A 54,141-nucleotide genomic window follows, 5' to 3' on the forward strand; every position below is an offset into this window, starting at 1 on the left:
GCATCGAGCAGACCGTCACCGTCACCGGCGCGCTGCAGCCGGTCAAGACGATCGAGGTCGGTTCCCAGCTGTCCGGGCAGCTCGCCCGGGTCTATGTCGACTTCAACGACACCGTCGCCAAGGACCAGCCGCTCGCCCTGATCGATCCGCGCAGCTTCGCGGCCAAGGTCGACGAAGCCAGGGCTTCCCTGGCGGTCGCCAATTCCCTGGTCGACATCGCGCGCGCCAAGCTCGATCGCGCCAGGATCGATCTGCAGAACGCCAGGGGCAGCCGGGACGTGCTCGCCGCCAAGCTCGAGAGCGCGCAAGCCGTCAAGGCCTCGGCGCAGAGGACCCTGCAGCGCAAGCTGGCGCTGCAGTCGCAGAACGTGGTGGCGACGACGACGGTCGACGACGCGCAGACCGAGTTCACGGCACGGCTGGCCCAGGAGCGCGAGGCCGAGGTCCTGATGTCGCTCAATTCCTACTCCGTGGACGGCGCGCAGGCCGACGTCCGCCGGATCGAGGCCGAGCTGCAACAGGCCCGAATGGCGGTGCCGGAGAAGGCGGCCGTTCTCGCCGCGGCTCAGGCCGATCTCGACCGCACCGTGATCCGCTCGCCGATCGACGGCGTCGTCGTCGGCAGGTTCGTCAACGAGGGCCAGACGCTCGCGGTCGGCCTGGAGTCGCGCACCACCTTCGTGGTCGCCCACCGGCTGGAAGACATGGAGATTCACGCCCAGGTCGACGAGGCCGATATCGGCCGCATCGCCTCCGGCCAGCGCGCCCATTTCACGGTGGATGCCTACCCCGACCGCCGCTTCGAGGCCGTGGTGCGGCAGGTGCGCAAGGCGCCGCAGAACCAGCAGCACGTCGTCACCTACACCGTCGTGCTGTCGACCTCCAACCTCGACGGCGCGCTGCTGCCCGGCATGACTGCCCTGGTGAAGATCGTGATCGAGCGGCAGGACGACGTGCTGAAGGTGCCGCTCGCCGCGCTGCGTTTCCAGCCGTCCGGCACACGTCCGGACCCGACCACCGCGCACAGCGGCGTGTGGGTGCGCACCGCCGGCGGCTCGCTCCGGCGTATTGCGGTGACGGTCGGCGCCTCCGGCACCGAACAGGTCGCACTCAAGAGCGGCGACCTCGTCGAAGGCAGCCAGGTCGCCGTCGGCCAGGCCATCCGGCCGGCAGGCATGGAGTTTCTCGGAATCAGGTTCGGATCATGACCGCCCCCCTGCCCCTCATCAGTCTCCGGTCCGTATCCAGGACCTATCGCACCGACGGGGTCGCAGTGGCCGCGGTGCGCAACGTCAGCTTCGACATCGCACAGGGCGAGATCGTCGCAGTGATGGGACCGTCGGGCTCCGGCAAGTCGACGCTGATGAACATGATCGGGCTGCTCGACCTGCCGAGCGAAGGCGAGGTCCATCTCGAGGGAGCCAATGTCGCCGGGCTCTCGGAAGATCGCCGGTCGTCCCTGCGCGCCCGCAGCATCGGCTTCGTGTTCCAGTCCTACAATCTGCTCGCACGCCATAATGCGATCGAGAACGTCGCACTGCCGCTGGTCTATTGCGGCATCGGTCGCAAGGACCGCCTGGCGCGAGCCGAAGCGAGCCTTCAGGCCGTCGGCATGCTGCACCGGGCTCATCACTTTCCGCGGCAGCTCTCGGGCGGCGAGCAGCAGCGCGTCGCGATCGCGCGTGCACTGATCGCCTCCCCGCTGATCGTGCTCGCCGACGAGCCGACCGGCGCGCTCGACAGCCGCACCGGCGCCGAAATCCTGGCGCTGTTCGCCGCGCTCAACCGGACCGGCCAGACCATCGTGATGATCACGCACGACCCCGGCATCGCGACGCGGTGCCGGCGCACGATCCGCCTGCACGACGGCGAGCTCGTCAGCGACGAGACGGTGGCCCCGCTGCTGCCGAAACGGAGCGCTGTGTCATGACGATGCTCCAGGGCTTTCAGATCGCCCTGCACGCCTTGCGCCTCAATCCATTGCGCAGCTTCCTCACCATGCTCGGCATCGTGATCGGCGTCGCCTCGATCGTGACGGTGTTTGCGATCGGGTCCGGCGCGCAGCTTCGCCTCCAGGAGCAGATCCGCTCGATCGGCGCCAACGTGCTGATGATCACGCCGGGCGCGGTCTATCAGGGCGGCGTGCGCCTGAAGGACGGCAGCAAGCTGACGATGACCGAGAGCGACGTGCAGGCCATCATCGAGCAGATCCCGGAGATCCAGGCCGCGGCCGGCTCGATCGCCGGAACGGCGCAGGTCATCCACGAGAGCAAGAACTGGAATACGACCATCAACGGCACGACGACCGGTCACTTCATGGTGCGCGACTGGCAGCTCGCGGCCGGGCGCTATTTCTCCGGCACCGAAGAGACCGGTGCCGGCAAGGTCGTGATCCTCGGCAGCACCGTCGCGCGCGAGCTGTTCGCGCCCGGCGACGATCCGATCGGCGCGCAGATCAGGATCATGAAGGTGCCGCTCGAAGTCGTCGGCGTGCTCGATCGCAAGGGCCCGGCGCAGGACGACGTCGCTTTCGTCCCCCTCACCACGGCCAAGCTGCGCTTCCTTGGCAGCGCGAGCAACATCAACCGGGATTCGGTCGCCTACATCATCGCCAAGGTGGCCGCGGACAGTCAGATGGCGGGCGCGCGATCGGAGATCGAAAGCCTGCTGCGGCAGCGCCACCGCATCCCCGCCGGCCAGGAGGACGACTTCAAGGTCCAGGATCCGGCCGCCGCCATGGAAGCGCAGCAGGGCGCGATCCGCACCGTGGCGCTCCTGCTCGTCGCCATCGCCTCGGTCTCGCTGCTCGTCGGCGGCATCAGCATCATGAATGTCATGATCGTGTCGGTTACGGAGCGCACGCGGGAGATCGGAATCCGCCGCGCGCTTGGCGGCCGGATGCGGGACATCAGACTCCAGTTCCTCTGCGAGGCACTCGTCCTCTGCCTGCTCGGCGGCGCCATCGGGGTTGCCGGCGGCATCACACTCTCGATGACCGTCGCCCGTATGGCCGGATGGATCACCTCGATCGACGGCGAAGCGATCGGCCTTGCCCTCGTCTTCTCGATCGCGACCGGCCTGATCTTCGGTTTCTACCCCGCCCACAAGGCATCCAGGCTGAGCCCGATCGAGGCGCTCAAGACGGAGTGAGAAGATGCCGGGGGGCGGCCACGTCAACCAGAAGACCAGGGAGGAGCCAGTCATGAGCCCGGATCCGAAGGATTCGATTACACCGACGCCGCGCGAGCGTGAGCTGATGATGCTGATCGCGCGGGGCATGCAGAACAAGAACATCGCCTACGAGCTCAGGATCTCGGAGAACACGGTGCGGGCGCATATCGGCAACATCATGCGTAAATACCGTCTCCAGAACCGGACCCAGATCGCGATCATCTATGCACTCAAGACGGCCCCGCTTTCGCTGCGGCGCGATCGGACCAGGAGCGGAGCCGACCCGGCGTCCGTCAAGCCGGCACAGGCCCTCGCGCAGACTCCGCGGGTGACGACCGCGCCGGAATAAGTGTCCCGGCCACAACCCCTTGTGCACCCCGTCGGGCAAAACACCCAAGACCGGGGTCAAGCGACCGGCATCGAAATAATTCTGTTTATTAGAATTCGGATTTTTGTTAGACATTATTCACTCCGGCCCAAGGAAGAGGGGCGTATCGCGATCGTCACGACACGCGGGCCGGGCAGCGGTGGACGCAGGCTTCACTGGCGCGAAGGCTTCGCAGGGCGGAGAGCCGTGAGCGAAAAGCGTCGCGCGCACGACCGGTGCAGCTTGCGTACGGCAAAATCGTGTGGTCCTGACGCCCCGGGTCTGTGCGTCAAGTCTTGCGGTGATGTTGCGGCCCGACCGGGTACGCGCATCAGCCATCCGCAGGGCGACGGGGGCAATAGTGCATCGCTCCCCGGGGAGCTCACGACATAAGCCGTTCCAACCATCCGCGCAGGGAAGGCCGGGATGTCTCCGGTTGCCCTGTTTCCCGCTGTGCATTGTAGCGCAACCTGCTCTTGGCATAGCGGTCAATGGGAGCCAGCCGGCTCCCGGCCTTCCCTGCGCCCTCTTTCCTTGATGAGGGTGAAGTGACAAAGCAGAACTCGGGCGAAACAAGCCGCGAGGATGCGGAGGTGTGTCTGCGGGGTTGTAGGATGGGTAGAGCGAAGCGAAACCCATCACCTTTCGTCTACGGGGAAGCATGATGGGTTTCGCAAGTGCTCTACCCATCCTACGAGCTGCGTCGCGTCCGGGACACGAGGGTGTTGCCGTCCCCCTCCCCATCCCTCTTGCACTAGTAACAGGCCTTGTAACAAAACTGTCATCCAGCAAAACTAAACGATGGCAGGGCCGCGGTCGCGGCCTTGCCGCCTCACCGTTAGGAGAGATTTGATGCGCCGTTCACTGGTGTTGCTGTCCGCCGGACTGACAGTGCTGTCCACCGGACTTTCCGCTGGACTTGCCTCCGCCCAAAACAACACCCCCCGCAACCTCATCCTGTTCATCCCGGACGGGCTGCGCGCGCTGAAGGTCACCCCTGAAACGGCGCCCGCGATGGCCGAGGTCCGCGACAAGGGCGTCAACTTCAAGAACCCGCATTCCCTCTTCCCGACCTTCACCATGGCCAACGGCTCGGCGATGTCGACCGGCCATTATCTCGGTGACACCGGCGTGTTCTCCAACACGATCTGGACCAACTACACCTCCGTCCCCGCCGGTGACACCGTGGTTCCCTTCATCGAGAACGACGCCGTGCTCGGCGACATCGACGAGCATTTCAAGGGCGACTATCTCAACGAAGAGACCATTCTGAAAATGGCCCGCGACAAGGGGCTGAGCACGGCGGCGATCGGCAAGGTCGGCCCGACCTACCAGTTCGACCACACCGACAAGCCCGAGAAGCCCGGCCTGCATTCGGTCGTGTTCGACGACTCAACCGGCGGCAAGAACGGCGTGGCGCTGTCGGACGAGGTGAAGGCGGCGCTGACCAAGGCCGGCCTGCCCCTTGCGACGCCCCCGCGCGGCGACAACAGCAAGGCCGGCGATGCCAAGACGCCCGGCACCACCGTCGCCAACGTCGCGCAGCAGGCCTATTTCGCCGACGTCGCCGCCAAGGTGGTGCTGCCGATGTTCAAGGCGCGCAACAAGCCGTTCGTCCTGGTGTTCTGGTCGCGCGACCCTGACGGCAGCCAGCACAACACCGGCGACAGCCTCAACCAGATCATGCCCGGCATCAACGGGCCGACCTCGATGGCCGGCATCAGGAACGCCGACAACAACCTCGCCCAGCTCCGCAAGGCGCTCGACGAGCTCGGGCTCGCCGCCTCGACCAACATCATCATCTCGGCCGACCACGGCTTCTCGACGATCTCCAAGGAGAGCAAGACCAGCCCGTCGGCCAAGGTCAGCTATGACGACACGCCGAAGGACTTCTTGCCGATGGGCTTCCTGGCGCTCGACCTTGCCAAAGCGCTCGAGCTGCCGCTGTTCGACCCCAACGACAAGAATGCGAAGGTCGAGGGCAACAAGCATCCCAAGGCCGGCAACGGCGTGCTCGGCAAGGATCCGGAGAAGCCCGACCTCGTCGTCGCCACCAATGGCGGCTCGGACCTGGTCTACCTGCCGAGCAAGGACAAGAAGCTCGCGGCGAAAACGATCAAGGCCCTGCTCGAGCAGGATTACGTCTCCGGCCTGTTCGTCGAGGACTCGCTCGGCCGCTTCCCCGGCACGCTGCCGCTGTCGAGCCTCAACCTGCGCGGCAAGTCGGCGACGCCGACGCCGTCGATCGTCGTCAACTTCCGCTCCTATGCCAGCGATTGCGGCGAGGCGCCGACCAACTGCTCGGTGCAGGTCGCCGACACCGTGCTGCGCCAGGGCCAGGGCATGCATGGCAGCTTCAGCCGCGGCGACACCATGAACTTCATGGCCGCGATCGGACCGGATTTCAAAGCCGGCTATGTCAGCCTGATCCCGGTCAGCAATGCCGACGTCGGCATGACGGCCGCCCAGCTGATGGGCCTGCGCGGCGCACACAACGGCGGCCTGATCGGCCGCGTGATGTCGGAGGCCCTGCCCAACGGCATCGTGCCGAAGGCATTCAAGGGCGTCGAGAAGTCGAAGATGTCCGAGAACGGCCTTCAGACCGTGCTCAACCTCCAGCGCGTCGGCAGCCAGCGCTATTTCGACGCCGCCGGCTTCCCGGGCCGCACGCTCGGACTCGAGCCGGACGCCGGCAAACAAAAAACGGCGGGGAAATAACCCCGCCGCTTGTTCGCGTCTTCAAGAGACGCAAATTTACATGCCGATGTCGAACACGTTCGGCAATTGGCCCGCCAGAGGCAGCGCGGTGGCGCCCAGGAAGGTCGCCACCATCGCCATCAGGCGACGATTGTTCTGGCGCTTGCCGCGCATCTGGCCGGCGATCCACTCCAGCATCTCGCTGTTGACCTTGGAGGCATAGGACGGCGCCCAGCTCTCGATCTCGGTGTCGGCCGACAGCGCAACGCTGCGCGGCGGCACCTTCAGGCCCGAGGCGCTTGCGGCGTAGTGAGCCACGGCCTTGGCAAGCAGGTCGTCGAACCGGCCGCCGTCGGTGCGCTCGGTCGCGGCCTCGTTGATCTCGAACAGCGTCTCGGCTTCGGCGCGGCTGACCGGCTGGTCGTTGACGGCGGTGGCGGTCAGGATGCGCGTGCACCAGGCGGTGTCATCGGCATCGAGCGAGCGGGAGAAGTGCACCCGCCCCTTGGTGGTCGGGCCTTCGCCCGTGATCACGCCGTCGCGCACGATGGAGAGAGCATGAGCCGCGGTATCGCGGCAGGACGGTTCGAGGGACGGCGACTCAACAGACTTAGGCGCAGCGGCAGACATAGTTCACTTCCAGATTTCTTCTGACCGACCAGCATTTTCATGCGGGCGTAAAGGGGTGGTTAATGATTCGATACGGGGATCGCGACTTTTCTCAATGGTTGCCGATTAGTCGCTATGAGGACCATTTCGGTTCCGGAGAGCGTCGGGCGGGCGTGATGCGGGTCATAAAAGGCTTTATCGGGGCAATCGAGACCGTGAGGCCCCGGTGGAGATGTTTCGCCGCAGGTGCCGCTGTAACAGAAAAGTGCTAGGAGATCGGCTCTTCAGAGAAGGAATTCACATTTTACTTCAAGCGGTTCAGTCAACGTTCACTTAGCCTCGCCAAGCCCCTATACTGACGGCGACGGCCAGAGACAAATTCTCAAGCAAATTCAATGTGATGAGGTAGAACCATGACACTTCCGATCGGCACCACCGCCCCCGACTTCGAAGCTGAGACGACCGAAGGGAAGATCAAGTTCCACGATTGGATCGGCAACAGCTGGGCACTGCTGTTCTCGCACCCCAAGGACTTCACGCCGGTTTGTACGACCGAGCTCGGCGCACTGGCCAAGCTGAAGCCGGAATTCGACAAGCGCGGCGTCAAGCTGATGGGCCTCTCGGTCGATCCGGTCGATCGCCACGCGAAGTGGTCTGAGGACATCAAGGAGACGCAAGGGGCGGCTCCGAACTATCCGATGATCGGCGACACCGACTTCAACGTCTCCAAGCTCTACGAGATGCTGCCGGCCTCGACCTCGGGCGATCCCCTCACCCGCACGCCGGCCGACAACCAGACCGTCCGCAACGTCTTCATCATCGGGCCGGACAAGAAGATCAAGCTGGTGCTGGTCTATCCGATGACGACGGGGCGGAACTTCCAGGAGATCCTGCGCGTCGTCGACTCGCTCCAGCTCACCGCCAAGCACCGCGTCGCAACCCCGGCCGACTGGACGCAGGGCGAGGACGTCATCATCGCAGGCTCGGTCTCCAACGACGAGGCCAAGACGATCTACCCGCAGGGCTGGAAAGAGCCGAAGCCCTACATCCGGATCGTGCCGCAGCCGAAGTGACTTTTGGCGGTCGCGAATAGCGACCGCCAAAAGTCATCCCGGGATGGTCCGAAGGACCAGACCCGGGATCTCGAGATTCCGGGCTCGGTGCTGACGCCCCGCCCCGGAATGACCGCGTTGGAGCCCTACGCCGCGTGAACGCGCTCGAGGAAGCCGTCGACCTCGGCCTTCAGATGCAGGCTCTCGCCCGACAGCGCCTGCGCGGAGGCAAACATCCGGCTCGACGTCTCGCCGGTCTCGCTTGCGCCCTTGGCGGCGTGACGGACGTTGACGGCGACCTCGGCCGTACCCGAGACCGCGGCGCGAACGCTGGCCACGATGTTGTGGGTGGCGCTCTTCTGCTGCTCGACCGCAGCCGAGATCGAGCCGGCGATGCCACTGATGCGCTCGATGGTCTGGCTGATCGCCCTGATGGCGGCGACCGATTCCTCGGTCGCAAGCTGCATGCTGGCGATCTGGTTCGAGATCTCGTCGGTCGCCTTGGCGGTCTGGCCGGCGAGCGTCTTGACCTCCTGAGCCACGACCGCAAAGCCGCGGCCGGCATCGCCGGCACGCGCGGCTTCGATGGTGGCGTTCAGCGCCAGGAGGTTGGTCTGCTCGGCGATCGAGGTGATCAGCTTGACGACGTCTCCGATGCGCGTGCCCGCCTCGGAGAGCTGCGCGATGCGCTGGTCGGTGACCTCGGCCTGCCTCACCGCCTCGGCGGAGATCTCGTTCGATTCCTGCACTCTCCGGGTGATCTCGGAGATCGACTGGCTCAGCTCGTCGGAGGCTGACGCCGCCGAACGCACGTGCTCGGAGGCGTCCTCGGACGCCCCGGCCGACTGTGCGGACAGATCGGCGGTCGAGCGTGCGGTGTCGGTCAATTGCCGCGCCACCCGCTCGAACTCGCCTGACGACGTCAGCACCTTGTCGAGGATGCCGCCGACGCTGCCGCGGAACTGCTCGACGAAGTTGCGCAGGTCGGCCTTGCGCTGCTCGACTGCGGCAGCCGAAGCCGCCGCCTGCTCGCTGCGCATGCGGGCGCGCTCCAGCGAATTGCTCTTGAACACCGCGACGGTGCGGGCGATCTCGCCGATCTCGTCGGCGCGATCCTCGCAATCGATCTCGACATCGCTCTGGCCGTTCGCCAGCGCCGTGAGCGAGCGCGTGACCGAGGTCAGCGGCCGGGTGACACGGCGGACGATCAGCAGGGTGAGGATTAGAACCAGCAGCGCGGCGAACCCGGCGGCGGCGGCCATGCTCGAGATCGCCTGGGTCAGCATGCTCTCGAACTGGGCCATTGGGATGCCGACGTAGAGAATGCCGGCGACCTTCCCGGTCGCGTCCGCGACCGGGAAATAGGCGGTCATGAAGGACTTGCCGAACAGAACGGCCGGGCCCTTGTAGGCCTCGCCACGGCGCAAGCCGGCCTGCGCCGGATGATCGGCGGCAAGCTGGGTGCCGACGGCGCGGTCGCCATTCTCCTTCTTCACATTGGTCGAGCGACGGACGAACTGCCCGCTCGCCTCGTCGAACACGAACAGGGTTGCGTTGCCCCCGACATAGGACACCGCGCGGTCGACGATGGCGTGATCCCTAAATTCGGGCATCTTGGGTATCTCGGCGCGCGCGACCGCGCCATCCCGCACGGTGATCTTGGCGTCGGGCACGATCTCGGCAAAGGCCAGCGCCAGCGTGCGCAGATTGACCTCGATGTCGCGCAGCGCGCGGTCATTGAAGGCGTTGGTCAGCGACCAATAGCCGGCGCCAACCACGAGCGCCGTGTTTACGGCGATCAGCAGCACGGCGCACAGGACGGCCTTGGTGCCAAGTTTGAACTGCGGCAGGAACTTCGCCGTCGAAAGGCTGGACATGAATGGAATGACCCCCGTAATTCCTGCATAATCGTGCAAGGGGCTTACGGCCGCATTAACGGCGGTTCACGCCGCCCCATGCTTTACAAATTGTAAACGAGGACGCCCTGACCACACCAAGCGCGCCGCCTATCGTCGTCTGGTTCCGCGATGACCTCCGCCTGTCCGATCACCCCGCCCTCCATGCCGCCGCCAAGACCGGTGCGCCGGTGGTTTGCCTCTACGTACTCGACGACACAGCCGGCCGGGCACCCGGCGGCGCGGCGCGCTGGTGGCTGGCACAGTCGCTGCGGGCGCTCGGCGCCGAGATCGCAGCGCGGGGCGGATCGCTGATCCTGCGCAAGGGACCGGCGGCCGGGGTGATCCCCGAGGTGGCGCGCGAAAGCGGCGCCCGCGCCGTCTACTGGAACGGGATCGCGCAAGCGCCGCATCAAGCGATCGAGCGGCGGCTCGAAGCGGAGCTGGCAAAGCTCGGCGTGGACTCGCAAAACTTTCCGGGCGACCTCCTGGTCCCGCCCTCGGCGATCCGCAACAAGGAAGGCCGGGGCTTGCGCGTGTTCACGCCGTTCTGGCGGCGCGTGCTGTCGCTCGGCGATCCGCCAAAACCCCTGCCCGCGCCGAAGCAGCTGCGCCCGGGTCCAAAGATCGTGAGCGACAGGCTGGAGAGCTGGCAGCTCGCGCCGACCAAGCCCGATTGGGCGGGCGGCCTGCGCGAGCGCTGGACGCCGGGCGAAGCCTCGGCCCGCGCGCGCCTGCGCGACTTCCTCAAGACGATCGCGCGCGGCTATGCCGGCGACCGCGACCGCCCGGACCGGGTGGGCACGTCAGGCCTGTCGCCGCATTTGCGGTTCGGCGAGCTCAGCCCGCGGCAGGTCTGGCACGCCGCGCGCTTCGCCGCGGCCGAGGATGCGGCGCTCGGGCCCGGCATCGAGAAGTTCCTGAGCGAGCTCGGCTGGCGCGAATTCTGCCGCCACCTCCTCCACGACCACCCCGACCTCGCCACCGAAAACCTGCAAACGAACTTCGACGGCTTCCCCTGGAAGCGCGACACCAAGGCGCTCGCCGCCTGGCAGCGGGGCCGCACCGGCTACCCGATCGTCGATGCCGGCCTGCGCGAGCTCTGGTACACCGGCGTGATGCACAACCGGGTACGGATGGTGGTGGCGTCCTTCCTGGTCAAGCACCTCCTGATCGACTGGCGCGATGGCGAGGCCTGGTTCTGGGACACGCTGGTCGATGCGGATGCCGGCAGTAATCCCGCCAACTGGCAGTGGGTCGCGGGCTGCGGCGCCGATGCTGCGCCCTATTTCCGCGTGTTCAATCCGCAGCTGCAGGGCGAGAAGTTCGATCCCGATGGAACCTATGTCCGGCGCTGGGTGCCGGAGCTGCAAGGACTGCCGGCGAAGCTGATCCACCAGCCCTGGCAGGCGACGCCGATCGAGCTGGCGAGCGCCGGCGTCACGCTCGGCAAGACCTATCCGCAGCCGATCGTCGATCACGCCCGGGGACGCGAGCGTGCGCTCTCCGCCTACGCAAAGATCCGCAAAGGTTGAGGGTTGCTTTGACACAATTTTGAAACCCGCTATCGTCATCGCTCCATACAAACCGTGGGGGACGATATGGACGACGATAAGCCGATCACCGAACAGGCAATGGAGACGATCACCACCGCCGTGGATGCGACCAAGGACGCCGCAGTCACGGCCGTCAAGAAGGTCAGGAAAGCCGCCAAGAAGGTCGCGAAGAAAGTAGCGCCGAAGAAGGCTTCCAAGAAGAAGGCCAAGAAGACTTCGAAGAAGGCCGCAAAGAAGTCGTCGAAAAAGGCGGCCAAGAAGACCGCGAAGAAGGCCGTGAAGAAATCCGCGAAGAAGGCCGCCAAGAAGAAAAAGAAGGCCAAGAAGGCCAAGCGCTGATCGCGCTCCCGAGACCAGACACGAACAAGCCTCCGGGTGCGGACGCGCCCGGAGGCTTCGTCCCGCAACAGCCTATCCTCGCCGCTTGGCTGCGCGCCGCCCCGGATGATGGACCCCTCGCGGGTCGCGAAATTCGCTGCGATGGCCGCGCCGGTCCTCCATGGCAAAGCGCCGCCGTTTCTCGGGCGAGCCGAACTGCTTGATCACCCGCCTGCCGTTGACCTTCTTGATGACGTAGCCGCCCTCGGTCATCGAGAACGGCTCCTTCAGCGTTCCCTTGTGGTCGAACTTGGTGCCGCTCGGATGCTCGAACGGTTCGAACCAGGACGGATAGACGAAGTTCGACATTTCGAAGCCGCCGACGCGGAAGGAGTCCTCCTCGACGGCGTCGCAGACCTCATAGGCGTATTGCGTGTTCCTATTCTTGTCGGCCCAGAGATTGGCCATGGGGTCGAGCACCATCTCGAACAGCTCGTGCGAGGCCGCGACGCTGACGGGCTCCTCGCCCAGCGCCTTGACGAAGATCTTCGAGATCGGCTGGCCGCGATGCGTCAGCTCATGGCGCCCGAGCAGCCCCTCATGCGAGGCGTCGTCGAAATAGACGAGCTGCCAATCGGTGGGCTTCGGCCTTTTCGTGACATAAAGGTCGACCGGATAGCCCCACACCGGCAGGAAATGCTTGTCGTAACATTTCTGGAGCGCCGCGGTGAGCTGGCTCATCATGCGGCCGCTGATCGTTTCCTCCGCGTAGTTGATGCAGGCAATCCGGACCGGCTTCAGGGACCGGCCGAGCAGCGCACGTCTCGCCTTCTTCATGGAGGTCACCGCGTGAAAGGGAAGCTGAAATGCGGCCAGCCTAACACGGCGCGCCGCGCACGTCAGGGATGTATGCCGTCGCCTCGCCCCGTCAGCCTAGACGCGCCGGTTGACCACGAACACCGCGGCCGCGCACATCGCCATGCCGGCAATCGCCATCGCATCGAGCTTCTCGTCGAACAGTGCGTAAGCCATCAGCGCGGTCACGGCGGGCACGAGATAGAACAGGCTCGCGACCGACGTCGCCGCGGCGTGGCGGATCAGCCAGTACAACAGCCCGATCGATCCGATCGAGAGCGCTACAGTGAGCCAGGCGAGCGCGAGCACGAACTCCCGCGTCCAGTGCACCACGCGATCCTCGAACAGGAAGGCGCCGATCGCGAAGAAGACGGTGACGGCCACATATTGCACGAGATTGCCGGCGCGCCAGTCGATGTGGTTGCAGTAACGGCGCTGATAGAGCGTGCCGAGCGTTATGCTGATCAGCGAGACCACCGAGGCAAGCCAGCCGAGCCCGGCTTCGCCGGTCATGGGACGGTTGTGCAGGATCAGCACCACGCCGCCGAGGCCGAGCACGAGCCCCGCCCATTGCAACGGCGTCACCTTCTCGCCCAGCCAGCGGTTGGCGATGGTCGAGGTCAGGATCGGCTGCAGGCCCGGAATCAGTGCGGAGAGCCCGGCCGGAATCGAATGCGCGATCGCGATCGCGGTGCCGCCGAGATAGAAGCCATGGACGAGGATGCCGGCAACCGCGCTGTGCGCGATGCCAATACGGTCGGGCCATTTCGGCCGCGCAATGCCTGCGATGATCGCCATCAGGCCGACCACGATCGCCATGCGGATGGCGAGATAGGTCAAGGGATCGGCGTTGCTGATGACGTATTTGGTGCCGATGAATCCGGTGCTCCAGAGCAGGACGAACAGGATCGGCGCGGCGCGGGCGGTCAGGGCTTCTTGATTATGGTTCATTGCCGCCCTCATTGCCCCATGGGGGCCGATGCGGCAATGCGAATTTCTCGCCTAGCGATGCTGCGCTGCGACGAGCGGCAGCGGCTCGGATCAGCCGCTCACCATTCTTCCGGACAGGGGTCGATGATCTTCCAGAGCTCGACGCCGTTCTTGATCTTCTTCATGTCGGTGGTGAGCCCTCCATTGCGGCGGATCCAGTCCTTCACCGTGTCAGGATAGTAGGACATCAGGTCGGACGTCCCTTCCGAGCTGGTGACCTTGATGCCGAAGGTGAAGGCCTTGTCGTAATAGGCCTGATGGAAGCCGAGGCTGGCGCGCGGCGTCACGCAGATCTTGTTCATCGGCACGATGCCGAGCACGAGCGTGCAGGCCGAATTGCAGATGCCGTCGATGATGACGCGCTCGCCCTTCTCGCGGACCCGCTTGTACTTGGCCTTGTACTCCTCGACATAGCCGCCATGGTCGCGGGTGATGTGCAGCTCGGCCCGCGCCGGCGTGGCGGCGGCGAGGCAGAGCAACAGCAGGCTCAAAAGCGTGATGCGCATGGCGGCGGACGACGAAAGCCTTCAGGAATGGGACCGGCCTCGAAGGACCCCCAAAGGGCCGGCAACAGGATTCTAAACCGAATTCTCTTTGGTCATACTTGTGTGGGGAATTCGTTAAGCATCCCGAAAAGGCCAAAAATGGGCAGGGTCCGGCCGCACTTCCGGCAATTCTGTCACACCCACCCGGGAATCGGCGGGACTGGCCCCGTTTTCCGGCCGCCGGACAGGTGTCCTGGCGGCCTGAAATGGCTATAACCGGACGACCTATTCGCGCGGGTTCCGGAGAATCGAGATGAGCAAGTTGAAGCTTGTAGCCGCGGTTGCTGCCCTGTCGGCCGCAATCCTAGCCCCTGGTCTCGCGGAGGCGCGGGGACATCACCGGTACCACCGCTCCTACGTCAACCCGCTGCCCTACCCGATCAGCTATCTGCACAATTATGGCCCCGGCATCACCCCCGGCACCTTCGCCTATTACGACGGCCCCTCGACGAACCGCTGCTACCAGAGCGCGGCCGCCTATGTCGGCCAGGACCGCCGCCGGCACCCCTGCTTCTGAGGGGCGCCGGCGCGTCCGCTGCGGGCGTCCCTATCTGGCGGCGCCCGACAGCAGCAATTGCTTCTCGATCTCGTAGACCGGCAGCTTGACGAGGTCCTTGCCCACCTCGCCCTGAAGCGCCTTGCGCACGACGTCCGAATAATCGGCGCGGATCATGCCGAGCGCACGCGGCGAGGCCACCATGGTCAGGGCCGACGTTTCGCCCGAACTGACCGCGGCGTCGAGCCGGCTGGCTAGGCCGCGCAGAAAGGCGCGCTCGGCCTCATCGTGCCAATCGGTCTGCTCGACCGAGCTGCGCGCACCGCCGGCTGCGCCATGCAATCGGCCCGGCGCATCGCTCCCTTGTGCGCTCGTCGGGGGATTGGGCTGCTCGTGCACCTCCCTGGTGTGCAGGTTCGGAAACATCTCGTCGCCGAGGTTTTCCAGAATGAGCGCCTTGCGCCCGTCGCACACGACCAACCAGTCACCCTTGTCGATTCTCATCTTGTCCATTGCACAGCTCCAAGCAAACAGTGGGCCCCGGACCGATGCGGACGACCGGCCGAACGCGCTCCTCGTATTCCGCGAAGGACGGCCCACGGCGACAAGACTAGGGAGGATGCACCGAAGATGAATTGCGCAGGATCAAGGTTGGTGGCGATGTCCCGCGATGCGGCCGCGAGGCAAGCACGACATGGCCAGAAGCGCGGAGCTGCAGTAATCTGGCACAGCCGGATCAGGCCCGCGGCGGAGCGACTGAAGATTTGTTCATCAGCATTACATTTCGGTTCCGCCACAATTTGATCAGAACAACTTCGATATCCTGCATCGCGTAAGCGGAGGAAGACATTATGAATCTGAAGATTGGCCTCGTCGCCGCGTCCCTGTTCGGTGCCCTCGCGGCATCGCCGGCGGCGTCCGCCATGCCCATCGCGCCTGCACCTGCGGTCCCGCAGGTCTCCGACGTCGAGCAGGTCCGCATGGTCTGCGATGCTTGGGGGCGCTGTTTCTGGCGTCCGAACTATTATGGATATTACGGCCCGCGGCCGTACTACGGCCCCCGATATTATGGACCGCCGCGCTACTACGGCGGCTACGGCCCGCGCTATTATGGTTACGGCTATCGCCGCTGGTAACATTCGAAGGGGCCCTCGGGGCCCCTTCGCTTTTGCAAGATCGCGGATGGTCCACGCGCGCCTGTTCGGCCGGTCTGGAGCAATTCCAAAACTGATCTAGATCAAAGAGAAAAATTCGCCGCGCCGACATTCTGCGACGATGGCCGACCTGATTGTTTTTCGATGCCCCCAGACGGGCATGAATGTGCAGACGCATCTGGAGAAGCAGCAGATACCGGAGGGACGGAGCTTCGAGTCCTTCGTCTGCCCCGCCTGCACGCGCATCCATTTCATCGACCTCGCCTCCGGCCAACCGATGAACCGGGAACGTTGACGGTGACAATGATCTGACGGACGCCTTGGCATGATGTCCGCAATACTACGGCCCGGAATCCGGTTTACTGAAGCGCGATGTTTCGCCATTGATGGCGATGTACCGACGTTCATTTTATTGTCACATTGCAGCAGCCGGCCAGACGCATGTTCGACGCCCTCGCCCCGTCCTCCGCGCTTCAACTGATCGACTTTGCCGATGTCGATGCCTTTCGGCCGATCGAGTCGATGGAGGACGCTCGAAGCATTCCGCTCGACGTCCCGAACTTCGCGGCCGCTCGCGCCGTCGTCTCTCTGCCGGCGTGCCGCATCATCGTGATGAGATCGTTCGCGCGCATCCTCGACACCGCCTATCGCATGCCGGGCGGGATGGTGATCCTGTCGATGACCGACGACCTTCTGGTCAATTCCAAGGGAATGGATCTCGACGCGCGCTTCTTCGTTGCGCTCCGCGGCAACGACGAATGCCATTTCGTCGAACCCCGCACGAACTATCATGCGATGATCATCTTCTCTCCAGGCCTGAAAGACCGGGGCTGGTTCGATCATGCCGACGATTTGCGGGCCTATGTCGCGAACCGGCCGGCCCTGCTGCACACACGGCAACTCCTGCTCGACATCCTGCGAACCGCGTCGGTGCAGCCGTTCCTGTTCGAGACCACCGAGGCCGCCGCCCATCTCCAGGAAGGCCTGCTGCTCGCGCTCGACGATTTGTTTCGGATCGACGCGCGACCGGAGCGGAGCACCTCGGTCCAGGGCGGGCGGTCGGCCAAGCTCGTGCAGTGGATCGACGAATACGTCGCGGCCTATCCGACCGCTCCGATCTATACGGCCGACCTCGCCGGCGAGTTCGGCGTCTCGATCCGGACGCTCGGCGGCGCAGTCAGCAAGGTGCGCGGCATGAGCCTGCACCAGTACATCCGCCTGAAGAGACTATGGGCGACACGCGCCCGGCTGCTGAAAGGCGGCGGCGCCACCGTTGCCACCTGCGCACGCGCCCAGGGTTTCCATCACATGGGCGAGTTTGCCGCGGCCTACCGTGCGACCTTCCACGAGGCGCCCTCGGACACGCTGGCGCGGGGGCGGCAGATCGGGCTTCCGACAAGCTGACGCCGCAAGCCGTGCGACGCTGACCGGCATCGACGCCACTTCGGAACATATCCGGAACATCAAGGCTGGCGCGCTCGGAAGGATTCGAACCTCCGACCCTCGGAATCGAAATCCGATGCTCTATCCAGCTGAGCTACGAGCGCCCCGGCCCGGGTATTGGGCCGCAACCGAGAAGCGCCGGACCGTTGCTGGCGAACCAGCGTACCGGCGGCGTTCGGACGCGTTCGAATTAGCAGAGAGGCTGGCCAATAAAAAGCCCTTCCCGTCTCGTTTCGAGACGGGTCAGAGGCGCTCTCACCAGGTCGTGTTGAAGAGGCCGAAATGCGGCTGCTGGGCCACCATCATCGGCCGGCCGTATTGTGGCCCACCAAACTGTGGCCCACCATAATACTGCGGCGCCGGATGCGCCCTTGCGATCTTGCGCTTGGGCTGAGCCCGGGGCGAAGATGCAGCCGGTACCTCCGCCTGGGCCTGAGCCGTCTTCTTGGCTGCAACGGCATCAGCCTTCGAGCCCGGCGTGAACTGGGCGAACGTCTCGCGCACCCGCGCCTTGGCCGACATCTCGGCGAGCGCCGCCGAGGCGACATCCTGCACCGGCGGCTGAGGCGCAACGACAGCTGCGGCTGCGGTCTTCATCGCGGGCGGGGCAATCGTCGGCTGGGTGGTGTCGAGCACGACGCGCTCAGGCAGGTGCCGATCGGACCGGATCCGGATCAACGGCTGGTCATTGCTTGCGGTCGCGACGACTGGCGTCACGGGCGAGGCCGGCACAACGAAGTTCACCGCAAACAGCAGTGCGAGCAACGCTCCGCCGACAAACATGAAATACCGAAAGATGGGCATTGGCCGCGCTCCGCCCCCCGCAATCCCCGCGTGGGCACTCCGCCTTAACAGGCGATACTATAATTGGTTCCTGGCCCAGCCCTTTGGTTCAAATGGCAACCCCAGGTTTTTCTGCCAAGGCCCGGTAAGGGTAACTTTTCCGCTACCCGAAAATGCCGCCCTTTACGCGCGACGGGCTGCAACCAGCGAACACTTCGCCTGATCGGCATTGACGTTGACGTAGCCGACAGGGATGCGCGCAAAGGTCTTGCGGCTCTTCATGCTGACCGTGTCGGCCAGAACGCGGCTGCGGTCGGTGAGATGACTGCCGTCGCGCCGTGCGAACGCGCAAACGATCGCCAAATCCTTTACGGCATAGTCATTGTCATTTCGCAGCGTGAACGTCACCAGCGCCTTCGAGCCAAGGCCGCCGCGGCGCCAGGTCTGGGAGGAAATCCTGAGACGGTCGAGTTCTGCCGCAGCCTGGGCTTCGGACCCCGGCGTGACCGCAACTGCCGCATCGCCCGAAGGCGCCATCTCGACGGATGCCAACTCCGGCTTCACCGGTTCAGCGCTGTTGCCTTTGGAGAGCGGCAGCAGCATCCAGACGCCGCAGCCCACGATGATGGCGGCCAGCAGCCACAGAATGCTTCGGCCAAATGATACGCTCGCGACCGTCACGACCCGCGCCGTGCGCTCACCAATGGCGGCGAAGCGTCCCAACCCGACCCGCTCAAGCCCTGCGCTCATGGCTGTATCACCGATCGTGGCCGCAGAAGGTTCGACGGCGGACTGGGCCACTGCTTACCTTAATCCGGGAGACGAACTAAGGTTCCCGCGCTTCAAGCGAGTCGGCAAGGACGGTGGCGATCACCGGCTGGGGTCGCTAACATGCGCCGCAATATCGAAAGACCCTGTTGGGAGAACATGAAATGCCAATCGCCGTCACCTGGGATCACGTCCACCTGCGCAGCCCCGATCCGGAGGCCACGGCGACCTGGCTGCGGGACATCCTCGGTGGCGAGATCGTGCGCGCGCCCGGACGGATCGACGTGAACCTCGGCGGTGCCAGGATCTTCATCGCACCGCTCGAGGGTGACAACGCCGTCAGTCCGCCGCCGCCGCATCCGCACCAGGGCCTCGATCATTTCGGACTCACGGTGAAGGACATCGACGCCGTCGCGGCCGAGATCAAGGCCAAGGGCGTCACGTTCACGCGCGAGCCGACGACGATCCGGCCCGGCGTGCGCATCTGCTTCATCCGTGGCCCCGAAGGAATTTCCGTCGAGCTGCTCGAGCGCGACAAGAAATACACCTGACGCGGCGCACGCCACATCGGCCATCAGCGAGACCGGGCGGCGTGCCGCCTGGCGCAGCTAAGTCATGCTGCCGGGCATGAAGCAGCGGATGGTGACGCCCATATAGCCGTAGATCGGCCACACCATGGTACGCCCGACCCGGTTCGGCTCCGAGATCACGGCCTCCTCAGGCACGTCGACCCAGACGAGTTCCTGCTTCTGGCCCTCGAGCGCGTAGCCATAGCGCGGGACGCGGACACGATAGTGCCCGTCCTTGCTGTCCCAGTCGGTGTCCGAGAGCGCCGAGCCGTCGGCATCGGAGCAGCACGGCCCCTTGCCGCTTCGCAGGCCGTCGAACCAGGCCTTCAAATCCGCATTGGTGTTGACGAACTGGCCGCGGTCACGGGCGTGCCCGAAGGGGGCTGCTAGCGCGATCAAGGCCGAGGCGCATGCCAGCTTCGTCACGCTTCGCCAGCGTACCGCGCTGCCTATCCGCCGTCGTTCGCTTTTGCAATTCGTGGGACGCGCACTGTACAGACGCGGCTGATCGCCGCCGGAATCGATCCAGTTGCTCACGTTTGTCTTGCTCCAGCACCCCGCGGCCAGTGCAACAATGGTTATGCATTTCGCGGGCCAACTTGATTCGCAACGACGGGCCTCGCCTCATGATGAGACCGTCATAACCGCGTCACAAACAAGCCGGGACAACTACGGCTCGCGGCCGCCGGCTATCGTGGCCGGCCGGCAAACTGCCGCGTTGCGCGAGGGGATGTGCTTTGGCATAAAAGCTCTACCGGTTACGCCATTGGGCGATGGCGGCCGGCCTGCGGGACGTTATGAAGAACGGCCTCTATTCGATCCACGTGAACCTGCTCGATGGTCGAGCGGGCAAGGGCAGCGGCGTGATTCTTTTCCGCGACGGCAAGATCCTTGGCGGCGATGCCTACCTCTATTACACCGGCAGCTACGTGGTGAAGGATGACCACTCCTTCAAAGGCGAGGTGCTGGTGCAGCGGCACACCTCACCGCGGGGCGACGACAATCCGCTGTTCGGCGGACCGGCGCCGGTCGGCATCGGCGTCAGTGGGACCTACACGGACACGCGCGCGGAGATGACGGGAACGGCGCTCGTCGGCAAGGCCAGCCTGATTTTCGGCGCTACTCTGCACAAGCTCGCCGAAGTCGACTAGCTATTCCGCAGCCTGCTCGAGCGGCGCCGTGCGCGGCAGGATGATCTGGATGCGCGTGCCCCCGCCCGGCTCGGAATCGAGATCGAGCCGGCCGCCGAGCCGGTTGGTGACGATGCTGTAGACGATGTGCAGCCCGAGTCCGGTGCCGCCCTGGTCGCGCCGCGTCGTGAAGAACGGATCAAAGGCGCGGCGGCGGACGTCGAGCGACATGCCGCAGCCGTTGTCGGAGAAGATGATCTCGACATTGTCCTTGCCGGACTCGCGCACCTGGATGTCGATGATCCCCGGACGCCCGTCGGGAAAGGCGTGCGCCACCGAATTGAGAAACAGGTTGGTCAGCACCTGCCCGTACGGGCCGGGATAGCTGTTCATGGTCAGGTTGGGCTGGCAATCGACGTTGAGCGTCAGATTGTGTTTGCGCAGGCCCGGCCGCAGGCTCATCACCACCTGCTCGGTGAGGTCGCCGAGATCGAAGCTGCGCTGGTCCGAATAGTTGCGGTCGGCCGCGACCTGCTTGAACGACTGGATCAGCTCGGCGGCGCGGTTGAGATTGGAGACCAGCTGCGAGGATGCGTCGCGGCTGGTGTTGAGGAACTCGTTGAGCGTCGAGCGGCGGAGCTCGCCGCGCTCGACCTCGGACGTGAACATCGCGGTCTTGCGCTCCAGCGCGGAGGCGACCGTCAGGCTGATGCCGACGGGATTGTTGACCTCGTGAGCGACGCCGGCGACCAGCCGTCCGAGCGCGGCGAGCTTCTCCGCCTCGATCAGCGAGGCCTGGGTCTCGCGCAGATTGCGCAGCGCGGTCTCCGCCGATTCCTTGGCTTTGCGCATCTCCTGCTCGCCGCGCTTGCGCTCGCCGATGTCGAGCGCCACCGTGACGATCCGCTCGATCTCGCCCTCGGCATCGAGCAGCGGCAGCTTGTTGACAAGCCATTGGCGCATGTTGCCGGAGGCGTCCTTGTACTCCTCCTCGTAGAAGCCGAGCCCCTTACGGAGCCTCAGCACGCGCTTGTCGTTCTCGTCAGTCTTGGCCGCGCCGTAGCGCGACATCAGGTCCGCGGTGGTGCGGCCGAGCGCATCGCCAGGCTCGATGCCGAAGATGCCGGCCATGTAGCGGTTCATCAGCACATAGCGCAGGTCGCGGTCCTTGACGTTGATGACCGCGGGCACGGTATCGATGACCTGCTGGAGCAGGCGCCGGCCCTCGGCGATGGCGTCTTCCGCCCGCTTCTGGTCGGTGATGTCGCGCAGCGTGCCCTCGTAGCGGATGATCTTGCCCTGCTCGTCCCGCACGCCGGTCGCACTGTCGGAAAGCCAGAGGATGTCGCCGCTGCGCTGGCGCACCTGGTACTCGAACTCGCGCACCATGCCGTCGCGATGCATCAGCCGCTGATACTCGACGCGCGCCTCGGGGTGGACGTAGATCGTATGGGCGATGTCGTTGATGCTGTCGATGAGGTGCTGCGGGCTATCATAGCCCATCATCCGCGCCAGCGCCGGATTGGCGTTGAGGAGGTCGCCGGCCGGCGTCGTCACATAGATGCCGTCGACCGAGCCCTCGAACAGTTTCCGGTAGCTCTCTTCGGCGAGGCGCTGCTCGGTGAGCGCGCGCACCGCCGCCTCGCGCGCGGTGTCGGCTTCTTCCAGCGCGCGGCGGAACACTTCGGCGGCGCGTGCGATGTCGCCGATCTCGTTGTCGACGTCGGCGGACGGGATCGAAGTGTCTTTCTGGCCGGCCGCGAGCGCGCGAATCGATCGTGCGATCTGGGCCAGCGGACGTACCGTCCGCCGCACCACGAAGCCGGCCGCGAGGATGCCGATCAGCACGCCGATGCTGCCGAGCACGATGCTCTGCCACCGCGCCTCCGTGAGCGTGCGGGCGAAATCGCGCGACAGCACATGGCCGCGCCTTGCGCTGACCTCGCGCAGCAATTCGGTGACGCGGCCGATCAGCCGGCCCTCGGTGCCCAGCACCTCGCGGTCGATGTCGGCGATCTGCCGCTCCCGGACGGCGACCGCCATGATCGCCTCGGCGTAATCATTCACGGCCGTCCGGAGCTTGGCGTCGGCGATGTCCATCGTCCGCATGTTCTGCGCGGCCTGCTCGGCCGCGGAGGGATTACGCGCGAGCAGCCCGAGCGCGATCCGGCTCTGCGCCTCGGACAGGCGGGAGGCGAGCTCGCGGTCCGCGGTGCCGGAGACCGCGGCGTCGAACTGGTCGCGCAGCGGCGGCAGGCCGGCAAGCAGCTGGGCGCGGCGGTCGATCAGGGTGGAGATCCGCTCGAGGCCGTTGCGATAGGTCGCAAGGCGCTCGGTGACCCCGTCGATCATGTCCTGCTGCTCGGGCGCGAGCTCGATACGGGTCTTCTTCAGGATGTCGCTGAGCGTCGAGGCCGCCTCACCGACCTGCTTGAACTGGATCCCGGCGCCGGGATCGGTGACGAAGTCGCGCGCGGCAAGGCGCAATTCGTTCATGCGGCGGTCGATGTCCTCGGCAAGGTCGCCGACGCTCTGGAGCCGCTGCAACTCGGCGAAGGTCGTGTCGATGTGCCGGATCGCGATCACGCTCGCCGTCGAGGTGACGATGATCACCGCCAGCACCAGGATGAAGCTTCCGAACGTAAGCTGGCCGATGGACAGCGAGAAGATTCGCTTTTTCTCGGGGGGCGGCGTCAAGTCGGCGGACATTGGTGCGTTGAGGGACCGGGCTGTTGGAAGCCCAATATACGACGTATTGCACGCCCGGGGGAACCTGCCTCCCGCCTCGGAATATCCTTAATATCGTGGTTCTCGCCCCGCCCTCCTCGCCGGCTTTATGACGTTTTGACGCTCGCCTGCCGCCAGGCCGGGATCGTCATGGCGGCAACGCCGAGAACCACGCAGGCCAGCCCGATCCAGGCGGTCCGGCTCAGGGTTTCGCCGAGGAAGGCGACGCTGATGGCGACCCCGATCGGCACGCGCAGATAAGCCTGCGCGATGGTCCCGACCGAGCCCAGGGTCTGGATCAGCCGGAAATAGATCGCGAACGCCGCCGCGGTCGAGAACACCGCGAGCGCGAACAGCGCCAGCACGGAACTCAGCGACGGCGATAGCGTCCAGGGCTGCTCGACAACCAGCGAGGCCGGGATCAGGACGGCCGCGCCCGCCAGCAGCGAGCCGGCGGCGGGCGCCATCGGGTCGAGGCCCCTGAAGCTGCGGCCGAAAATCGCGGCGCAGGCGTAGCAGATGGTGGCAGCGACGATCGCGGCCTCCGCAATGATGCCGCTGCCGATGTCGTGGACGGTATCGACGCCGACAATCAGGAGGATGCCGGCCATGCCGGCGACCACGCCGAACAGCTTTCGCGGTGTCGTCGCCTCGTGGCGGGTCACGACCGCCGTAAGCAGGAAGGTGAAGATCGGCCCGGCCGAGTTGAGGATGGTGGCGAGCGCGGCATCGACATGGTGTTCGCCCCAAGCGATCAGCGTCCAGGGGATGACGCTATTGAGCACGGCCTGGAACGCGAAGCGCTGCCAGGTCGCGGCATCCGTCGGCATTTTGATGCCGCGCGCCCGCATGACGATGAGCAGCAGCAGGCCGGCGATCGCGGTGCGCGCCGCGATCAGCGTGATCGGCGGAATGGTGGCGACGCCGAGCTTGATGAAGGTGTAGGAGCCGCCCCACAGCGTTGCGAGCGCGACGAGCAGCGCCAGCTCGACGGCGATGTTGGTGTCCTGCCGGTTGTCCATTGTGCGCTCCGTCCATTCCGCGATGGACGGAACCTAGCGCGCCCGCAAGCGTCAATACTTCGCTGCGTGTCGAAGTGTATCAGCCGACCGCGCCGACCTCGAACACCTCGCCGTCATAGCCGGCCTCGCGGGGGATGCGGAGCTGGCGGCCGGTTTCGGTCTTGGTCATCACTGGCATCACCGTGACGATGGACATGCCGCGGGCGTGCTCCAGCGCGGCATCCACGCTGCCCTGCTTGGCAAGCCGGATCAGATTGCGCGTGGTCGGGAACGGCAGCTTGAAGCGGCCGCTCTCCCCGCCCTCCACCGCCTCGCGCGGCGACACCCAGATCGAGTCGGTCGACTCGCGGCCGTCATGCGCGCCGAGCTGGTCCGGGGGCGCCGCGGCCAGGAAGAACCAGGTGTCGAACCGCTTCGGCATGCCCTCGGGCGTGATCCAGTGTGCGTAGGGCACCAGCGTGTCGAGCGCGAGCTGGAGGCCGTTGTCGGCGAGGATGCTGAGGAACGAGATCTTGTGCTCGTTGAGCGCGACGCGATGCTTGTCGGCGAGTTCGCCGGCACGCCTGGCATCGACCGGCGTGCCCGTGTCCTTCGACCGCGCCAGCAGGATGCCGCTCTCTTCAAAGGTTTCGCGGATCGCGGCAATACGAAAGCCGCGGTCCGATTCACTCAGGCCCTCGCCGCCCGAATACAGGTCGGCGCGGGCGACGATCTCGTTGTCGCCGGCATCGACACTGCCGCCGGGAAACACCAGCGCGCCCGAGTTGAACTCGATCTGATGATGGCGGACCATCATGAAGACTTCCACCTCCTCCGTTCCATCACGGAGCAGAAGGATCGTCGACGCCGGGCGTGATGCTGATGTCTCGGCCATTTACCTAACCTGCAGCGCTGGATTGCGGGCCAAGATTGGCGCGCTTGTCGACGCGGGCAACGCGCGACAGCAGATACTCGACCTCGGCCTTCGCCGTCGCCGTGATGGTGGCGCCCGGCTTGCGCTGCGCGCTGGAGGCGATGATACCGCGCTTCTGCAGCACGTATTTGCGCACCGCAAGGCCGGCCCCCGGCTGCTGCTCGTAACGGATCAGCGGCAGATGCGCGTCGAACAGATCATGCGCCGCATCGCGCTTGCCGGCCTTGGAGAGGTTCACGACGTCGATCAGAAGTTCGGGGAAGGCATAGCCGGTCATGGCGCCGTCGGCGCCGCGCTCCATCTCGAAATCCAGGAACGTGCCGCCATTGCCGCAGAGGATCGAGAGCGGGCGAAGCGAGCCGTCTTTCTGGAAGTTGCGCAGCGTCGTGATCTTCTCCAGGCCCGGCCAGTCCTCGTGCTTGAGCATCACGCAGTTCGGATTGTCCATGACGATCTTGCGGATCACCGCCGGCGTGAACACCACCTGCAGGGTCAGCGGATAGTCCTGGAGCACCCACGGCACGTCGGGGCCGATGGCTTCCGCCGCCTGCTTGAAATAGCCGACGATCTGGTCGTCGGTGCGAAGCGAGGGCGGCGGCGCGATCATCACGCCGGCCGCGCCTGCATCCATCGAGGCCTTCGCCAGCGAACGCATGGTGGCAAAGCCCGGCGCGGAGACGCCGACGATCACCTGCATCTTCTTGGCGCGCTTGACGAAGCGAACCGCGACCTGCTCGGCCTCGGCGGCATCGAGCTTCGGCGCCTCACCGAGGATGCCCAGCACCGTGACGCCATCGCAGCCGACCTCCTCGTAGAAATCCGTCAGGCGGTCGATCGAGCGCTCGTCGATCCGGCCGTCGTCGTGGAACGGCGTCGGCGCGATTGCGAAGGTGCCCTTGGCCTCGGCGGTCAGTTTCATCAGTCTCTCTCTTTCTCTGTCATTCCGGGGCGCGCGCAGCGCGAACCCGGAATCTCGAGGTTCCGGGTTCGGCTCTTCGAGCCGCCCCGGAACGACAACAACGGCTAAAACCGCCGCGCCCCCATCTTGATCTGCTCCTCGGAGAAGAAGATCTCCTTGGCATGATCGACGATGTCCTGAGCATTCCAGCCCGAGTGCGGCGGTTTCCAGCCTTCCATTTCCATCATCCGCATTTCGCGCACGCCGCGGGGCCCGGACACGCCCAACACCTTGCCGGTCTGGTCGCCCGACAAGTCGCTGACCATGTATAGCACGGCCGGCGCGATGCCGTCCGGCCCGAGCGCCGCCGAGGGGTTCTCCTTATAGCGGGGCAGGTCTGCGGTCATGCGGGTCAGGGCGCCCGGGGCCAGCGTCCAGATCCGGATGTTGTACTTGCGGCCCTCGATCGCCAGCACGTTGGACAGGCCCCAGATGCCGCCCTTGGCCGCGCCGTAATTGGTCTGCCCGAAATTGCCGATCAGCCCTGATGTCGAGGAGGTGTTGACGATGACGCCGCCACCGTTTTCCCGCATCCAGCGAAACACCGGCATGGTGCAACAAAAGGTACCCTTCAGGTGCACCTTGATGACCTTGTCCCAGTCGGATTCGGAGGCCTTGGCAAAGGTCTGGTCGCGCAAGATGCCGGCATTGTTGACGAGGATGTCGGCGCGGCCGAAGTGCTTGATGGCGTCGTCGAACACCGACTGGCCGCCCTCCATGGTGGAGATGTCGGCGCCGTTGGCGACCGCCTTGCCGCCTTCCGCCTTGATCGCGTCCACCACGAGCTGTGCCATCGACTTGTCGGCGCCGGAGCCGTCGCGGGGGCCGCCGAGGTCGTTGACGACGACGGATGCCCCTTCCCGCGCGAACAGTTTCGCGTAGGCCTCACCGAGCCCGCCGCCCGCACCGGTGATCAGCGCGACCTTGCCGTCGAGTAGTCCCATGGTGGCTTCTCCCTGTTTTATTATCGTCATTCCGGGGCAGCGCGCAGCGCTAAACCCGGAATCCGGAGGTTGTAGCTCGAGATTCCGGGTTCGCGCTTCGCGCGCCCCGGAATGACGGAGGCAGCTAACCCAGCACCGTCTTGCCGTTCTTGATCACGGTGACGCCGCGTGACTTCACCTTGGCTTCGAACGAGATCGTGTTGCCGTCCTTCCAGAGGTCCATGGTCACGGTCTCGCCGGGATAGACCGGGGATGAGAACCGCGCGACGTGCTGGCGGAAGGCGGAGGCGTCGTAATCGGCATAAGTCTGGAGCACGCCGCGGCAGGTGATGCCGTAGGTGCACATGCCGTGCAGGATCGGGCGCGGGAAGCCGGCCTTCTTCGCAAACTCGGGATCGCTGTGCAGCGGGTTGCGGTCGCCGCAGAGCCGATAGACCAGCGCCTGGTCGGGACGCGTGACGATGTCGATCGTCTTGTCGGGCGCGCGCGCCGGGATCTTGTGCGGATCGGGCTGGGTCAGGTTCGGCCCGCCAAAGCCGCCGTCGCCGCGGGCGAAGCGCGAAGCGACCAGCGTCGCCAGCTTCTCGCCCTTCTCGTTCTTCAGCACCGTCTGGTGGCTGATGACGACGCCCTTGTCCTTGCCCTTGTCGTAGACCTCGAGCACGGAGGAGTCGGCGGTGATGTGCGCGGCCACCGGCAGCGGCTGGTGAAAGGTGATGTCGCGCTCGCCATCGACCACCATCACGCGGTTGAGGTTCATCTCGCCCGGCCCCGAGCCCCACGCCGCGACGGAAGCAAAGGTCGGCACCACCTTCAGCGGCCGCGGCGTGAACGTGCCCTCGTTGACGAAGGCGAGTTCGTTCTCGTCCATCGGATCGGCACCGAGCCCGATGCCGTAGGCGTAGAGCATCACCTCGCGGTCGGTGTAGGCGTATTTCTGGCCGATGTTTTTCAGGCCTTTGAGTTCTTTATATCTGGCGGACATTTTTTGGTTTCCTCCCGGCATTCTTAGCGAGCAGCGGCGCTCGTTAATGTGCCCTCTCCCCTTGTGGGAGAGGGCCACGAGAACCGTGCGGCAAACTCGTTTGGGTGAGGGGTTAGCTCCGCATCGAAAGTCTTTCCGCGGAACGATACCCCTCATCCGGCGCTTCGCGCCACCTTCCCCCACAAGAGGGGAAGGAAGAATTCGTAGGATGGGTAGAGCGCATCAGGCCGGCGTGAAGAACGGCAGCGGCGCGCCGTCGGTCGGCTTGAACACCACCTTCACCTTCTGGCCGATCTTCAGCTTCTCGAGATCGCAATCGACGAAATTGGTCTGCACCGAGGGGCCTTCCTTCAGCGTGACGTAGCCGATGGCGTAAGGGCCGGTCGGCGACTTCCGCATCAGGCTCCAGGTGTAGATCGTGCCCTCGCCCGAAGCTTCCTCCCACACCGTCTTGTCGGAGTAACAGAACGGGCAGATCGAGCGCGGGAAGTAGTGCGCTTCGCCGCACGCGGTGCAGCGCTTGATCATGAACTTGCCCTGCTTGGCTGCGTCCCAGAACGCGGCGGTCTCGGGGTTCGTCACCGGGGCCGGATACTTTTTCGCTTCACTCATTACACGCGCTCCAGAATGGCCGTCGAGGCGGCGTGGCGAACACCCAAAAGCCCGCCGGTGCCGTGGGCGATGGCGAGATCGCAATTCTTGACCTGCACCTTCGGATGCGCCTCGCCGCGCAACTGCCTGACGGCCTCGATGATCTTGGTCATGCCGCCGCGGTTGACGGGATGGTTGCTGCAGAGGCCGCCGCCGTCGGTGTTGAACGGCAGCTTGCCGACGCCCGAGATCAGATTGCCGTCGGCGACAAACTTGCCGCCCTCGCCCTTCTTGCAGAAGCCGAGGTCCTCGAGCTGCATCAAGACGGTGATGGTGAAGCTGTCGTAGATCGAGGCGTATTTGATGTCCTTCGGCGTGATGCCGGCTTCGTCGAACGCACGCGGGCCGGACCAGATGCCCGCGGAGTATGTGAGATCGAGATCCTTGCCGCCGCGCGGTCCCTTCATCGCCTCGCCATGGCCGATCAGCTTGACCAGCGGCTTCTTCAGGCTCCTGGCGATCTCGGGCGTGGTCACGATCAGCGCGCCGCCGCCGTCGGAGACGACGCAGCAATCCATGCGATGCAAGGGATCGGAGATCATCGGCGAGTTCAAGACGTCCTCGACCGTGACGACGTCCTTGAGCATTGCATGCGGATTGTATTGCGCGTGGTGCGAGGCCGCGACCTTGATCCAGGCGAGCTGCTCGCTGGTGGTGCCATAGTCGTGCATGTGGCGCATGGCACACATGCCATAGGCATTATGCGTGGTCGCGCCGTAAGCGGACTCGAAATCGGCTTCCGCGCCGGCCGCGCGCGGCGGCATCACGCCGGTGCGCGGTTTCCCGGCGAGCGTGATCAGCGCGATCGAGCACTTGCCCGCCGCGATCGCTTCCGCGGCATGACCGAGATGGATGATGTAGGAACAGCCGCCGGTCTCGGTGGAATCGACGTGGCGGAGCTTTTTGGTGTTGAGGCCGAGATAGTCGACCATCGGCCAGGCGCCGCCGGGCGCGTCGCCCGCGCAGAAATAGCCGTCGACATCGTCCTTGCTGAGCCCGGCATCCTCGATCGCGCCCTTGGCGACCTCGGCGTGGAGCTGGGCGGTGGATTTGTCCGGCGCATGCCGGGTCGGGTGTTCGTAGATCCCGGCAATGTAGGCCTTGCCCTTGATGGTCAAAACAGAGGTCTCCGCTCGCGTTTCTTATTGCCCCGTTTTTCTGAACCGCACTGGCCCTGTTGGCAAGCGCGGAAATATTCCGTCGGGCGAGAGGGCAGCAGGTGGGCGCAAGTGGGCGATATTGCCCCGCCGTCGATCACAGCCCCGTCAATGGTGGATCTCTAGAACAATGATCGGCATCGGCGCCGTGCCGCTCCAAGCGGTCGCGACGTAGCAGTAACTGTCAGGATAGTCGCCGAGACTGAAGCAATCAGCGTCCCGGGCTATCAGCCGCCCCTTCACCTCGGTCTTCCAGAACGAAAAGCGGTCGGCGGCCGATATCCATCGCAACGGCTTTCCAACGTCCGCGACCACGAAACTCGCACCGTCCCGCAGAAGCAGCTCGATCTCAGCCGCGCCGACTCTTTGGTCAGGCCGGACATCCAACAGACCTTCGCTGTTCCAAAGCTCGGTAAGCGGCAGGCACGTCACGATGCGCCAAGCAAAATCCATATTCGACCACAGGTCCATTTCAGCGCGGACAGCCTCACGTCGCCGCTCCAGCCAGGCAGAATCCTAAAGGTGTTTTGCCCGACGGCACAAGCGATTTTCGTTTTATCGAAAGAACCCGTTGTACGAAAACAACCCCATGCACAGTAGAACGGCGATTGATATCAAACAGGAAATCGCGAGGGGGATCTGCCTAACCCAACCGACGTCCCTCTCCTGCGATCAAGCCGCGCTCGGACGCGCGCGATAGCGGAACGCGGTCACCGCGGCCAGGATCAGGCCGAAGACGAGAAAGACCGCGCCGCCCTTCACGCCAAAACTGTTCTGGTATTGGGCTTCGGCCGCGTCGTCGACGATCAGAGGCCGCGCATCCGGCCTGCCTGAGAGATAGCGGATCCTGGTCTGCCTGACCGTCTGGACGCCGTTGCGCGTGATCTTCTGCCAGAAGCTCGGGCTGATATGGGTCGGCCCGTAGCTTTGCCGCTGCCCGGACTTGTCGGTCCACGCCAGCGTAACGAGATAGCTCGGCGCGTCGCCGGCTTTGTTCACTTCACCGTAGGCACGCGTAATATCGGCGGTGGCTTCATCGCCGTGGTCGAGGATCTCCTTCAACGTGCTTTGCTCGAAATAGGAGGTCACCAGCATGTAGCCGCCGAATGGAAGCATCACAGCGGCCAAGATCCCGAGGATGAAAGGAAAGGGCCGCCGCGATCCGGCGGCGATTGCGGTACTCCCCGCCCCGCTTCGACGCGCCGACCATGCCTGCCATCCGATCACGAGCACCAGCATCACGGCGCAGATACCTGCTCCCGCCGCCATAAATCTGGACGTGGACCGGATATGGCTCAGATGATCGTCGATATCCTCGACGATCACAGGAAGCGATGAATCATCGTCAACGGCCTGAATGGGGACCGTCAGGAGCTTGAGCTGATTGCCAACCGTGATGCGCGCCGCATAGGCGGCGCTGACCGCGATGCCCTTGCGCTCGCGCCGAACGCCGTCCTTTCCGATCCATTGCAATCCGATCGACAGATTTTCGTCGACATAGCGGGGCCAGAACCCGTCGAACACGAACGGAAATCGCGTCGAGACGACTTCAGCGGACGTGATCTTGCCCGTGGTGCCGTAGCCATCACGCATGACACGTTCGATATCATGCTGATTCCAGTACATCCCCAAGGCCGCCAATACGCCAACGGCGACCAATACAATCAAGACACCGCGCAATGACATCGATCGTCGCTCCGCATAGCGCACGACCGCATCACCCGCCGCGCGCCACTATCGCAAGTTGCTGATATCGCGCGGTCACAACCCTTGTCAAACGTAGGTCTTGTAGGGTCGGCAAAGCGAAGTGTGCCCACCTCTTCTGACTCAATCCTCGTGAGGTGGTGGGCACGGCGCTTCGCGCCCTTGCCCACCCTACGGGACTTGCCCTACTCCGCCGCGATCTGCCGCGGCGCGGGCGGCGGGCTCGCCAGGTCGGCGGCGAGCTGGGCGTAGCGGGCCTTGGCCTCAGTGACCGCCTTCTCCTTCACCGGGCCGTAGCCGCGGATGCGGTCGGGCAGCGAGAGCAACTCGACCGCGGTGTCGATCGTGAGCGGCGACAACAGGCCGAGCACGGTGGCGACGTCCTTTTCGTAGCCCACGATCAGATCGCGCTCGAGCTTGCGGTCGGCGCTGCGGCCGAAGATGTCGAGCGGGGTGCCGCGCAGGAACTTGAACTTCGCCAGCACGCGGAAGACCTTCAGCATCCACGGGCCGAAGGCGCGCTTCTTCGGACGGCCCAGGGCATCGACGCTGCGGCTAAGGATCGGCGGCGCGAGATTGAAGCTGAACTTGAAATCGCCCTCGAACTGGTCGCGGAGCTGCTGCTCGAAGGCGCCGTCGGTGAAGAGGCGCGCGACTTCGTATTCGTCCTTGTAGGCCAGCAGCTTGGCGTAGTTCACCGCGACCGCGCGCGGCAGCGCGTCGTCATAGCCGCCTTGCCTCGCGGCATCGCGAACCTGGTCGACCAGCTTGCGATAGCGTTTTGCCAGGCGGCCGTTCTGATAGGCGGTCAGGTGCTTGGCGCGATGCTCGATGACTTCGTCGAGCGTCATTGCGTCCAAGGTCTTGGGCGCGACAACCTCGCCCGTTCCCTTCAGCATGCCCGCAAGACGCTGGGGATCGGCGACCGCGAGGCGACCGAGGCGGAAGGCTTCCTTGTTCATCTTGATCGCGACGCCGTTGACCTCGATCGCCTGCTCGATCGACTCGGCCGCTAGCGGGAACAGCCCCTTCTGATAGGCATAGCCCATCATCATCATGTTGGTGGCGATGCTGTCGCCGAGCAACTGCTCGGCGGGCTTGGTGAAGTCGAAGAAGACGGAGTCCTTGTGCAGCGCCGTCTCCAGCAATCCGTTCAGCTTGCGGGTCTGGAAGTTGAAGTCGCGGTTGAGGACGAAGTCGGCGGTGGGAATGACGTGGCTGTTGATGATGCCGCGGGTGCGGCTGGTGTCGCAGAGCGAGATCGTGTCCTTGGCGACCGCGACCACCTCGTCGGCGGCGAGGACGAGATCGGCCGTGCCGGTGACGATGCGCGAGCACGTGACCTCGGCCGGATGGTCGGACAGGCGGACATGGCTCAGCACCGCCCCGCCCTTCTGCGCGAGGCCCGACATGTCGAGGATCATCGAGGCCTTGCCCTCGATGTGGGCGGCCATGCCGAGCAGCGCGCCGATGGTGAGCACGCCGGTGCCGCCGACACCGCCGACGGCGATGTTGTAGGGCTTGTCGAGCGTCGGGCGCGAGGCCGGCTCGGGCAGCGCGCCGATCTCTTCAAGCTCGGCCGGCGCACGGTGGCGCGGCGCGCCGCCGTCGACGGTGACGAAGGACGGGCAGAAGCCCTTCACGCAGGAATAGTCCTTGTTGCAGGACGACTGGTTGATGGCGCGCTTGCGGCCGAACTCGGTCTCCAGCGGCTCGACCGAGATGCAGTTCGACTGCACCGAGCAGTCGCCGCAGCCTTCGCAGACGGCCGGGTTGATCATGACGCGACGCGCCGGATCCTCCATCAGGCCGCGCTTGCGGCGGCGGCGCTTTTCGGCGGCGCAGGTCTGCACGAACACGATCGCCGAGGTGCCCTTGTACTCGCGGCACATCTTCATGACGTTGTCGAGTTCGTCGCGGTGATACTTCTTCACGCCGGGCGCGATGGTGTCGGCGGGATAGGTGTCGGGCGCCTCCGAGACCAGATAGATCTCGCGGATGCCCTCGGCGTGGAGCTGGAAGGTGATCTGCTGCGGCGAGAGATCGCCGTCATGGCGCTGGCCGCCGGTCATGGCCACCGCGTCGTTGTAGAGGATCTTGTAGGTGATGTTGGTCTTGGAGGCGACCGCCTGACGGATGGCGAGCAGGCCAGAGTGGAAATAGGTGCCGTCGCCGAGGTTGGCGAAGATGTGGTTCTCGTTGGTGAAGGGCGCGATGCCGACCCACGGCACGCCCTCGCCGCCCATATGCGTGAACGTCTCGGTCGAGCGGTCCATCCACAGCGCCATGAAGTGACAGCCGATGCCGGCCAGCGCGCGGCTGCCTTCGGGGACCTTGGTCGAGGTGTTGTGGGGACAGCCGGAGCAGAAATACGGGGTGCGGGAGACAGGCGCGGTGGCCTGCATCTGTGTGGCCTGGCGGCCGTTGAACCAGTCGGCCTTGACGCGGAGCATCTCCGCGATTTCAGGGTTGAGATTAAGCCTTAGAAGTCGCTCGGTGATCGAGGTCGCAAGCGAAGCGACGCTGAGCTCGGCGGCGAAGGTCAGGAAGCGCTTGTCGTGCTCGTCCATCTTGCCGACGATGCGCGGGCGGACGTCGTCGCGCCAGTTGAACAGCTCCTGCTTGACCTGGTTCTCGACGATCTCGCGCCGCTCTTCGATGATGAAAATCTCTTCGAGCCCGACCGCGAACTGGCGCACGCCTTCCGGCTCCAGCGGCCAGGGCATGCCGATCTTGTAGAGACGGAGACCGATCTTGGCGGCAACCTCCTCGGTGACCCCGAGCTCGCGCAGCGCCTGCCGCACGTCCTCATAGCTCTTGCCTGAGGCCATGATGCCGAAGCGCGCGTTCGGCGAATCCATGGTGACGCGGTTGACCCTGTTGGCGCGCGCGAAGGCGATCGCGGCAAAGCCCTTGTAGTCCTGGAGGCGGCGGTCCTGCTCGAAGCGGTCGTCGGGCCAGCGCAGATTGAGGCCGCCGGGCGGCAGCTCGAAATCGGGCGGGATGATGAAGGGCTTCATCTCGTCGGTGAGGTCGATCTCGGCGGTGGTCTCCACCGTCTCCGTGATCACCTTCATGCCGACCCAGCAGCCCGAGTAGCGCGACATCGCGATCCCGAGCAGGCCCATCTCGATCATCTCGTGGATGCTGGACGGGTAGAGATACGGCATCAGCGCGGACATGAAGGCGTGGTCGGACTGATGCGGGACGGTCGAGGATTTTGCGCCGTGGTCGTCGCCGGCCAGACACAGCACACCGCCGTTCTTGGCCGAGCCCGCGGCATTGCCGTGGCGGAACACGTCGCCGCAGCGATCGACGCCGGGGCCCTTGCCGTACCAGATGCCGACCACACCGTCATACTTGGCGCCGGGCGAGAGATTGAGCTGCTGCGAGCCCCAGACGGCGGTCGCGGCCAGGTCCTCGTTCACGCCGGGCTGGAACTTGATGTTGTACTGCTCGAGATGCTTTCGCGCCGCAAAGAGCTGCTGGTCATAGCCGCCGAGCGGCGAGCCGCGATAGCCGGAGATGAAGCCCGCGGTGTTGAGGCCATTGGCGCGGTCGCGCCGGATCTGGGCCATGGGCAGGCGAACCAGGGCCTGGATGCCCGTGGTGAAGACGTGTCCGGTGTCCTGGGTGTATTTTTGATCGAGACTGATCGGACCCTGGTTGATTCCCATGCTGTCCTCTTTCCACGCCCTGTTCAGGTCTTTGTCACTTAACGTCGCTTAAGCCGTTGCCTGCCCGTTGTTTTTAGCTAGGGCGCGCCGACCATCTCCGCCACTCTATGTCGGATATTTAACGCTCCGCACCACAAATCTGGACCAAAGCGAGCGCCAGGTAAAAATCGCAATTTCGTGGCTGCAAAGGCATCAGGCATTTTCAATTTGTGTCACCATACCCCCGCCGTCGCGAAATGAATTGATGCCCCCGTCACGCAGGCGACGTCGATTGGTCGCAGGAAAGGCTCTCGATGCGGACGATTCTGGCTGGCCTGGCTGTGGGTTTGGCGTTGTGCAGTGCGGTTGCAGGCGCGGCCCTCGCCGCCGAACCGTCGCCGGAGCTGATCGCCTATGGCAAGACGCTGGTCGAGGCCGGCGACTGCGCGGGCTGCCACACCGCCGATCCGGCCAAGCCGTTCGCGGGCGGAAAGCGCATCGACACGCCCTTCGGCGCGATCTATGCGCCGAACCTGACGCCCGACCGAGACACCGGCATCGGCGCCTGGGCGGATGCCGATTTCACCCGCGCCCTCCGCTATGGCGTCGCGCCCGACGGCTCGAACTACTATCCGGCCTTCCCCTATCCCTACTTCACGAAGATGACGAAGGACGACACGCTGGCGATCCGGGCCTATCTCGGCACGCTCGCGCCCGTCGTGAGCCGCAACAAGCCGCCGGAGTTGCGCTGGCCGTTCGGTTACCGCGGCCTGATGCGGATCTGGAATGCCATGTATTTCAAGCCCGGCCTGTTCGAGCCGGACCAGAGCCAGAGCGCGGCGTGGAATCGCGGCGGCTATCTCGTCACCGGGCTCGGCCATTGCGGCGCCTGCCATACGCCGAAGAACTATTTTAGCGCGGACAAGCAGGCGCAGGCATTCGCCGGCAACGAGATCGGCGGCTGGTACGCCCCAAGGCTCGATGGCGCGCCGCGCACCGGGCTGAAGTCGTGGAGCGTGGAGGACATCGCCGAATATCTGCAGAGCGGCCGCAATGCCAAGAGCCATGCCGACGGGCTGATGGCGGAGGTGGTGGTCAACTCGACCTCGAAGATGAGCGACGCCGATGCGCGCGCGATCGCGGTCTATCTGAAGGGCCTGCCGCCGGCGCGGCGCGAGACGATCGTGACGCCGCCCGACGAGGCCGAGATGAAGGCCGGCCAGGCGGTCTATGCAAAGCTCTGCATCGCCTGCCACGAAGCCGACGGCACAGGCGCGCCGCGCATCTATCCGCCGCTGCCCGCCAACGCGCTGCTGCAATCGGTCAATCCGTCCTCGACGTTGCGCATCATCCTCGACGGCGCCCACACCGTGACCACGCCGCGCGCGCCCAACACCGGCGAGATGCCGGCCTATGCCAAGCAATTGTCCGACGGGGAGATCGCGGCGGTGACGAACTACATCCGCAATTCCTGGGGCAATTCGGGCCCGCTGGTGACGCCGGCGCAGGTGGCGAAGGCGCGGAAGCAACCGTAGCCAGCTCTCTCTCCCGTCATTGCGAGCGCAGCGAAGCAATCCAGAGTCCCCACGCGGAAAGATCCTGGATTGCTTCGCGAGGTGGATGGAGCTACCGCTCATCCTCCTTGAACACGAATTTCGGCATCTCCCATTTGTAGCGCACCGCGAGCAGGCGGAAGCTGATGCCGAGGATGAAGGTCAGGATCGTCCAGAGCTCGGCGTTGAGATTGAGGCCGAAGGCCGTCGCGTAGAACAGCCCCGTCACCACGGAGACGCTGGCGTAGAGCTCGGAGCGAAACAAGAGCGGCACGTCGTTGCAGAGCACGTCGCGCAACACGCCGCCGGCGCAGCCCGTCACCATGCCCGAGACGATGACGATCGGCAGCGAGACATCCATCTGCCAGGCGATGTCGCAGCCGGTCATGGTGAAGACGACGAGGCCGATGGCATCGAGCACGATGAAGGCGAGCTGAAGCCGGTGCACGAGGCGCGCGAACAGGATGGTCAGCAGCGCTGCAGCGCCAGGGAGCACGAGATAGATCGGGTTCGCGACCCAGGCGAGCGGATAGTGGCCGAGAAACAGGTCGCGCAGCGTGCCGCCGCCGAGCGCGGTAATGCTGCCGAGCATGCAGACGCCGACATAGTCCATGCTGCGCCGCCCCGCAGCAAGCGCCGCGGTCATGCCCTGCGCCGTCAAGGCAACAAACGCCAGAAGGTGCAGCACGCTATCGCTCGGCGGCAGGCTCCACATCGCTTTGTTCCCTTATTCCGCCCGTGGAACTTACGTCCGCGGTTCCAGGATGAACAAGGGGTCCATCCGGGATGAGCAGGTTCCCGATTCCCGACGCGGGGGCAACATGCGACGAAAGCATCAGAGGGGGCGGAACAGAATCTCGCATCTATGGGTTGTCCAGCCGCCATAATCGAGGAGACCCAATCGATGGCTGACGACCGTTTCCCCAACGATCCGTATCGCCCGAATCTCGCCGATGATGAGTATCTCCGTGCGGCGCGACGGGATGCCGACCTTCAGGTCGACCCCGAGCTGGGCGAAGGCCCCGCCTCCAGCGGCAAGGTCGCACTGTTTGCCGTGGCTGTCGCCCTGGTGCTGGGTGCCGTGTTCTACGGCTTGAACAACACGACCACCGGCAACCAGGCGAGCAACGAGCCGGCGAAGCAGACGGCCCAGCAGGCTCCGCCGGCCAATCCAGCGGCGCCTCCCGGCATGCGCGACGTGACGCCGCGCAACAACACCGCGCCGGGCGTGACCACGGGTGCTGCGCCGAGCAAGCCGGCCGCGCCGGATCCGGCCGCACCGTCTAACGGCGCGAAGTAAGACTTCGCAGTGACGCATGAAAGCGGCGGGACACAACATCCCGCCGCTTTTCGTTTGGCTCTAGCTGAACATCTTGTTGAGCTCGCCGCCGGGATAGCCGCTGCCGAGCTCGGTGAAGGTCCCCTTCTCGGCCATCTCCTTTGCCGCGCGCATGAAGCCGCCCCACGCGGCGCGGGCGAGCGAGCCACCGACGCTGATCCGGCGCACGCCGAGATCTTCGGCCTCCTGCAAGGACAAGCCGGAACCGCCGATCAAGAGGTTGAACGGCTTCGGTGCGACAGCCTTGACCACCGCGGCAATGTCCTCGCGGCTCTTCAGGCCCGGCGCGTAGAGGCAATCGGCGCCGGCGTCGGCGTACGCGGTGAGCCGGTCGATGACGAGCTTGAGATCGGTCACGCCCCACAGATAGGCCTCGCAGCGGCCGACCAGCAGCGTGCCGCTGTCGCCGATCGCCTTGCGCGAGGCCATGATGCGCTCGACCGCGAGCGCGCGATCGTAGAGCGGCCTGTCCTTGTCGCCGGTGGAATCCTCGATCGACAGGCCGGCGACGCCGGTACGCACACAGCGCTCGACATTGTCAGCGACCTTGTCCGGCTCGACCGCAAAGCCGCCTTCGAAATCCGCATTCACGGGAATGTCGACCGCCGAGCTCAATGCTGCCAGATGCTGACAGACGTCCTCGACAGTGACGTGGTTGTCGGCCTTGCCGATGGTCCACGCAAAGCCCGCGCTCGATGACGCAATCGCCTTGAAACCGAGATGCTGCAACGCCTTGGCGCTGCCGACATCGACCGGATTGGGCAGAATGAAGCAGCCGCTCTCGTGCATCTTCCTGAAGGTCGCGCGCTTGTCCGCGGTCGTCACGTGCATGTTTCTCTCCCTTGTTGGCCGCGCAGACATAGGCACGCATTCAGGGCAGCGCTAGTGCGCATCGTGCACGGCGCGACTGTCCTTCGGCGCCTCGTCGCGATCGTTCATGCCGTAGTCCCTGATGACGCTGGCGATGCGCAGATGATAGTCGGCAAAGATCTGTGCCCTGCCCTTGGCCTGGGTGCGCCGGTGCTCCATCGTGTTGCGCCAGGCCTGCACGGCTGCCTCATCCCGCCAGAACGACACCGACAGGATCTTGCCTTTCTCGGTCAGGCTCTCGAAACGCTCGACCGAGATGAAGCCGTCGATAGTTTGCAGGATCGGCTTCAGATCGGCTGCAAGGTCGAAATAGGTCTGGCGATGCTCGGGCTTGGGCCAGACCTCGAAGATCACGGCGATCATGGGCGTCTCCTGCTGACGGTGTCGTGGCCTACAATACCACCTTGCGCAGGAAGGTGCGCTCTTCCGCGAGGATGAACTTGTGTTCCTCGGCGAAATGAAAGTTCGCCATGCCTTCCGCATCCTGGCGCAGCCGGGCGCGGTAGGCCTCGTAGGCGGCCAGGCTCTCGAAGGTGATCAGTGCGAAGGCGATGTTGTTGGTGCCCTCGTGCGGCATGAAATAGCCGATCAGGTCGCCGCCGCATTTCGGAATGATAGTGAGCCAGCGCTTCGAGTATTCCTCGAACTGCGCGCGCTTGAACGGATCGAGCTGGTAGCGGATGAAGACGGTGACGGACATGTAAGGCTCCTGTGTTTCCACCTCGTCATTGCGAGCGCAGCGAAGCAATCCAGGAATCTCTCCGCGGAGACAGCCTGGATTGCTTCGTCGCCAGTGCAAAATTGCTTCGCAATTTTGTCACGGGCTCCTCGCAATGACGACTTGGTGAGAGCCTACGCGCTTGCCCGACCGCAATGCTTCGGCTACCATCGAAGCATGAAATCAGGACCCGACATCGCCATGGTCGCTTCGCTGGTCGGCGACCCCGCCCGCGCCAACATGCTCACGGCGCTGATGAACGGACGCGCGCTGACCGCGAGCGAGCTCGCGCAGGAGGCCGGCATCACGCCGCAGACGGCGAGCTCGCACCTTTCGAAGCTCGAGGCCGGCGGGCTGGTCGAGCCGGAGAAGCAGGGCCGGCATCGCTACTACCGCCTCACCGACGACGACGTTGCCGGCGTGCTCGAAGGGCTTGCGGGCCTCGCCGCTCGCACCGGCCACATGCGCGTGCGCACGGGACCGAAGGATCCGGCGCTGCGGCGCGCGCGCATCTGCTACGATCATCTCGCCGGCGATCTCGGCGTGCAGATGCTCGACACCATGCGCGAGCGAAACCTGGTCAGGCAGAAGAAACAGGACATCGAGCTGACCGCCGAGGGCGAACGCTTCCTCGCCAAACATTTGCAGATCTCGCCCGACATGCTCGCCCATCCGCGCCGGCCGGTGTGCAAGGCCTGCCTGGATTGGAGCGAGCGGCGCCACCATCTCGCCGGCACGCTGGGCGCCACCATGATGCAGCGCTTCACCGAGCTGAAATGGGCCGCGCGCGACGCCACGCCGGGCAGCCGCGTGGTGAATTTCACCCGCACCGGCGAGAAACAGTTTGCCGCGCTGTTCGGGAATGGGAAGGACTGATCACGCCGGAAGCGTGACGGCACACAATCGCGTGTTAGCTCTCACTCTCGTCATGGCCGGGCTTGACCCGGCTGTTCACAGGTTTACTGGCACCGTCATTCCGGGATGGTCCGAAGGACCAGACCCGGAATCTCGAGATTCCGGGGTCGCGTCTTCGACGCGCCCCGGAATGACGTTCTGCAAAAGCCAGAGAGCCCAATGATCCGCTTCCTCCCGGCCGCGCTTGCCGCCGCCCTCCTCGCCGCCCCTCTTGCCGCATACGCCGCCGACACCACACCACGCGAGCCTTACGGCATCGCGCTCGAAGGCTTCGCCTATCCCTATCCCGTGCACCTGCTGCCTGTTGTCAACGACGGCGAGCAGCTCAGCATGGCCTACATGGACGTGGCGCCTCAGCAACCGAACGGCCGCACCGTGGTGCTGCTGCACGGGCGCAATTTCCCGTCGAGCTACTGGGCGCCCGTCATCACGATGCTCAGTGAGGCCGGATTCCGCGTCGTGGTGCCGGACCAGATCGGCTTCGGCAAATCCTCCAAGCCGCAAGGCGAGCTGCATTTCGACACGCTGGCGCGCAACACCATCGCGCTGCTCGATCACCTCAAGATCGACAAGGCCGAGGTTGTCGCGCATTCGCTCGGCGGCATGCTGGGCGTGCGCATCGCCCGCGCTTATCCCGACAGGGTCGCCCACCTCGTGCTGACCGCGCCCATCGGACTGGAGGACTACCGCCTCTACGTGCCGCCGACGCCGACCGAGAAGATGATCGAGAGCGAAGACAAGCTGACGGCCGAGGGCTATCGCAAGCAGCTCCAGACCAATTACGCGATCAAGCTGCCGCCGGATGCAATCACGCCGTTCATCGACGCCCGCTTCAACATCAAGGGCAGCCCCGACTATCCGCGCTGGCTGCGCGCCTTCGTGAGCTCCGGGCAGATGATCTATCGCGAGCCGGTCGCGCACGAGGTCGCGCTGATCACCGAGCCGACGCTGTTCATCATGGGCGCCGACGACCACAACGCACCGGGCCGGCCAAACGCACCGGAAGCGCTGCGCGCGAAGATGGGGCAGAACGCCGAGCTCGCGAAGGCGTTTGCTGCGAAGATGCCGAATGCGCGGGCCGAGGTGATCCTCGACACCGGCCATCTCGTCTTCCTGGAAGCGCCGGAGAAATACAGGGAGCTGGTGCTCGGCTTTCTCGGCCGGTAGAGCGTTTTCGAGCAAAGTGGATACCGGTTCGCGTAGCGTCAGAACAAAGAACCTGGAGGCCCGCTTCGATTCCATCGGAACGGGCCGCTGGCGCCATTGCTGTCGCCTGAAGCCGTATGCGGACAACGTTCATGCCGCATTCAGGTCATGATTGGCAGGTTTGGATCGCGACGTGTCGGCACGTTTCTCCCCAGATTTAACGTGTCGAATCGTGTCTTTTGATTCATTGTGCGCCGCAAGCGCGCTGCCCAAACATTCTGTCCCGAGGACGAGAAGGAAGTTCAAATGAAATATCTCTTCGCCGCCGTCATGCTCGCCAGCGCGGTCGTCGGTTTCAGCGAAGCGGCCAGCGCCGCCGGCGGTTGCGGCCCCGGCTGGTATCGCGGCCCCTATGGCGGCTGCCGTCCGATGGCCGGGCGCCCGCCGGTTGTCGTCGTGGCGCCCCGCCCCGCGCCGGTCGTGGTCGTGCGTCCGCGCGTGTGCCCCTATGGCTTCCGCTGGTACGCCGGCCGTTGCCGGCCGTTCTGATCTCGTCCTTTCGCATCGCGAATGGCCGCGCGGCGACAGCCTGCGCGGCCATTTTCTTTTCAGCGCTCTGCAGCACATCGGCTTGCAGGAGCGCCGAATCAAAACGGGGATCGCGAACCGCGATCCCCGTCCAGGCCTCGACGGCCGGGCGCCTACCAGTGGCGGCGATGCCAGCGCCGGCGACGCCAGCCCCAGTGGCGGTGGCGCCAGCCCCAGTGATGGCCACGACCGTGCCAGTGCACCTGCTCGGGCTTGAGCTGCGCGGCTTCATCGCTGCTGGTGACCGCCGGATGGGCGTCCGGATTGCCTTGCGGCATACGGGGATCACCGAGCGGCTGCGGCGCCAGCGGCGCGGCCTGCGCGGCGGCGGTGAACGCGGCAGCTCCCGCCGCGGCACCGAATGCAAGTTTCAAAAAATTGCGGCGTTCCATGACATCTTCCTCTCAGGCACGCGTTGATGATGCCGAGCAAGTGTCGGGCCTGCGATATGAACTGCGGCTGAATCGTCCGTTCAGATTCGTTGCAAAGGCGACAGGAACTACTTCGCAAACTCCTGCGCCAGCACCAGCGTCTCGCGCCCGTTTCACGTCGGGCCAGTCGCGGTTGAAATCGGCGACGAGCTTTTTCAGCGCGTCACCTCTGAGCATCGCCGCGAGCTTGGCCTCGTCGTCGATCTGATACATGGCCTGATGCAGGGAGGGATCGTCCAGGCTCCAGAACCGCCAGGCCTTGCTGATGCCGAACGCCTTTACCGCGTCGGGCACGTGCTCGGTCTCGTACCATCTGTCGAAGGCGGCACGCTTGCTGGCGTCGGTGACGATGGCGCGGACGACGAAGAAGGCGGCGGGCATCGGGGTTTCCTCCTGTTGTTTTGGGGCGAGACTAACCGCTCAAGTCGCCGGCGACAAAAAGAATTGACACCGGTGTCGGAACGCACGTCCCTCGCCCGTCCTATGCCTTGAGCAGCACTGGGAGACACCGCATGGCCGACCTCACCCTCACCACTTTCGACTGGGTTCCCGAGATGCCCAGGGGTTTCGTGCGCGACCTCCGTGTGCGCTGGGCTCTCGAAGAGGCCGCGTTACCGTACCGCGTCGCGAGCGTGCCGTTCGGCCCGCGGGACGCCGCGCATTTCGCGCACCAGCCCTTCGGCCAGGTGCCGTGGCTGACCGACGGCGACCTCTCGATCTTCGAGAGCGGCGCGATCCTGCTGCATCTGGGTGAGCTCAGCCCGGCATTGATGCCCACCGATCCGCGCGGCCGTAACGAGGCGACGACGTGGGTGTTCGCGGCGCTCAATTCGGTGGAGATGCCCGCCCTGCCCTGGACGATGTTCAAGTTCACCGGCAGTGACGATGGCTCACCTGCCGTGAAGTTCGTCGACGACTTCCTCAAGCTCCGCCTCAAGCACATGGAGCCGGTGCTCGCCGGCCGCGAATGGCTGGCGGGCTCCTTCTCCGTCGCCGACATCCTGATGTCGGACGTGCTGCGCGTCGTCGATCGCTTCGATGGGTTGGCGACACATCCGGCTTGCCGCGACTACGTCGCGCGCGCCACGGGCCGCCCGGCCTTCGCCAAGGCCCGCGCCGACCAGATGGCGCATTTTGCTGCGGCGGATGAGGCACGCTAACGCAGACGGATTAGCGAAGCGCAATCCGCCAATGTCCGCCTCAACAAAATTGGTGGGTTACGCCCAGCGAACTGCGCTTCGCGCAGTCGCAAGGCTCACCCACCCTACGCGCTCAACCCGTTCCACCCTGACTTCTAGTTTTGCGAACGCGTAAAAGGGACAAACCGCACGAGGGCGACGGCGCGCGTCGTCGTCTTGCCAGGAGCGATTTTTTCGACGACCGTGAGCTGCTGGGTGCCGTAACCGGGGCCCACCGGCATGACGAGTCGGCCACCTACTTTAAGCTGCTCGATCAGCGGCGGCGGTGGCTCCCCGAGCGCGGCAGTCACGACGACTGCGTCAAAAGGACCACATTCGGGCCAGCCATCGTAGCCATCGCCAAGCCTGACGCTCACGTTGTCATACGCGAGGTCCCTTAGTGTTTTCGCGGCGGTCTCGGCCAATTGCGGGATGATCTCGATGCTGCAGACCTTTCGCGCGAGCTGCGCGAGGATGGCGGCCTGGTAGCCCGAACCGGTACCGACTTCGAGCACAACGTGATCGGGCGCGACCTCGGCCAACTGGGTCATCAAGGCCACAATGTACGGCTGCGATATGGTCTGGCCGAGGCCGATTGGTATCGGTCTATCGGCGTATGCGATAGAGCAAGATTGCTCAGGGATGAACAGGTGGCGTTTCGTTTGCGCCATGGCCTCAAGGACCTTCTCCGACAGGCCTTGCTGTCCCAAAACACCGGCAGCGGACCGGGCGTAGGCCCGGATGGCCTCGACCATGGCGGCGCGTTCGCGGACGCATTGTGCGTCCTGTGCGGTCGCTTCCCACGCGACGACACCCATGGCGACCACGAGCAGTGGCAAGACCTTCATGATCGTGCGCTCTCCAAGAGGGACACAATTCACGTCGACCGTTTGAGCGCTGACCCTGCGCGTAAGATCCGACCTCGCCCCGCATGCGAGGCGAGGTTTGCTTAAGCTCAGGTGCCCTCGAACTTGAACGACACGTTGAGTTTAGCGCGATAGGCCTCTACTTTTCCTTTGGCGTCCAGCTGAATATCGAGCTTGACGACCTCTGCGACACGAAGGTCACGAAGAGATTTTGCAGCCTGCTCGACCGCGTTGGCGGCGGCCTTTTCCCAGGAATCGTTGCTGGTGCCGATCAGTTCTATGACCTTGTAGACGCTCTCAGGCATGTCGTCCTCCCGTTCGGTATGAAGCAGGAAGCAGGTGCTCCCTGCCACAGTCGAGCCTAGCACGATATCGGCGCTGAAAGGACGCCACGATCGCAGGGCGCACCAAGGTCCATCGAGACTAGGCTTTGGCTCGGTCCTCCCAGTCCTCCCAAGATCCAGCGCGCCCGCGACGGCCATTGCCCCGACGACGGCAATCAGAATGCCTGGCAGCCGCTTGTTGCTCTCGAGCAGAAGGATCACCGTCAGCGTGCCGAGCCCGAGCCCAAGGGCTACCCAGCTTGTCTTTCCTTCGGTGATTGCACCGGCGATCGCCCACAGGCTCCGCAGAGGTCCTTCGCTTTCGATCGTAAAGCCGAACAGCTTTGGCAGTTGACTGATCAATACGGTCAATGCAATTCCGTTCATGTAACCGTGGCGTATGGGCTTGGAGAGAAGTTCGGTTACAAAGCCCAGACGTAGAATGCCTGCCAGAATACATGCCGTGCCGGAAACGATTGCCATCATGCCGGCCAAGGTTATGGCGCGCATGGGATCGCCACCCGACAATGGACCGACAACACCCACGATACAATGGCTGCCAGAGCCGAGTCTGGTCCCAGGACGAGGATGCGGCTTGGACCGAACAGCGCGTAAGCGAGGAGCGCTGTGATCGTTGCGTATGGACCCTGGATACCGGGCAAGCCCGACGCCTCCGCATGGGCAATGCCAACCGGGACCAGCATTGTCGCCAATACGAATCCAGCGAAGATATCGTGCGAATGCCACTTCCCTTGATATCGACGAAGGGTGCCAAGACCTGGTAACCAGCGGGTCCAATGATCCATTGCCCCTCCCAACCCGGTCGGACTCGGCTCATTGAGCCCGCGCCGCAACAACGTCGCGGTAGCCCGTTAGCCCGTATTCCTGACCGCTTCAGCTAGCATGGCGTAAAGCTGGTGCTTGCTGAATTCCTTTGGCTGCTTGTTTGTTGTCTTCCGCGACACCTTCTTGGCTGCCGGTTGGGCACAGGCAACCAACAACGCCGGCTCTCGCTTCCGGACCGACCTTATCTTGGGTTTTGCTGTTGGCGGCTTGTGGCCACGCGTCAGGCCCAAGCGAGTTAGCCTGCCGCAGACAGCGTTACGGCTACACCCGAGACGGCGCGCGATCTGCGCGGCACTCTGTCCTTGGACCCAGAGTTTTTTGAGCAGCGCTACGTCTTTCGCATCCCAACTCATGGGAGATATTGTACGCCAACTGCCATCCACTTTTCTAGTCTTCGTCCGGCTCGCGTACGACCGCCGGTTCGTCGTCGTCCCCCTCCTCTTCTCCCTCCTCGTCCTCGTCCTCTTCATCGTCATCAGGATCCCGGGGCGGCATCTTGCTGCCCTTGATCACAAAGCGACTCCAATCCATCAAGCCGGTGGGAAATTCTTCGGGGATGTTTTGCTTCATGGTGTTGCTCCTCGGGTCTGGAGCTTGAGAGCGCCGGCGATTAATGTGCCGGGCATCTTGCGGTTGTGGGTTCGACGGTCTTGTCGATGCAGGCCCGCCGCTTCGGCTGCATCCAGCCACTACAGCTTGTAGCCGATCTTTCGCAGCAGGTCTTTCCGCCACGCAATGTCCTCGTCGGTTTCGACACCCAGCGGTGAGGCGCCATCCACCACCCCGAGCACGCCGCAGCCCTGCTCCGTTTGCGCGACGATCACTTGTGTGGGGTTGGCCGTCGCGCAGTAGATGCGGCAGACCTCCGGCGCCGCACGCACCGCAGCCAGCACGTTGACTGGAAAGAATCCGTCGCCCAGGAAGATCAGGAATGTATGGCCGGCGCCGATGGCCATTGCGTTGTCGCGTGCAAGCGCGATCGCGGCTTCGTCGTTCCCCGACCAGCGCACCAGCCGCTTGCCGGAGGCCTCGCAGAAGGCCAGCCCGAAGCGGATGCCCGGAACTGCGCCCACCAGCGCCTCATGGAGGTCTTCCACAGTCTTGATGAAATGCGACTGGCCGAAGATGAAGTTGGTTGCGTCCGGCTTGACGATCGGCACCACGGTGAGTTCCATGGCTGCACTCCTTCAAGGTCCCAACGCTGTTCATGGTAGGCCACCAGAAGGCAATTGCAAGCGGCCAGAGACAGCCGATTTCGCGCCGGAAGCCACTGGCAGCGAAGCAAGGGACGGGCGAAGCTGGGGCAGTGAACAAAGGTGCCGAACGGCCGGCGCGTCACACCAGCTTCATCGGCGCATCGGCAACCACGCGCAGGTCGATCCTGCCGATCAGCCGAGATCGAAGCGCCTCCGCATCACCGATCGCGCTCTCCGTCTGCCGCAACGTGCTGACGTTCGAGCCAAGTGACACGATCCCGCCCAGCACCAGAGCGATTGATCCGAGCGCGGCGGTCTGACCTGTCCCAAACAGGCCGAGGATCGCGACCAACAGCAGCGCGCCCCCACCGCCGATGGCGATCTTGGACGCGAGAATGTACTTCCGGCACCGCTCGGCAATCTCGGCGAGCCGCTCGATCCGATCTTCGATCTGTGAAATTTCGTCGGTCGGATCGTGTTCGGTCATCGGATCTTGATCGAGGATGCCAAATCAGAGGCGTAGCCAGTAGCCCGCATGAGCGAAGCGACATGCGGGACTCTTGAGTGGAAAACCGGATGTCGCCTCGCTCATCCAGGCTACGAGATCTTACAACGGCAAATTGTCGTGCTTCTTCGCCGGCATTTCCACCTTCTTGTCCTTCAGCATCGCCAGCGCCCGCGCGATGCGCCTGCGGGTCGAGTGCGGCATGATGACGTCGTCGATGTAGCCGCGCTCGGCGGCGATGAAGGGTGACAGGAAGCGGTCTTCGTATTCCTTGGTGCGCGCCGCGATCTTGTCGGGGTCGCCGATATCGCCGCGGAAGATGATCTCGACCGCGCCCTTGGCGCCCATCACGGCGATCTGGGCGGTCGGCCAGGCGTAATTCATGTCGGCGCCGATCTCCTTGGAGGCCATGACGTCGAAGGCGCCGCCATAGGCCTTGCGGGTGATGATGGTCACCAGCGGCACGGTGCACTGCGAATAGGCGAACAGCAGTTTCGCGCCGTGCTTGATCAGGCCGCCATATTCCTGCGCGGTGCCCGGCAGGAAGCCCGGCACGTCGACGAAGGTGACGATCGGGATGTTGAAGGCATCACAGAAGCGGACGAAGCGCGCGGCCTTGCGCGAGGCGTCGCTGTCGAGCACGCCGGCCAGCACCATCGGCTGGTTGGCGACGAAGCCGACGGTGCGGCCCGCGATGCGGCCGAAGCCGGTGACGATGTTCTTGGCGAAGGCTTCCGCGATCTCGAAGAAATCGCCCTCGTCCACGACCTTGAGGATCAGTTCCTTCATGTCGTAGGGCTTGTTCGGATTGTCGGGGATCAGCGTGTCCAAGGACATGTCGACACGGCCGATGTCGTCGAAGCTCGGCCATTCCGGCACGCCGTCGGTGTTGTTGGACGGCAGGAAGTCGATCAGGCGCCGCATCTGCAGAAGCGTCTCGACGTCGTTCTCGAAGGCGCCGTCGGCGATCGACGAGCGCGTGGCGTGCACCGAGGCGCCGCCGAGCTCCTCGGCGGTGACGACCTCGTTGGTGACGGTCTTCACGACGTCGGGGCCGGTGACGAACATGTAGCTGGTGTTCTTCACCATGAAGATGAAGTCGGTCATGGCCGGCGAATAGACGTCGCCGCCGGCGCAGGGACCCATGATGACGGAGATCTGCGGGATCACGCCGGAGGCCAGCACATTGCGGCGGAACACGTAGGAATAGCCGGCAAGCGCGGCGACGCCCTCCTGGATACGGGCACCGCCCGCGTCGTAGAGGCCGATGATGGGCGCCCGCGCCTTCATCGCCATGTCCTGGAGTTTTGTAATTTTCAGCGCATGGGTTTCAGAGAGCGACCCGCCGAACACCGTAAAATCCTTGGCAAAGACAAACGTCTTGCGGCCATTGACGGTGCCCCAGCCGGTGACGACGCCGTCGCCGGGCACCTTGGTCTTCTCCATGCCGAACTCGGTGGAGCGGTGCTCGACGAACATGTCGAACTCCTCGAACGATCCCTTGTCGAGCAGGAGCTCGATGCGCTCGCGCGCGGTCAGCTTGCCGCGGGCGTGCTGCGCCTCGATGCGCTTCTCCCCGCCGCCGAGCTTTGCGCCGGCACGACGATCTTCAAGGGCGTCCAGGATATGTTTCATTTGCTCCCGCCAGTTCTTAGCCTAAATGCGATTGCCGGGGGTTCTAACACGGCATTTTGCGGGCCGGGAAGCGGCTTTCGGGCCCGCAGGGCTGCCTTGCCGCAGCGGGAAAGCGCAAGGAATTACAGAGTTTTGCCTGGGAGGCGACGATGGACCAAGGAACGACCGAGACCGGCACTGTGACGGGCGGTGTCAACATCCTGCTGCGGCTGGAGGGCCTGACGCTGTTTGCAGGCATGGTGGTGCTCTACTGGGCCTGGGACGGCTCCTGGCTCGTCTTTGCCCTGCTCTTTTTCGTCCCCGATCTGAGCTTCCTGGCATACCTCTCGGGCACCAGGTTCGGCGCGCTGGTCTACAACGCCGCCCACAGCTACATGGCGCCGGTGGCGCTGCTGACGCTGGGCTTCGGCCTCGCCTCGCCGCTCACCTTATCCATCGCCTTGATCTGGCTGGCCCATATCGGCATAGACCGGGCGCTGGGCTATGGCCTGAAATATTCAGCCGGGTTCGGCTTTACCCATCTTGGGCGGATTGGCCGGCAGAAGGACGCCTGATCCCGCGCGCGACTTGGCGGCGGGAGGGTCGATTTTGTCCGTGCCGGTCGGTTGACCGGGCCCGCCGATTCAGGCTTGCTCCAGGCTTACGATCAGGCGCCGAATGTTGCGTGAGCCCAGTCGGTACGGCGGCGGTCCTCACGTCTGACTGCAAGCATCACCTCATGTCCGCGACGGTCGTCCCCCTGCCGCCGAACTCGTCGTCCGAAACCGTCGACTTCCTGCGGCGCATGGCCAGCATGGTGTCAGGGCGGAACGGCGAGATGCTGCTGCGTGCCGCAAGCCTGATCGAGTCCCTGACGCAGCGGGCGATGTCAGCCGAGCGGCTCTATCATCAGCAGCATGAAGAGAACAGACGCCATGTCGAGCTGCACGAGGCCGCCGAGCTTGCCTCCGACGCCATGGTCAGCCAGATCGAGGCGCTGCGGGCGCAGTTGACCGAGGTGACGGCGGCTGCGGCGGCCGAGCGTGCGGCGTTCGATGCCGAGCGCGGCAAGCTGCTCGGCCTGATGCAGGACGCGGAAAGCCACATCGGGAAGCTCAGCACCGAGCTGGAGACGCTGCGCGCCTCCGTCGACAGCTTCAACGAGACCGCGGTCTCCGTGCCGATCGAGGTGCTGCGGCCGGCGCGGACGCAGTTCGACTATCTCTCCAGCGGCTTTGCCAGAAGCGGCGACGTGATCTCGCAGGCCATGAGCGAGATCGGCGGCTTTGCCATCGACCAGGCGCTGACGACCAAGAAGACGGCCGACAAGGCCTAAGGCCGCCGCGCGCCAAATTGACAGCGCGCGGGCCTGTTGTTCTACTACAAAAAAAATCAGGGAGAATCCGATGCCGAGGGCATTCCGCGCCGCTGCCGCGCTCATCGCGCTTTGCGTCTCAGCCGCGTTCGCCAACGCGCAATCCCTTCCCAAGGAAGTCGCCACCCGCGCGGAGATCTACCCGATCCCCTCGCTCACCCTCTCCGACCAGCAATTTTTGAGCGGCGATGCGGCCGCCGGCAAGGTCGTGACGGTCGCGGGCGAATTCCGCGTCGCGCAGGGCAGTGGAAAACTCCCCGTCGTGGTGCTGATGCACGGCTCCAGCGGCGTCGGCGCTACCACGGAAGCCTGGGTCCACGCCTTCAACGCCATGGGCATCTCGACCTTTGTGATCGACGGCTTTACCGGCCGCGGACTGACGGTGGTCGGACCGAACCAGGCCCTGCTCGGCCGGCTCAACCTGATCGTCGACATCTACCGCTCGCTCGAGATTCTGGCGAAGCATCCCCGCGTCGACCCCGACCGCATCGTGCTGATGGGCTTTTCGCGCGGCGGACAGGCAACGCTCTATGCGAGCCTCAACCGCTTCAACAAGCTCTGGAACAAGTCCGGCATCCAGTTCGCCGCCTACATCCCGTTCTATCCGGATTGCTCGACAAGCTACGTCGGCGATACCGATGTCGCGGCGCGCCCGATCCGCATCTTCCACGGCACGCCTGATGACTACAACCCCGTGAAGAGCTGCAAGGCCTTCGTCGAGCGGCTCAAGGCCGCCGGGCGCGACGTGGTGCTGACCGAATACCCCGATAGCGCGCACGGCTTTGACAGCGGCCTGCTCGGCGCCGCCACCGTGGCTGTCTCCGCCAACGCGCAGACCGTGCGCAATTGCCAGATCAAGGAAGGTGACGGCGGCGTGCTGATGAACGCCAGCACGCAAGCGCCCTTCACCTACAAGGATTCCTGCGTCGAGCTCAATCCGCATGTCGGCGGCAATCCCGCAACCGCCGCGGAGTCGCGCAAGGCCGTGGAGGAGTTTTTGCAGGCGCTGTTCAAGCTGGGCTGAGAGGGTCTGGTCCGCACGCGATACCGTAGGGTGGGCAAAGCGAAGCGTGCCCACCAACTACAGGTGACCGTATCGAGAGATGGTGGGCACGGCGCTACGCGCCTTTGCCCACCCTACGGCATCGCTGCGCTCGCAATGCAGATCAGCGCGGTTGCGCTCAGACGGCGCCGATCTCGGCAAGGCAGGCTTGCGTCACCGGCATGCGCTCGCCGACGAGGCGCGGCTCGGTGCAATCCATGTTGAGCGCAAACACGGTGTGCGCCTCGCCCTTCTCGGCCCAGCCGACCATCCAGCCCAACGACGGCTCGCCGCGCTCGGCGCCCAAGAGGCCGGACTTGGCGCGGATGACGCTATCGCCGACCTTGGTCACCGGCAGGATGTCAGCGACGAGATCCTGGCTGCGTTTGGAAATCGGCAGCGCGCGGCGCCGCAACCGGTCGACGAAATCGACCTGCTCGACCGGATCGATACGCAAGGCTCCGGTGAGCCAGAACTGGTCGATGCCGCCGCCAATGTCGCGATTGCCGTAGTCGAGCAGGTCGACGTATTTCTGCATGCGCTCCTGCCCGATGCGCCGCGCGATCTCCTGATAGACCGGCACCGCACTGACCGCGATGGCACTGCGCAGCGTGTGATCCTTGTTCCACGCTTCGATCGGCCGCTTCACACCGTCCCAGGGGAACACGTCCTTGTCAGGATCGGCAACCACGCCGGTCTCCAGCGCTATCAGCGAGTTTGGAATCTTGAAGGTCGACGCCGGCAGCTTCCCCTCGCCCGAGCGCTCCTTGTCGCTGGCGACGATCAGATAGTCCTCGACCTTGTAGCCGACGAAGGTGCCTGATGTGCCGAGATCGGTGAAACGCTTTGCCAGGCTGTCGCGGATCTCATTGCGCGGCGGCGCGACATGGGCGAGCGCGCGCGACGGCATGGTGGCGGCAGCAGTGAGAAGACCGAGAGTGGAACGGCGGGTAAGCAAGGGCGATGTCCGTTGAACTGAGAAATGCCACGCGACCATGCAGCCGCTATCGTGGTGAAACGATGACAGCGCGTCAGCGCCCCCGGCCCGACAGCCGCAGCACGAACACCAGCACTTCTGCGACGGCCTTGTAGAGATCGGGCGGGATCTCCTCGCCGAGCTCGACCTTGGACAACGCGCCGGCCAGGATCTCGTTCTCCTCGATGGGGATGTCGTTGGCCTTGGCGATCTCGACGATTTTTTCGCCGATCGTGCCCTTGCCCTTGGCGACGACGACAGGCGCGCCAGAGCCCTTCTCGTAATGCAGCGCAATCGCGAGCTTGGACGGATCACTCATGTGGCGCGGTCCAGGAAGTGGCCGGCGCGGGCCGGTGCCGGCTGCGGCGGCGTGCCGTCGCGCACCACGATGTCGCCGGGCTTGAGCTCGGCCCTGGTCATCGCCTGGCTGAGCTCACCGATTCCGGCGCGGAGCTGTTGCGCGGTCGCCGGCCGCTCCGCCCACATTCGCACGAAGGTCTTGTCGCCGTTCAGCGTGATCAGCGCATGCACCGGGCCGGCCGGCTCGACATTGAGCGTGAAGCGCGCGCGCCAGGCGCGCTTGGTTGGATCGGTGGATTCGTTACCGCCGTCGCGCGAGATCTCGAACTGCGCCATGGCGGTGCCCTGCGGGGTCGCAAAGGGAATCTCGAAATTCCACTGCGGCACGGCCGGATCGACGCGATGGCCGGAGGCATCGGTGCGATCGGGGAGCGAGGCGACCTGGAGCAACGTCTGCCGCGCGATCGCGGCATTGGTGTCGTCGAGCAGGCGGTGCACGGTCGCGGCCAGCGGCGTATCCGGCGCGAGCGACGGCGAGGCGATGGACTGCGGCGACGGCAGCGCGCCGCGGAACGGCGGTGGCGTCCCGCGCGCGGCGGCCTCGAAGATGTGGCCATCGGGCACCGCCTTGTTCGAGCCCGGCACGTTGCCGATCATGCGCGGCAGGTTTTGCGTGACCTCCTGCAGGAGGCTCGCGGCAAGGCCTGCGGACATGGTTCGCGGGCCCGCCGTCTGCGGCGCCTTGCCCGGCATGTCGGCCAGCACGGCGGCTGCGAGCGCAGCGCCGCGCGGCAGTTGCGTCGGCTGGGCGATCTCCGTATCGGGCGACGGGGATGCCGCTTGCGCGGCCGCGCCCGCCGCCTGAAGTGCGGATGCTGCGGTCTGCGGTGTGGTCGTGACGCTTGTCGGCGGCGCGGCGGCTTGCGCCGGTGCCTGCGGCACGCCGGTCTCGCGCACGCCTGAGGTCGCGGCCAGCGTCTGGCGCAGCACCAGCAGCGCCGCCTTCAGGTCCGGCACGGCGCCTGGCGACGGCGTCGCGCCCGCGGCCAGTGAAGCCTCGAGAAACAGGCCGGACTTCTGGAAGGCGGATTCGATGTCGCCGCCATCGAGCTGAGTATTGAGCTGCGTCTGCTGCGCCAGCACGTCGAGCACCGCCTGCTTCAATCCCGCCGGCAGATCGCTGCCGGTGACGACGGAGGCGAGATTGGCGAACAGCGGCGCCTGGCTGCCCTGCTTGCTCGCGGC

General features: G+C 64.9%; 58 protein-coding genes, 1 tRNA gene and 2 pseudogenes (2 of these 61 only partly in view). 23 read left to right on the forward strand and 38 right to left on the reverse strand.

All coding sequences use genetic code 11. From position 1 onward, the window contains the following. The 5 genes from WN73_RS25255 to WN73_RS25275 all read left to right on the forward strand — a co-directional run. On the forward strand, positions 1-1,208 hold the 3' portion of the coding sequence (locus tag WN73_RS25255) for an efflux RND transporter periplasmic adaptor subunit (RefSeq protein WP_110116331.1). The gene continues 223 nt to the left of window position 1, outside the view; the window shows 1,208 of its 1,431 coding nt (coding positions 224-1,431); its start codon lies off the left edge, out of view; its stop codon occupies positions 1,206-1,208. After that, positions 1,205-1,930 (forward strand): ABC transporter ATP-binding protein, encoded by a 726-nt coding sequence (locus WN73_RS25260; RefSeq protein ID WP_110116332.1) that lies wholly within the window; start codon positions 1,205-1,207, stop codon positions 1,928-1,930. The genes WN73_RS25255 and WN73_RS25260 overlap by 4 nt, the downstream gene beginning before the upstream one ends. Continuing rightward, positions 1,927-3,150, forward strand: coding sequence for an ABC transporter permease (locus tag WN73_RS25265; RefSeq protein WP_011088060.1), 1,224 nt, complete (start codon positions 1,927-1,929; stop codon positions 3,148-3,150). The genes WN73_RS25260 and WN73_RS25265 overlap by 4 nt, the downstream gene beginning before the upstream one ends. Before the next feature lie 52 nt (positions 3,151-3,202). After that, a complete protein-coding gene (locus tag WN73_RS25270; RefSeq protein WP_028171440.1) occupies positions 3,203-3,520 on the forward strand; it encodes a response regulator transcription factor in 318 nt (105 codons plus the stop codon). An 870-nt stretch (positions 3,521-4,390) separates the two neighbouring features. Then, complete coding sequence (locus tag WN73_RS25275; RefSeq protein WP_028171439.1) at positions 4,391-6,256, forward strand: alkaline phosphatase family protein; 1,866 nt, start codon at positions 4,391-4,393, stop codon at positions 6,254-6,256. Positions 6,257-6,292: 36 nt separating this feature from the next. Here WN73_RS25275 and WN73_RS25280 read toward each other — a convergent pair whose 3' ends face one another. Next, complete coding sequence (locus WN73_RS25280; protein WP_028171438.1) at positions 6,293-6,865, reverse strand: hypothetical protein; 573 nt, start codon at positions 6,863-6,865, stop codon at positions 6,293-6,295. A gap of 392 nt (positions 6,866-7,257) precedes the next feature. Here WN73_RS25280 and WN73_RS25285 point away from each other — a divergent pair, with 392 nt between their 5' ends. Further along, positions 7,258-7,917, forward strand: coding sequence for a peroxiredoxin (locus WN73_RS25285; RefSeq protein WP_011088064.1), 660 nt, complete (start codon positions 7,258-7,260; stop codon positions 7,915-7,917). Between the two features lie 125 nt (positions 7,918-8,042). Here WN73_RS25285 and WN73_RS25290 read toward each other — a convergent pair whose 3' ends face one another. Then, on the reverse strand, positions 8,043-9,773 hold the full coding sequence (locus WN73_RS25290) for a methyl-accepting chemotaxis protein (RefSeq protein ID WP_028171437.1): 1,731 nt from the start codon (positions 9,771-9,773) through the stop codon (positions 8,043-8,045). A 107-nt stretch (positions 9,774-9,880) separates the two neighbouring features. Between WN73_RS25290 and WN73_RS25295 the strand changes: the two genes are divergently transcribed. Then, a complete protein-coding gene (locus tag WN73_RS25295) occupies positions 9,881-11,326 on the forward strand; it encodes a cryptochrome/photolyase family protein (protein ID WP_039184721.1) in 1,446 nt (481 codons plus the stop codon). Between the two features lie 66 nt (positions 11,327-11,392). Continuing rightward, entirely contained in the window at positions 11,393-11,686 is a 294-nt protein-coding gene (locus WN73_RS25300; RefSeq protein WP_028171435.1) for a hypothetical protein, read from the forward strand. 72 nt (positions 11,687-11,758) lie between these two features. Here WN73_RS25300 and WN73_RS25305 read toward each other — a convergent pair whose 3' ends face one another. The 3 genes from WN73_RS25305 to WN73_RS25315 form a co-directional block, all read right to left on the reverse strand. Continuing rightward, the gene (locus WN73_RS25305) at positions 11,759-12,502 is read right to left on the reverse strand and encodes a hypothetical protein (RefSeq protein ID WP_028171434.1); all 744 of its coding nucleotides are present in this window, start codon (positions 12,500-12,502) and stop codon (positions 11,759-11,761) included. Between the two features lie 96 nt (positions 12,503-12,598). Continuing rightward, positions 12,599-13,471 carry a DMT family transporter gene (locus WN73_RS25310; protein WP_028171433.1) on the reverse strand — a complete coding sequence of 291 codons (873 nt, stop codon included), beginning with the start codon at positions 13,469-13,471 and terminating at the stop codon, positions 12,599-12,601. 98 nt (positions 13,472-13,569) lie between these two features. Beyond that, on the reverse strand, positions 13,570-14,016 hold the full coding sequence (locus WN73_RS25315) for a hypothetical protein (protein WP_011088070.1): 447 nt from the start codon (positions 14,014-14,016) through the stop codon (positions 13,570-13,572). Between the two features lie 292 nt (positions 14,017-14,308). Between WN73_RS25315 and WN73_RS25320 the strand changes: the two genes are divergently transcribed. Next, positions 14,309-14,572: a hypothetical protein gene (locus tag WN73_RS25320; protein WP_028171432.1), complete on the forward strand. Its 264-nt coding sequence runs from the start codon at positions 14,309-14,311 to the stop codon at positions 14,570-14,572. Between the two features lie 30 nt (positions 14,573-14,602). On the opposite strand, the gene WN73_RS25325 is transcribed toward WN73_RS25320, so the two are convergent. Next, on the reverse strand, positions 14,603-15,064 hold the full coding sequence (locus tag WN73_RS25325) for a host attachment protein (RefSeq protein WP_028171431.1): 462 nt from the start codon (positions 15,062-15,064) through the stop codon (positions 14,603-14,605). Positions 15,065-15,402: 338 nt separating this feature from the next. Here WN73_RS25325 and WN73_RS25330 point away from each other — a divergent pair, with 338 nt between their 5' ends. The 3 genes from WN73_RS25330 to WN73_RS25340 all read left to right on the forward strand — a co-directional run bounded on the left by WN73_RS25330 (position 15,403) and on the right by WN73_RS25340 (position 17,109). Then, positions 15,403-15,687 carry a hypothetical protein gene (locus tag WN73_RS25330; RefSeq protein ID WP_028171430.1) on the forward strand — a complete coding sequence of 95 codons (285 nt, stop codon included), beginning with the start codon at positions 15,403-15,405 and terminating at the stop codon, positions 15,685-15,687. Positions 15,688-15,826: 139 nt separating this feature from the next. Beyond that, complete coding sequence (locus WN73_RS25335) at positions 15,827-16,000, forward strand: zinc ribbon domain-containing protein (protein ID WP_011088072.1); 174 nt, start codon at positions 15,827-15,829, stop codon at positions 15,998-16,000. 146 nt (positions 16,001-16,146) lie between these two features. Further along, entirely contained in the window at positions 16,147-17,109 is a 963-nt protein-coding gene (locus WN73_RS25340) for an AraC family transcriptional regulator (protein WP_028171429.1), read from the forward strand. A 66-nt stretch (positions 17,110-17,175) separates the two neighbouring features. Here the strand turns inward: WN73_RS25340 and WN73_RS25345 are convergent. The 3 genes from WN73_RS25345 to WN73_RS25355 all read right to left on the reverse strand — a co-directional run bounded on the left by WN73_RS25345 (position 17,176) and on the right by WN73_RS25355 (position 18,681). Beyond that, a tRNA-Arg gene (locus WN73_RS25345) sits at positions 17,176-17,252 on the reverse strand. 151 nt (positions 17,253-17,403) lie between these two features. Then, positions 17,404-17,952 carry a hypothetical protein gene (locus WN73_RS25350; RefSeq protein ID WP_028171428.1) on the reverse strand — a complete coding sequence of 183 codons (549 nt, stop codon included), beginning with the start codon at positions 17,950-17,952 and terminating at the stop codon, positions 17,404-17,406. A 162-nt stretch (positions 17,953-18,114) separates the two neighbouring features. After that, complete coding sequence (locus WN73_RS25355) at positions 18,115-18,681, reverse strand: hypothetical protein (RefSeq protein WP_038967079.1); 567 nt, start codon at positions 18,679-18,681, stop codon at positions 18,115-18,117. 182 nt (positions 18,682-18,863) lie between these two features. Between WN73_RS25355 and WN73_RS25360 the strand changes: the two genes are divergently transcribed. Beyond that, positions 18,864-19,250: a VOC family protein gene (locus WN73_RS25360; RefSeq protein ID WP_028171427.1), complete on the forward strand. Its 387-nt coding sequence runs from the start codon at positions 18,864-18,866 to the stop codon at positions 19,248-19,250. A 57-nt stretch (positions 19,251-19,307) separates the two neighbouring features. Here WN73_RS25360 and WN73_RS25365 read toward each other — a convergent pair whose 3' ends face one another. Further along, a complete protein-coding gene (locus WN73_RS25365) occupies positions 19,308-19,805 on the reverse strand; it encodes a hypothetical protein (RefSeq protein WP_011088082.1) in 498 nt (165 codons plus the stop codon). A 260-nt stretch (positions 19,806-20,065) separates the two neighbouring features. On the opposite strand from WN73_RS25365, the gene WN73_RS25370 reads away from it, so the two are divergent. Then, positions 20,066-20,419 (forward strand): GrlR family regulatory protein, encoded by a 354-nt coding sequence (locus WN73_RS25370; protein WP_028171426.1) that lies wholly within the window; start codon positions 20,066-20,068, stop codon positions 20,417-20,419. On the opposite strand, the gene WN73_RS25375 is transcribed toward WN73_RS25370, so the two are convergent. The 11 genes from WN73_RS25375 to WN73_RS25425 all read right to left on the reverse strand — a co-directional run bounded on the left by WN73_RS25375 (position 20,420) and on the right by WN73_RS25425 (position 35,136). Beyond that, complete coding sequence (locus WN73_RS25375) at positions 20,420-23,107, reverse strand: PAS domain S-box protein (RefSeq protein WP_011088084.1); 2,688 nt, start codon at positions 23,105-23,107, stop codon at positions 20,420-20,422. Positions 23,108-23,232: 125 nt separating this feature from the next. After that, on the reverse strand, positions 23,233-24,147 hold the full coding sequence (locus WN73_RS25380) for a DMT family transporter (RefSeq protein WP_028171424.1): 915 nt from the start codon (positions 24,145-24,147) through the stop codon (positions 23,233-23,235). A 79-nt stretch (positions 24,148-24,226) separates the two neighbouring features. Further along, the gene (locus tag WN73_RS25385) at positions 24,227-25,021 is read right to left on the reverse strand and encodes an NUDIX hydrolase (protein WP_028171423.1); all 795 of its coding nucleotides are present in this window, start codon (positions 25,019-25,021) and stop codon (positions 24,227-24,229) included. A gap of 4 nt (positions 25,022-25,025) precedes the next feature. Beyond that, complete coding sequence (locus WN73_RS25390) at positions 25,026-25,979, reverse strand: dihydrodipicolinate synthase family protein (protein WP_028171422.1); 954 nt, start codon at positions 25,977-25,979, stop codon at positions 25,026-25,028. Positions 25,980-26,083: 104 nt separating this feature from the next. Continuing rightward, the gene (locus WN73_RS25395) at positions 26,084-26,962 is read right to left on the reverse strand and encodes an SDR family oxidoreductase (RefSeq protein WP_028171421.1); all 879 of its coding nucleotides are present in this window, start codon (positions 26,960-26,962) and stop codon (positions 26,084-26,086) included. 124 nt (positions 26,963-27,086) lie between these two features. Beyond that, the gene (locus WN73_RS25400) at positions 27,087-27,947 is read right to left on the reverse strand and encodes a MaoC family dehydratase (protein WP_028171420.1); all 861 of its coding nucleotides are present in this window, start codon (positions 27,945-27,947) and stop codon (positions 27,087-27,089) included. A 222-nt stretch (positions 27,948-28,169) separates the two neighbouring features. Then, positions 28,170-28,559 (reverse strand): Zn-ribbon domain-containing OB-fold protein, encoded by a 390-nt coding sequence (locus WN73_RS25405; RefSeq protein ID WP_028154920.1) that lies wholly within the window; start codon positions 28,557-28,559, stop codon positions 28,170-28,172. After that, positions 28,559-29,716: a thiolase domain-containing protein gene (locus WN73_RS25410; protein ID WP_028171419.1), complete on the reverse strand. Its 1,158-nt coding sequence runs from the start codon at positions 29,714-29,716 to the stop codon at positions 28,559-28,561. The genes WN73_RS25405 and WN73_RS25410 overlap by 1 nt, the downstream gene beginning before the upstream one ends. A 147-nt stretch (positions 29,717-29,863) precedes the next feature. Next, on the reverse strand, positions 29,864-30,226 hold the full coding sequence (locus tag WN73_RS25415; protein WP_028171418.1) for a hypothetical protein: 363 nt from the start codon (positions 30,224-30,226) through the stop codon (positions 29,864-29,866). Positions 30,227-30,427: 201 nt separating this feature from the next. Continuing rightward, on the reverse strand, positions 30,428-31,441 hold the full coding sequence (locus tag WN73_RS25420) for a hypothetical protein (RefSeq protein ID WP_231166507.1): 1,014 nt from the start codon (positions 31,439-31,441) through the stop codon (positions 30,428-30,430). 203 nt (positions 31,442-31,644) lie between these two features. Then, the gene (locus WN73_RS25425) at positions 31,645-35,136 is read right to left on the reverse strand and encodes an indolepyruvate ferredoxin oxidoreductase family protein (RefSeq protein ID WP_028171416.1); all 3,492 of its coding nucleotides are present in this window, start codon (positions 35,134-35,136) and stop codon (positions 31,645-31,647) included. 293 nt (positions 35,137-35,429) lie between these two features. Between WN73_RS25425 and WN73_RS25430 the strand changes: the two genes are divergently transcribed. Further along, a complete protein-coding gene (locus tag WN73_RS25430) occupies positions 35,430-36,650 on the forward strand; it encodes a cytochrome c (protein ID WP_011088095.1) in 1,221 nt (406 codons plus the stop codon). 91 nt (positions 36,651-36,741) lie between these two features. Here the strand turns inward: WN73_RS25430 and WN73_RS25435 are convergent, their stop codons facing one another. Further along, positions 36,742-37,383, reverse strand: coding sequence for a trimeric intracellular cation channel family protein (locus tag WN73_RS25435; protein WP_011088096.1), 642 nt, complete (start codon positions 37,381-37,383; stop codon positions 36,742-36,744). 189 nt (positions 37,384-37,572) lie between these two features. Here WN73_RS25435 and WN73_RS25440 point away from each other — a divergent pair, with 189 nt between their 5' ends. Next, complete coding sequence (locus WN73_RS25440; RefSeq protein ID WP_028171415.1) at positions 37,573-37,968, forward strand: hypothetical protein; 396 nt, start codon at positions 37,573-37,575, stop codon at positions 37,966-37,968. Positions 37,969-38,028: 60 nt separating this feature from the next. Here WN73_RS25440 and WN73_RS25445 read toward each other — a convergent pair whose 3' ends face one another. From WN73_RS25445 to WN73_RS25455, 3 genes are read right to left on the reverse strand one after another with little or no spacing between them, the layout of a single operon-like run. Then, positions 38,029-38,838, reverse strand: coding sequence for an isocitrate lyase/PEP mutase family protein (locus WN73_RS25445; RefSeq protein WP_011088098.1), 810 nt, complete (start codon positions 38,836-38,838; stop codon positions 38,029-38,031). 51 nt (positions 38,839-38,889) lie between these two features. Beyond that, positions 38,890-39,240, reverse strand: coding sequence for an antibiotic biosynthesis monooxygenase family protein (locus WN73_RS25450; RefSeq protein WP_011088099.1), 351 nt, complete (start codon positions 39,238-39,240; stop codon positions 38,890-38,892). A 28-nt stretch (positions 39,241-39,268) separates the two neighbouring features. Then, positions 39,269-39,577, reverse strand: coding sequence for an NIPSNAP family protein (locus WN73_RS25455; RefSeq protein WP_018647290.1), 309 nt, complete (start codon positions 39,575-39,577; stop codon positions 39,269-39,271). Positions 39,578-39,772: 195 nt separating this feature from the next. On the opposite strand from WN73_RS25455, the gene WN73_RS25460 reads away from it, so the two are divergent. From WN73_RS25460 to WN73_RS25470, 3 genes are all read left to right on the forward strand, one after another. Next, positions 39,773-40,471: an ArsR family transcriptional regulator gene (locus WN73_RS25460; protein WP_028171413.1), complete on the forward strand. Its 699-nt coding sequence runs from the start codon at positions 39,773-39,775 to the stop codon at positions 40,469-40,471. Positions 40,472-40,669: 198 nt separating this feature from the next. Next, complete coding sequence (locus tag WN73_RS25465; protein ID WP_028171412.1) at positions 40,670-41,677, forward strand: alpha/beta fold hydrolase; 1,008 nt, start codon at positions 40,670-40,672, stop codon at positions 41,675-41,677. A gap of 285 nt (positions 41,678-41,962) precedes the next feature. Next, positions 41,963-42,205, forward strand: a complete 243-nt coding sequence (locus WN73_RS25470; protein ID WP_008143062.1) for a GCG_CRPN prefix-to-repeats domain-containing protein — start codon at positions 41,963-41,965, stop codon at positions 42,203-42,205. 152 nt (positions 42,206-42,357) lie between these two features. Here WN73_RS25470 and WN73_RS25475 read toward each other — a convergent pair whose 3' ends face one another. Continuing rightward, the gene (locus tag WN73_RS25475) at positions 42,358-42,636 is read right to left on the reverse strand and encodes a twin-arginine translocation signal domain-containing protein (protein WP_028171411.1); all 279 of its coding nucleotides are present in this window, start codon (positions 42,634-42,636) and stop codon (positions 42,358-42,360) included. 107 nt (positions 42,637-42,743) lie between these two features. After that, a pseudogene (locus WN73_RS25480) lies at positions 42,744-43,056 on the reverse strand (hypothetical protein). Between the two features lie 131 nt (positions 43,057-43,187). Here WN73_RS25480 and WN73_RS25485 point away from each other — a divergent pair. After that, positions 43,188-43,835, forward strand: a complete 648-nt coding sequence (locus tag WN73_RS25485) for a glutathione S-transferase family protein (protein ID WP_028171410.1) — start codon at positions 43,188-43,190, stop codon at positions 43,833-43,835. Positions 43,836-43,969: 134 nt separating this feature from the next. Here the strand turns inward: WN73_RS25485 and WN73_RS25490 are convergent, their stop codons facing one another. The 8 genes and pseudogenes from WN73_RS25490 to WN73_RS25525 all read right to left on the reverse strand — a co-directional run bounded on the left by WN73_RS25490 (position 43,970) and on the right by WN73_RS25525 (position 49,224). After that, positions 43,970-44,701, reverse strand: coding sequence for a protein-L-isoaspartate(D-aspartate) O-methyltransferase (locus WN73_RS25490; protein WP_049832389.1), 732 nt, complete (start codon positions 44,699-44,701; stop codon positions 43,970-43,972). Between the two features lie 107 nt (positions 44,702-44,808). Beyond that, positions 44,809-45,024 carry a dodecin family protein gene (locus WN73_RS25495; RefSeq protein ID WP_135178112.1) on the reverse strand — a complete coding sequence of 72 codons (216 nt, stop codon included), beginning with the start codon at positions 45,022-45,024 and terminating at the stop codon, positions 44,809-44,811. Between the two features lie 147 nt (positions 45,025-45,171). Further along, positions 45,172-45,848: pseudogene (locus WN73_RS25500) on the reverse strand (SulP family inorganic anion transporter); the annotation flags it as partial. A gap of 66 nt (positions 45,849-45,914) precedes the next feature. Beyond that, positions 45,915-46,364 (reverse strand): GcrA family cell cycle regulator, encoded by a 450-nt coding sequence (locus tag WN73_RS25505; RefSeq protein ID WP_306421904.1) that lies wholly within the window; start codon positions 46,362-46,364, stop codon positions 45,915-45,917. After that, positions 46,276-46,458 carry a hypothetical protein gene (locus tag WN73_RS25510; RefSeq protein WP_028171408.1) on the reverse strand — a complete coding sequence of 61 codons (183 nt, stop codon included), beginning with the start codon at positions 46,456-46,458 and terminating at the stop codon, positions 46,276-46,278. The genes WN73_RS25505 and WN73_RS25510 overlap by 89 nt, the downstream gene beginning before the upstream one ends. A 119-nt stretch (positions 46,459-46,577) precedes the next feature. Continuing rightward, positions 46,578-47,063 carry an adenosine-specific kinase gene (locus WN73_RS25515; RefSeq protein ID WP_011088110.1) on the reverse strand — a complete coding sequence of 162 codons (486 nt, stop codon included), beginning with the start codon at positions 47,061-47,063 and terminating at the stop codon, positions 46,578-46,580. A gap of 160 nt (positions 47,064-47,223) precedes the next feature. Then, positions 47,224-47,571, reverse strand: coding sequence for a hypothetical protein (locus WN73_RS25520; RefSeq protein ID WP_011088111.1), 348 nt, complete (start codon positions 47,569-47,571; stop codon positions 47,224-47,226). A 120-nt stretch (positions 47,572-47,691) separates the two neighbouring features. Further along, the gene (locus WN73_RS25525; RefSeq protein ID WP_028171407.1) at positions 47,692-49,224 is read right to left on the reverse strand and encodes an acyl-CoA carboxylase subunit beta; all 1,533 of its coding nucleotides are present in this window, start codon (positions 49,222-49,224) and stop codon (positions 47,692-47,694) included. A 149-nt stretch (positions 49,225-49,373) separates the two neighbouring features. On the opposite strand from WN73_RS25525, the gene WN73_RS25530 reads away from it, so the two are divergent. From WN73_RS25530 to WN73_RS25540, 3 genes are all read left to right on the forward strand, one after another. Continuing rightward, positions 49,374-49,778 carry a DUF4260 domain-containing protein gene (locus WN73_RS25530; RefSeq protein ID WP_028171406.1) on the forward strand — a complete coding sequence of 135 codons (405 nt, stop codon included), beginning with the start codon at positions 49,374-49,376 and terminating at the stop codon, positions 49,776-49,778. A 164-nt stretch (positions 49,779-49,942) separates the two neighbouring features. Continuing rightward, positions 49,943-50,539: a hypothetical protein gene (locus WN73_RS25535; protein WP_028171405.1), complete on the forward strand. Its 597-nt coding sequence runs from the start codon at positions 49,943-49,945 to the stop codon at positions 50,537-50,539. Positions 50,540-50,609: 70 nt separating this feature from the next. After that, entirely contained in the window at positions 50,610-51,602 is a 993-nt protein-coding gene (locus WN73_RS25540; RefSeq protein ID WP_028171404.1) for a dienelactone hydrolase family protein, read from the forward strand. Positions 51,603-51,759: 157 nt separating this feature from the next. Here WN73_RS25540 and blaOXA read toward each other — a convergent pair whose 3' ends face one another. The 3 genes from blaOXA to fliK all read right to left on the reverse strand — a co-directional run. Beyond that, positions 51,760-52,578: a class D beta-lactamase gene (blaOXA, locus tag WN73_RS25545; protein ID WP_028171403.1), complete on the reverse strand. Its 819-nt coding sequence runs from the start codon at positions 52,576-52,578 to the stop codon at positions 51,760-51,762. Between the two features lie 73 nt (positions 52,579-52,651). Then, complete coding sequence (locus WN73_RS25550) at positions 52,652-52,915, reverse strand: EscU/YscU/HrcU family type III secretion system export apparatus switch protein (protein ID WP_011088117.1); 264 nt, start codon at positions 52,913-52,915, stop codon at positions 52,652-52,654. Beyond that, positions 52,912-54,141, reverse strand: partial view of a flagellar hook-length control protein FliK gene (gene fliK / locus WN73_RS25555; RefSeq protein ID WP_028171402.1) — the 3' portion only. The gene runs 408 nt beyond the window's last position; 1,230 of the gene's 1,638 nt are visible here — the last part of the coding sequence; its start codon lies beyond the right edge, outside the window; the stop codon is at positions 52,912-52,914. The genes WN73_RS25550 and fliK overlap by 4 nt, the downstream gene beginning before the upstream one ends.

The sequence above is a fragment of the Bradyrhizobium sp. CCBAU 45394 genome (assembly GCF_028128655.1).
In the GTDB taxonomy this organism is placed as follows: Bacteria; Pseudomonadota; Alphaproteobacteria; order Rhizobiales; family Xanthobacteraceae; genus Bradyrhizobium; species Bradyrhizobium diazoefficiens.

Excerpts from the sequence above, each read along its gene's own strand:
- WN73_RS25540 (WP_028171404.1), top strand. The coding sequence starts at position 50,610 with ATGCCGAGGGCATTCCGCGCCGCTGCCGCGCTCATCGCGCTTTGCGTC.
- WN73_RS25470 (WP_008143062.1), top strand. The coding sequence starts at position 41,963 with ATGAAATATCTCTTCGCCGCCGTCATGCTCGCCAGCGCGGTCGTCGGT.
- WN73_RS25420 (WP_231166507.1), bottom strand. The coding sequence starts at position 31,441 with ATGTCATTGCGCGGTGTCTTGATTGTATTGGTCGCCGTTGGCGTATTG.
- WN73_RS25270 (WP_028171440.1), top strand. The coding sequence starts at position 3,203 with ATGAGCCCGGATCCGAAGGATTCGATTACACCGACGCCGCGCGAGCGT.
- WN73_RS25535 (WP_028171405.1), top strand. The coding sequence starts at position 49,943 with ATGTCCGCGACGGTCGTCCCCCTGCCGCCGAACTCGTCGTCCGAAACC.
- WN73_RS25260 (WP_110116332.1), top strand. The coding sequence starts at position 1,205 with ATGACCGCCCCCCTGCCCCTCATCAGTCTCCGGTCCGTATCCAGGACC.
- WN73_RS25320 (WP_028171432.1), top strand. The coding sequence starts at position 14,309 with ATGAGCAAGTTGAAGCTTGTAGCCGCGGTTGCTGCCCTGTCGGCCGCA.
- WN73_RS25505 (WP_306421904.1), bottom strand. The coding sequence starts at position 46,364 with ATGACGATGAAGAGGACGAGGACGAGGAGGGAGAAGAGGAGGGGGACG.
- WN73_RS25265 (WP_011088060.1), top strand. The coding sequence starts at position 1,927 with ATGACGATGCTCCAGGGCTTTCAGATCGCCCTGCACGCCTTGCGCCTC.
- WN73_RS25385 (WP_028171423.1), bottom strand. The coding sequence starts at position 25,021 with ATGGCCGAGACATCAGCATCACGCCCGGCGTCGACGATCCTTCTGCTC.
- WN73_RS25525 (WP_028171407.1), bottom strand. The coding sequence starts at position 49,224 with ATGAAACATATCCTGGACGCCCTTGAAGATCGTCGTGCCGGCGCAAAG.
- WN73_RS25550 (WP_011088117.1), bottom strand. The coding sequence starts at position 52,915 with ATGAGTGATCCGTCCAAGCTCGCGATTGCGCTGCATTACGAGAAGGGC.
- WN73_RS25380 (WP_028171424.1), bottom strand. The coding sequence starts at position 24,147 with ATGGACAACCGGCAGGACACCAACATCGCCGTCGAGCTGGCGCTGCTC.
- WN73_RS25310 (WP_028171433.1), bottom strand. The coding sequence starts at position 13,471 with ATGAACCATAATCAAGAAGCCCTGACCGCCCGCGCCGCGCCGATCCTG.
- WN73_RS25390 (WP_028171422.1), bottom strand. The coding sequence starts at position 25,979 with ATGAAACTGACCGCCGAGGCCAAGGGCACCTTCGCAATCGCGCCGACG.
- WN73_RS25530 (WP_028171406.1), top strand. The coding sequence starts at position 49,374 with ATGGACCAAGGAACGACCGAGACCGGCACTGTGACGGGCGGTGTCAAC.
- WN73_RS25455 (WP_018647290.1), bottom strand. The coding sequence starts at position 39,577 with ATGTCCGTCACCGTCTTCATCCGCTACCAGCTCGATCCGTTCAAGCGC.
- WN73_RS25400 (WP_028171420.1), bottom strand. The coding sequence starts at position 27,947 with ATGTCCGCCAGATATAAAGAACTCAAAGGCCTGAAAAACATCGGCCAG.
- WN73_RS25405 (WP_028154920.1), bottom strand. The coding sequence starts at position 28,559 with ATGAGTGAAGCGAAAAAGTATCCGGCCCCGGTGACGAACCCCGAGACC.
- WN73_RS25520 (WP_011088111.1), bottom strand. The coding sequence starts at position 47,571 with ATGACCGAACACGATCCGACCGACGAAATTTCACAGATCGAAGATCGG.
- WN73_RS25280 (WP_028171438.1), bottom strand. The coding sequence starts at position 6,865 with ATGTCTGCCGCTGCGCCTAAGTCTGTTGAGTCGCCGTCCCTCGAACCG.
- WN73_RS25395 (WP_028171421.1), bottom strand. The coding sequence starts at position 26,962 with ATGGGACTACTCGACGGCAAGGTCGCGCTGATCACCGGTGCGGGCGGC.
- WN73_RS25300 (WP_028171435.1), top strand. The coding sequence starts at position 11,393 with ATGGACGACGATAAGCCGATCACCGAACAGGCAATGGAGACGATCACC.
- WN73_RS25490 (WP_049832389.1), bottom strand. The coding sequence starts at position 44,701 with ATGAAGGTCTTGCCACTGCTCGTGGTCGCCATGGGTGTCGTCGCGTGG.
- WN73_RS25445 (WP_011088098.1), bottom strand. The coding sequence starts at position 38,838 with ATGCACGTGACGACCGCGGACAAGCGCGCGACCTTCAGGAAGATGCAC.
- WN73_RS25475 (WP_028171411.1), bottom strand. The coding sequence starts at position 42,636 with ATGGAACGCCGCAATTTTTTGAAACTTGCATTCGGTGCCGCGGCGGGA.
- WN73_RS25315 (WP_011088070.1), bottom strand. The coding sequence starts at position 14,016 with ATGCGCATCACGCTTTTGAGCCTGCTGTTGCTCTGCCTCGCCGCCGCC.
- WN73_RS25450 (WP_011088099.1), bottom strand. The coding sequence starts at position 39,240 with ATGATCGCCGTGATCTTCGAGGTCTGGCCCAAGCCCGAGCATCGCCAG.
- WN73_RS25485 (WP_028171410.1), top strand. The coding sequence starts at position 43,188 with ATGGCCGACCTCACCCTCACCACTTTCGACTGGGTTCCCGAGATGCCC.
- WN73_RS25340 (WP_028171429.1), top strand. The coding sequence starts at position 16,147 with ATGTTCGACGCCCTCGCCCCGTCCTCCGCGCTTCAACTGATCGACTTT.
- WN73_RS25350 (WP_028171428.1), bottom strand. The coding sequence starts at position 17,952 with ATGCCCATCTTTCGGTATTTCATGTTTGTCGGCGGAGCGTTGCTCGCA.
- WN73_RS25465 (WP_028171412.1), top strand. The coding sequence starts at position 40,670 with ATGATCCGCTTCCTCCCGGCCGCGCTTGCCGCCGCCCTCCTCGCCGCC.
- WN73_RS25440 (WP_028171415.1), top strand. The coding sequence starts at position 37,573 with ATGGCTGACGACCGTTTCCCCAACGATCCGTATCGCCCGAATCTCGCC.
- WN73_RS25375 (WP_011088084.1), bottom strand. The coding sequence starts at position 23,107 with ATGTCCGCCGACTTGACGCCGCCCCCCGAGAAAAAGCGAATCTTCTCG.
- WN73_RS25335 (WP_011088072.1), top strand. The coding sequence starts at position 15,827 with ATGGCCGACCTGATTGTTTTTCGATGCCCCCAGACGGGCATGAATGTG.
- WN73_RS25515 (WP_011088110.1), bottom strand. The coding sequence starts at position 47,063 with ATGGAACTCACCGTGGTGCCGATCGTCAAGCCGGACGCAACCAACTTC.
- WN73_RS25305 (WP_028171434.1), bottom strand. The coding sequence starts at position 12,502 with ATGAAGAAGGCGAGACGTGCGCTGCTCGGCCGGTCCCTGAAGCCGGTC.
- WN73_RS25430 (WP_011088095.1), top strand. The coding sequence starts at position 35,430 with ATGCGGACGATTCTGGCTGGCCTGGCTGTGGGTTTGGCGTTGTGCAGT.
- WN73_RS25425 (WP_028171416.1), bottom strand. The coding sequence starts at position 35,136 with ATGGGAATCAACCAGGGTCCGATCAGTCTCGATCAAAAATACACCCAG.
- WN73_RS25435 (WP_011088096.1), bottom strand. The coding sequence starts at position 37,383 with ATGTGGAGCCTGCCGCCGAGCGATAGCGTGCTGCACCTTCTGGCGTTT.
- WN73_RS25510 (WP_028171408.1), bottom strand. The coding sequence starts at position 46,458 with ATGAAGCAAAACATCCCCGAAGAATTTCCCACCGGCTTGATGGATTGG.
- WN73_RS25325 (WP_028171431.1), bottom strand. The coding sequence starts at position 15,064 with ATGGACAAGATGAGAATCGACAAGGGTGACTGGTTGGTCGTGTGCGAC.
- WN73_RS25415 (WP_028171418.1), bottom strand. The coding sequence starts at position 30,226 with ATGGACCTGTGGTCGAATATGGATTTTGCTTGGCGCATCGTGACGTGC.
- WN73_RS25330 (WP_028171430.1), top strand. The coding sequence starts at position 15,403 with ATGAATCTGAAGATTGGCCTCGTCGCCGCGTCCCTGTTCGGTGCCCTC.
- WN73_RS25360 (WP_028171427.1), top strand. The coding sequence starts at position 18,864 with ATGCCAATCGCCGTCACCTGGGATCACGTCCACCTGCGCAGCCCCGAT.
- WN73_RS25290 (WP_028171437.1), bottom strand. The coding sequence starts at position 9,773 with ATGTCCAGCCTTTCGACGGCGAAGTTCCTGCCGCAGTTCAAACTTGGC.
- WN73_RS25460 (WP_028171413.1), top strand. The coding sequence starts at position 39,773 with ATGAAATCAGGACCCGACATCGCCATGGTCGCTTCGCTGGTCGGCGAC.
- WN73_RS25275 (WP_028171439.1), top strand. The coding sequence starts at position 4,391 with ATGCGCCGTTCACTGGTGTTGCTGTCCGCCGGACTGACAGTGCTGTCC.
- WN73_RS25285 (WP_011088064.1), top strand. The coding sequence starts at position 7,258 with ATGACACTTCCGATCGGCACCACCGCCCCCGACTTCGAAGCTGAGACG.
- WN73_RS25355 (WP_038967079.1), bottom strand. The coding sequence starts at position 18,681 with ATGAGCGCAGGGCTTGAGCGGGTCGGGTTGGGACGCTTCGCCGCCATT.
- WN73_RS25495 (WP_135178112.1), bottom strand. The coding sequence starts at position 45,024 with ATGCCTGAGAGCGTCTACAAGGTCATAGAACTGATCGGCACCAGCAAC.
- WN73_RS25370 (WP_028171426.1), top strand. The coding sequence starts at position 20,066 with ATGAAGAACGGCCTCTATTCGATCCACGTGAACCTGCTCGATGGTCGA.